This is a genomic window from Agrobacterium sp. NPDC090273 (assembly GCF_044772305.1).
Classification (GTDB): domain Bacteria; phylum Pseudomonadota; class Alphaproteobacteria; order Rhizobiales; family Rhizobiaceae; genus Agrobacterium.
Genome location: NZ_JBIVYN010000006.1, coordinates 288,358 through 346,028, shown reverse-complemented (window position 1 = coordinate 346,028; position 57,671 = coordinate 288,358). Strand labels below are relative to the sequence as shown.

The following is a 57,671-nucleotide window of genomic DNA, read 5'->3' as shown; positions in this document are numbered from 1 at the left end:
TCTCGCCCAGCACAGCCCCGAAACCGTTGCAGCGTAAGCCTTCCTCGAAACAGTCGAGAACGCCTTTTTCATCCCGACACTCAACCATCACGAGCCTGTTGTGAGACAATCCAGCCTGCGCCAACGCCGGCATGAACAGATCCTGCCGTGTGACGCACCATAAGACCTTGCCCGAAAGCCGCGCGGCGATACCCGCCGCAAACAAAGCTGCCGATGCACCATCAAGAGCTCCATTACCGTTGCCACTTACTTCATGCAGGCAACCAAGACCCAACCCGCCACCTGGGAGCTGGTTATCAATTTGCGCTAGACCGAAGGGGAGAGTTTCGTGACGGCGTACAGAACCACCGGCAAGATTTTCCAGCCGTTCACGCAGTTCTTCAATAACGAGCAACTGTTCCGCGCGCTTGTGCATGGCATGACAGGTTTCAATTCCGACTTTTGTATTGTTCTTGTTTTGTTCTTATTTTGAGAAAGAGTCAAGTATTCCTCGCCGGCATCAAAAGTTTACACACAACGAGTGTCAGCCGACCTTGCAGCCGGTGAGACCATCGTTAAAACAAGAGTGTCGGACGTATTTCTTGAAGACACCGCTCGACAAGGTTTTTGGAGGAAAGCCGCACATGCTCGCAAATATTCTCATTGCGGTCGTCATCGCAATCCATCTCTATATCGTTGTGCTAGAGATGTTGCTCTGGGAAAAACCACTCGGGCGCAAGGCATTTGGCCTCACGGCTGATTTCGCAAGGCAGACAAAGGTGCTTGCCGCAAATCAGGGACTTTACAACGGGTTCATCGCTGCTGGGCTGACGTACGGTCTATTCCTAGGAGACGCCGGACTGACCTTCAAAGTCTTCTTCCTCATCTGTGTCGCGGTCGCCGGGATCTTCGGCGCTATCACCGCGAATATCAAAATCCTCTTCATTCAGACGCTCCCTGCCCTTTTGGCTCTTGGAGCACTCACCTTCGCGACGACGGGAGCATGAACCAATGACTATCTGGAACGATTTGCAGGCCAGAAACGCGCTCAGTCGTATTTTCATGGCTGCTGTCTCCAGCGCAGACCCGGGAAAGGTTTTGCATCCACATCTACCCTCGCCGCCGAAAGGAAAATGTGTGGTGGTAGGCGCCGGCAAAGCATCTGCCGCGATGGCAGCGGCTCTGGATGCTGCCTGGCCCTCTGTTGACCTCTCCGGCATTGTCGTCACCCGTTACGGCCATGCGGTTCCTGCTGGTCGGATCGAAATCATCGAGGCATCCCATCCAGTCCCTGATGCGAGGAGCGAGGAAGCTGCAGTCCGCATTCTCGCCGCCGTTCAAAATCTGGGCCCGGATGACATGGTCATCGCTCTGATTTCAGGCGGCGGCTCGGCACTCATGGTTGCTCCAGGCGACGGAATGACGCTTGCCGACAAGATGGCGGTCAACCGGGCGCTTCTTTCAAGTGGCGCGCCAATTTCGGAAATGAACGCTGTTCGCAAGCATTTGTCACGCATCAAGGGCGGGCGTCTGGCACTCGCGGCAAAGCCTGCAAAGGTCGTCTCCCTCCTGATTTCGGACGTACCTGGCGATGATCCATCTGAAATTGCGTCTGGCCCGACGGTCGCAGACCCGACGAACATCGCCTCCGTGCGGGAGATCGTTTCGCGATATGGACTGGATTTGCCCGAAAGCGTACGCACAGTTCTTGAGAAAGGCGAGGAAACACCTAAGGCTGGTGAGATCGACGAAGATGTTCGCCTCATCGCCGCCCCGTCTCTGGCACTCCAGGCCGCGGCGGAAGAAGCTCGAAAACTTGGTCTTCAGCCTCTGATCCTTGGAGATTCTCTTGAGGGAGAATCCAAGGATGTCGGTGCAGTGATGGCAGGCATAGCAATTTCTGCCAGCAAGAAAGGCTTGCCTATCAAAGGCCCGGCTGTGCTGCTTTCGGGCGGAGAAACAACCGTCAGCATCGGAAAAGGCCCCGCGGGAAAGGGCGGCCGTAACACCGAATTCCTGTTAAGTCTTGCGCTGACGTTGAAGGGCGCGGCCGGGATATGGGCTATTGCTGGCGACAGTGACGGGATTGATGGCGTTGAAGATGCGGCCGGTGCGCTGGTAACACCAGATACGCTTTCGCGCATCCACGCGGCGGGGATTGATGCCCGCCAATCTCTGGTATGCCACGACAGCTATACGGCATTTAAGGCGATAGACGACCTTGTCGTGACGGGTCCCACGCTCACGAACGTCAACGACATCAGGGCAATACTCATCGGATGAGAATTTGATGTGCAAGCGGCCAATCAATCGCCGCGCAATACCGGAATAGCTAAACCGGTACAATCAAATAAAATGGACCGGGGAGTTCCCGGTCCATTTGTTTCAGGTGCTACAGCTTTACCCAGCTCCCGTTCTTTTTCCCGGATTCGATACAGGCTGTGACGAACGCTACGCCCTTCACTCCATCGTCGACGGTCGGGTAATTCACCGCCTTGTCGAGTGCTTCGCCAGAACGGCGCGCTTCGATGGCGTGCGCAGCTTCGGTGTAGATCGTTGCGAATGCTTCGAGATAGCCTTCTGGATGACCTGACGGAATGCGCGTGACACGTCCAGCCGCAGCTCCGGCCCCCGCTCCACCGCGGGTGATAAGCTGTTTTGGCTCACCGAGTTTGGTAAACCACAGATAGTTCGGATCGGCCTGCGTCCACTCGATCCCGGCCTTTGTACCGTAGACACGGATCTTCAGGCCATTTTCATGCCCGACGGCCACCTGGCTGCACCACAACAGCCCCTTTGCAGGCTGCGCCGTGCCCTTTGACTTGAAGCGTAACATGACGTGTGCATTGTCATCGAGGCGACGTCCTTCGACGAAAGTGTGCACGTCTGCAGCAAGTTCGTCGGCGTCGAGACCGGAGATAAAGCAACCAAGGTTATAGGCGTGGGTGCCGATGTCACCGGTCGAACCACCTGCACCCGACTGCGCAGGATCGGTCCGCCAGACAGCCTGTTTTGCACCGGTCTGTTCGATAGGTTCGGCCAGCCAGTCCTGAGGATACTCCATCTGGACAAGACGAATGTCACCAAGAGCGCCACTCTCTACCAGTTCCCGGGCGTGACGCACCATTGGATAGCCTGTGTAGTTGTGTGTCAGGACGAACAGTGCGTCGGCCTTGTCGGCAACCTCTTTCAACTTTTTGGCATCGTCGAGATTGGAGGTCAGCGGTTTGTCGCAGATGACGTGAATACCACGCTCCAGAAACGCCTTTGCAGCGGGATAGTGCAGGTGGTTCGGCGTGACAATTGCGACAGCTTCAATGCCATCATCCCTTGCGGCTTCCTTCTCGGCCATTTCTTCAAACGAGCCATAGCAGCGATCTTCATCCAGCCCCAGCTCAAGACCGGACGCCCTCGATTTTTCCGGCGTCGAGGACAAGGCGCCGGCCACAAGATCAAAACGGTTGTCGAGCCGCGCCGCCATACGGTGAACACCGCCGATAAAAGCGCCCGTACCGCCCCCCACCATACCGAGACGAATGCGCTTGCTTGCCGCCTTGTCGGTCGTCTTTCCTTCAATTGCCATAATATTTCCTCACCAATTCCATTACTTACAAACCGAGCATACGACGGTTGGCAGCATCGTCAGTGCCGCTAGATGCAAAGTCGTCGAACGCTTTTTCGGTGACCCGAATGATGTGCGCCTTTACGAACTCAGAACCTTCTCTTGCACCGTCTTCAGGATGTTTGAGGGCGCATTCCCATTCGACAACAGCCCATCCATCGAAATCGTTGGCTGCCATTTTGGAAAAGACCGCACCGAAATCCACCTGCCCGTCACCGAGCGACCGGAACCGGCCGACACGATTGACCCAGCCCTGATAGCCGCCGTAAACGCCCTGTCGTCCGGTCGGATTGAACTCGGCATCCTTGACGTGGAACATCTTGATGCGGTCTTTGTAGATGTCGATGTTGTCGAGATAATCAAGGCATTGCAGTACGTAGTGTGATGGATCGTAGAGCATGTTGGCACGTGGATGGTTTTTCACGCGTTCCAGGAACATCTCGAACGTAATGCCGTCGTGAAGATCTTCTCCAGGATGAATTTCGTAGCAAACGTCCACTCCCTGCTCATCCGCATAGTCGAGGATCGGCGTCCAGCGTTTGGCGAGTTCATCAAACGCCGTTTCCACCAGACCTGCCGGACGTTGCGGCCACGGATAGATGAATGGCCAAGCCAATGCACCGGAGAATGTCGCGTGCGCCTTAATGCCGAGATTATGTGAAGCTTTCAGCGCGAGCTTGACCTGCTCTACCGCCCATTGCTGACGAGCCTTCGGGTTGCCACGAACCTCGGGGACGGCGAAGCCATCGAACGCTTCGTCGTATACCGGATGCACGGCAACGAGCTGGCCTTGCAAATGGGTTGAAAGTTCGGTCACTTCCACGCCGTTTGCGCGGGCGACGCCAGCGAACTCATCGCAATAATCTTTCGATTCAGCTGCTTTTTTCAGATCGATGAGCTGGCTTGCCCAGGTGGGAACCTGGACACCTAGGTAACCTTTTTCCGCAGCCCACTTGGTTATTCCGTCCCACGTATTAAACGGCGCGGCATCGCCAGCAAACTGGCCAAGGAAAATGCCCGGCCCTTTGATCGTCTTCATAAAAAACTCCTCCTGTATCGATACAGATGCGCGATAAAATCACTTTGGCTCCCGATCGCCAAGCTAACCGCTCGTTATTTTCTGGCAACCCCCAAATGCGATCTGGAGGAGACAAACACCATATTTCGCTCAGAACGTGTGGGCGGTTAAGATCACAAAGCGATACCGCTTGCACGATCAAAGACGTGCACGCGCTCATGACTGATGCTGGCAGCGAAAGGCGTATTGACGCGGACAGGCTGTTCACCGTCAACAACCGCAGTAACTTGATCTCCTGCGAGTTCGAAAATCACATGGGTTTGCGCACCGGTTGGCTCGACGAGGACCGTCCGACCGGACAAAGCTACATCGCCTCCTGTGGTCGAGCCGATATGCTCAGGTCTTAGACCTATCGTCACCGATTGACCGCGCTTGACCTTTTTGCCCGTCGAAATGCGGATGGCCGTGCCGTCCTTCAGGCGAGCGGCAGGTTCGTTGCCTTCACCATCAACCACGCATTCAATGAGGTTCATCGCCGGAGAACCGATAAAGGCTGCTACGAAAAGATTTGCAGGCGTCTTGTAGAGTTCGAGCGGGGTCCCCTGCTGTTCGATGCGGCCATGGTTGAGAACGACAACACGATCTGCGAGCGTCATTGCCTCAATCTGGTCGTGTGTGACGTAAATGGATGTCGTTCCAACTTTCTGATGCAAAGCCTTGATTTCGCTCCGCATCTGAACGCGGAGCTTGGCGTCTAGGTTTGACAGCGGTTCGTCGAACAGGAAGACGGCAGGGTTGCGCACGACCGCACGCCCCATGGCGACACGTTGCCGCTGACCGCCGGAAAGTTGGGAAGGCTTGCGATCCAGCAACTTTCCGAGATCAAGCATGCGAGCCGCTTCCGCAACGCGTTCATCGATGACATTTTTCGGCTGACCAGCAAGCTTCAGGTTAAACCCCATGTTCTCGGCGACGGTCATGTGCGGATAAAGCGCGTATGATTGGAACACCATCGCAATATTGCGCTCGCGCGGTGTCATTCCGTTGACGACGGTGCCGCCAATATGAATGTCGCCGTCTGTAATTTCTTCGAGACCGGCAATCATACGCAGCAACGTAGACTTGCCGCAGCCGGAAGGTCCGACGAGCGCAATGAATTCGCCATCTGCAATATCGAGAGAGATGCCATGAATGACATCAAGCGCGGCGTAGGACTTGCGGATATCCTTAAGTTCAACGGAAGCCAATTTATGCTCCTTTCAAGTCACGATTTGACGGCGCCGGCCGTCAGACCTGCGATGATGTGTTTCTGGGCAAGGAAAAAGACGATGACGGTGGGCAGAATGGTCAGGGTAATAAAAGCGAGAACAAGCTGCCATTCCGTCCCGAATTCGCCGCGATAGACCATGATCCCAAGGGGCCACGGATACTTGGATTCCGAATTCAGCATGATAAGAGGCAGGATGTAGCTGTTCCAGCTTCCGACGAATGACACGATGCCGACAGTCGCCACGATCGGTCGAGAAAGCGGCAAAGAAATATGCCAGAAGAAGCGTAAATAACCGCAGCCATCCACGAATGCTGCCTGGAACAACTCCTCGGGCAAATTGCGGAAATAATTGCGAAAAAGCAGGATGCTCATACCCAGGCCGAAAGCCACCTGAGGCAACACGACGCCCCAGTAGGTATCGAGCAGGCCGAGATCGCGGATCCGAATGAACAGCGGCAGGATTGCAGTCGCCGCCGGGAACATCAGCCCCAACAGGAAGTAATTGAGAAGGAACGATGAACCAAAAAATTTGACGTGCGCAAAGGTGAAGGCAGCCATCGCAGACACCGTGAGGGTCAAGAAGACCGTCAGGACTGCGATCACCAGCGAATTGAATATTTGCAGCCAGTAACGCTTGCCAAACAGGATGTCGCCGTAGTTGGCCCACTGCCACTCTTGAGGCACACCGAAGGGATTTACACGCAGGTCGCCCAGCGTCTTGAAGCCGCCAAGCGCAGTTGTCAAAAGCGGCACCAGCACGATGGCAGCAATCAAGCTCAAAGAAACGTATAGATAGAGCTTCGTCTGAAGCGGCATGCGGACGGAGGTGGATGTATCAGTCATGGCGCATGAAAATCCTTTTGTAACCGAAGGCGAGCGTCACGCAGATAATGAAAAGAACGACGCCAACTGCACTCCCAAGCCCAACCTGCATGCGCATGACGCCGTAGGTATAGAGGAAGGTGACCATGGTCTGTGTTGAATTGGACGGGCCGCCACCGGTGAGCGGCATGATCATATCGAAGAGCTGCAAGGAACCTATCACTGCAAAAAACACAGAGAGACGGACAGTCGAGCCCAACATCGGCAATGTGACGTAGCGGAACTTCTGCCAGCCGCTGGCACCGTCGATTTCGGCAGCCTCCAGGACATTCTTGTCGACCGACTGCAGGCCCGCGATGAAAAGCATCATATGGAACCCGAAGTACTTCCAGACGATAACCCCCAGCACGGCGTAGATTGCGACATCCTTGTCCGCCAGAACATAGGGGTTGGCAAAACCGAAGAAGCTGGAAATCGCTGCAAACAGTCCGTAATCGCCATCATAAACGAACCGCCAGATCAGGCCTGCAGCGACATCAGCAAGCACGTAGGGCAGGAAAAACACAAGTCGAAAGGCAACGACGCCTGGAATCCGGTGCGCCAGCATCATCGCAAGCCAGATGGCGAGCGGGATCTGAATCAACACGGAAATGAGGATGATGAGGCCGTTGTTGAGAAGCGCCTGTGAGAAAGCCGCATTGCCGAAAAGAACTTGGAAGTTCCTAAGGCCGACAAACTCGGTAGGCGTGCCATAACCGTTCCAGCGATAGAGGCTGTACCACGCGGCCTCGCCCATCGGCAAAATGACGAAGAGCGTGAAAAGCAACAGCGCCGGCGGGAGAAAAACAAGAAGCGTAAGCGCCCGGTCGTGGGCAACAGAGCTTTGCTTGTGCTTGGCTTTAGCAGCCACGCGCACGGCTGTGGGTGCAGAAGTCATGGAGATGTCCGTCATCGTTATCCGCTTTCTTGAGTGCAGATAGAGAGTTTCCCGTGGATGCGGCGACCCAACAAAGTTCGGCCAACCGCCCCAAAATCAGGTGAGAGCTTTGCCTAACGCCCTACTGGACCAACGCTCTCAAATCGAGGGATGGCAGATGTCAACGGAGCTCGAAAGCATCCTGGATCTGCTGCGCACCTTCTTCCGATGTCATTTGCCCTGAGACGATTTCGACAGACACATCGTTGACGACACGTCCGACCGCAGCACCAAGCGTTTGGTCGAAGAAGTTCTGATGCCATGTGGACCCGGCGAGCTGTTTCGCGGAATCGGCCAGAAGTGGGTTTTTGACGGCACCATCTGCACCAGTCGCGACCGGCAGCAACATACCCGCGGCCGCCATCTTCTCTTCACTTTCCTTACTGGTCAGGAACGTGGCGAAGTCGATGGCCTCCTTCGACGCATTTTTCGTCACCGCCCATCCATTCAGGCCGCCAAGCGTATCCGTGGCCTTTCCAGCACCGCCTTCAACCACCGGAAATGCGAAGCGACCGATATTGTCGGCAGCAAGGCCTTTGCCATCGCCGGCATTCTTGCGCTGGTTGGCTTCAGTGTTGTCGAAACCAAGGATCATCGCGGCCTTGCCGTCGCCAAATACACCGAGCGCCTGGGGCCAGGTAGATCCGAGATAACCTGGCTGAAAGGGCTCGAGCTTGCCGAACTCCGCCAGTTGCTCGCCTGCCTTGATGATTGCGGGGTCCTTAAACCCTTCACCCTCACCCTTGCGCGCCGCCTCAAACACTGTCTGGCCGCCATTGCGCATGACGAGATAGCTCCAGTAAAAATGGATTGGCCATTTTTCACCGCCGCCACCTGCGATCGGAACGATACCTGCGTCCTTGATTTTCTTGACGACACTCCCAAGGTCATCCCAGGTCTTGATGTCGTCTGCTTTTACACCCGACTTGGCAAAAAGTTCCTTGTTGTAGAAGAAGCTGACCAGGCTTACCTTGTAGGGGACGGCCCATACCTTGCCGTCGAACGACAGGCCATCGATGGCTGAACCGTTGTACGATTGGCGAAGCTTGCCGCCATCGGCGTCGAATATCTCGGTCAGATCCTTCAGTGCGCCAGTCTGAGACTGCTCCTGGAGGACACCGCCGCCCCAGCTGTAAAAGAAATCCGGGACATCGTTTGATTGTAGGAGTGTGGGAAGTTTTGCCTTGAATGCCTCGTTTTCCAGGAACTGAAGCTGGACGTCGACATCAGGATGTTTCGCCTCGTAGTCCTTGGCGATCTCCTCCCAAACTGCCACAGCCTTCGGGTCAAGCTCCACATGCATCCATTTCACGACAGTTGCCGCTGAAACATTCGCCGCACCCAGCATGAGGGTAATACTTGTTGTCGCGGCAAAGGACATCATCCTGCCGCCCAGGCTAGCGCCTGCGTGCCAATAAGTCATGTCTGTGATCCTCCCTGGGGATTTCCTCACCATTTATTCCCCAATGCGGATTAATTCAGCCGACATGCCGCACATTGTCAAGGCGCCCTGCCAATTTTTTACCCAAACAGCTTGACACACCCCCTCCAGGCGACGTTATTTAATCCGCATCCCGATGTAATTTATCTTCGAGACCCATCAACAGCGCAGCAGGACCCCATGAAGACCGCAGACCCAGAACTGATGCGCGCGATCAACAGGTTAAGCGTACTGGATACCATCCGCCGCCACGGCCCGATCTCACGGGTGGAGATCAGCGAACGGACCCAACTCTCCACGACAACCGTTTCCGCCATCACCGCATCTTTGCTCGACGACGGTCTTATTCTGACGCGCCACATCGGTGACATTCGCGCTGAAAGTGCACGGGGACGACCACGCGTCATGCTTGAACTCAATCCGGATGCAGCGAGGGTCGTTGGTGCTAAAATCGCGGCTAACCGGATGGTCTTTGTCGTCACCGATTTCTGCGGAAACGTCCTTTCCACCCTTTCCCTGCCAATCCGCGTCGATCGCCAACCGATTGGCGTTATTGCAGATCTTGTAGAGGATGGGGTAAGGCGCTGTGTACTTGATGCTGGCCTGTCGCTGGAAGACGTGGATATGGTCTGCCTTGGATTGCCCGGCGTCATCGAACACCGAACAGGCAGGATCCGCAGCAGCCCGATCCTGCGGGAGGTCAACGTCGATTTCGCCGAAGCGATGACGGCCCGACTGACGACCACCACGATCATTGAAAGCGATGCCCACGCGATAACGCTTGCCCATCATTGGTTCGGGCACGCCCGCGAGCTTGAAGACATGGTTCTGATTTCGCTTGAGCAAACGCTCGGACTAGGCGTGCTGCACCAGAACCAGCTTTTTCGAGGCGCAGGCGGTTTAAGCCACAATCTCGGAGATCTCGTTATTCATCTCGCCAGTGAAGGCGCTGTGCGCCTTGCGAGCCAGGCAGGCGAGACTGCGATTCTCGGCTCACGTCCCGTCGATAGTCGCTTTGCTGAAGCAATCCGCATCGGACGCGGCATGCAACACGCTCACGCATTGATCGAAGCGGAAGATGACGGGTTGATCTCGGCAGCGCAACGCGCGGGCGAAGCTATAGGGTTGACGCTCGCCAATATCGTTACGCTCTTTGCCCCGCCACGCGTCATCATAACCGGGTCTAGCCTTGAACTGGGAGAGCCCTTCATTGCCGCCATTCGCGACAGCTACACTGCGGCGGTCCCACCGTCCCTGGCTGGCGTTGCGGAACTTGTCTTCGATCTTTCAAGCGACGAATTGTGGGCACAGGGAGCGGCGGCTGTCGCACTCTATGAGCTTTACGAATCGCCGTGGAATACAACAGGGCCGGCTCTTTAGCAGCGTCCCCAATTCTGATTTACGGGAGGAAATCATATGAAACGTGTAGGTATCGGCATCATCGGCTGTGGCAACATCTCAAGTGCCTATCTGAAGGCTATGGCGTCGTTTCCCATTTTGGACATTCGCGGTCTTGCTGACATGAATGCGGACGCGGCCAAGGCACGCGCAGAGGAATTTGGTCTTAAAGCGCGCTCAATCGATGAGCTTTTTGCCGATCCCGAAATAGAGATTATCGTCAACCTCACGATCCCGAAAGCGCATGTCGAGGTCGGGTTGCGCGCGCTCGATGCAGGCAAGCACACCTATTCTGAAAAACCTCTCGGCATTAATTTCGCCGAAGGCAAGCGCCTGGCAGAGGCCGCAAAAGTAAAGAAGCTGCGTATCGGTTCAGCACCCGACACGTTTCTCGGCGGCGGACACCAGACCGCACGCCGGCTCGTCGATGAGGGTGTCCTTGGCATACCGGTTGGCGGGACGGCCAACTTCATGTGCCCGGGACACGAGCGCTGGCACCCAAACCCCGGCTTTTATTACGAGGTCGGCGGCGGTCCGATGCTTGACATGGGCCCTTATTACATCACCGATTTGGTCAATCTCCTTGGCCCAGTAGCGAAGGTCGCAGGGTTTGCCACGACACCAAGAAGCGAGCGCCTTATCACCAGCCAGCCCAAGAACGGCGAAAAGATCCCAGTCCACGTGGCAACGCATGTTGCGGGCGTACTGGCATTCGAAAGCGGTGCGGTGGTTCAGGTCGGCATGAGCTTTGATGTTGCCGGTCACAAACACGTACCGCTCGAAATCTACGGTACGGAGGGGACCCTAATTGTACCCGATCCGAACCATTTCGGTGGCGAGGTGCAATTGCTGAAAAAAGGTGGCGCGTTCGAAACACAGGATCTCTCCTCGCCCTATGCAGACGGAAATTACCGTTCTATCGGTGTGGCAGATATGGCCTACGCCATCCGCGACGGCCGTCAACATCGTGCCAATGGCGATCTTGCGCTTCATGTCCTGGAAGTCATGGAGGCTTTCCAGACCGCGTCTGATACCGGCAACACCGTATCCATCACCACCGGTGTGGAGCGACCCGCCCCACTCGACATCTCGCTGGTCGACGGCCAGCTCGGTAAATAATCCTGAGGAGGAATTAAATGCGTGAAGCACTGATTGTATGGGGCGGCTGGAGCGGGCATGAGCCGCAAGAATGCGCTGCGATCGTCAAGGATATTCTGGAGGAAGACGGTTTCAAGGTCTATGTGGAGCACAGCACGGAGGCATTTGCCGATCCGTCGGTCCATGATCTCAGCCTCGTAGTGCCCATCGTCACGATGTCCAAGATCGAAAAGGAAGAGATCAAGAACCTGACGGCAGCGGTCGAAAACGGTGTAGGCATCGCCGGTTTCCATGGCGGCGCCGGCGACAGCTTCCGCGAGTGCGTCGAATACCAGTTTATGATCGGCGGACAATGGGTGGCACACCCCGGCAACATCATCGACTACAAGATCAACATTACCCGCCCCGATGATCCTTTGATGGAGGGGATCTCCGATTTCCCCTACACATCAGAGCAGTATTACATGCACGTAGATCCCTCCAACGAGGTCCTTGCGACAACCACATTTACTGGGGACCATGCCTGGTGGATTGACGGCGTGGTTATGCCTGTTGTCTGGAAACGCAAATACGGCAAGGGTCGAGTTTTCTACTCAGCACTTGGTCATCAAGCCAAGGAGTTTGGCGTCCCCGAGATGAAGACCATGTTCCGGCGGGGCGCAAACTGGGCGGCGCGATAAGTGGCTCTTTAAAGAAATACGTCATGCCGGTTAATCCCGGCATGACCGTCCACGTCATCCGCGAATTGTTTCCTCTGCAGCGAGCGCAATCGCTAGAAGATGCTCATCCTTTCCGAAAAGTCCCGAGAGCATGAGCCCTACCGGCATATCCGCGTCCCCTCTTCCGCATGGGATCGAAACTCCGCACCAGTCAAAGAAATTTCCGATTTGGGTATTGCGTAGAGTCTTTCCGTTCATGGCGAAAAACGCGTCGTCATCGGCCAGAAGCGGTTCTATTTTCGGGGCGACATGCGGCAGTGTCGGCGAAACAAGCAATTCATCCTCGCCCACCAGCTTTGAAAACTCGGCAATCATCTGCTCACGGGCATCGTTGATCGCAATGTAGTCCGGCATGGAGATGTTGGCTCCAAGCCGTGTTCTGGCGACCACACGCGGATCCATTCCTTCGGCTTCAGCGCCTTCCAATCTAGCCTTGTGCAATGCGAATGCCTCGGCGGTTACAAGTGCGCCCTTGTCCTTGATCAGATCGAAGAGTGCCGTGAAGGAAGGAAACGATTGCCGCCGGACCCTGACGCCTTTTCGGGCTAGACGGTCGAGTGCGCCTTCAAAGGCATTCGCGACACCATCTTCTATGCCATCGAAAAAGACCGTCTCGGGCACGACAAAAGATAAATCATTGAGTGACGGCGGACTGACCACATCAGGAGCGGCTTTTCCGCACATGGCAGCGTCGACCCAGATGGCATCCCTGACCGTATGGGTAAGCGGCCCGAGCGAATCGAGGCTTTTCGCCAGTGGAAAGACACCCCGCATGGAGTAACGACCGCGGCTTGCTTTGTAGCCGACCACACCATTGAATGCTGCCGGGATGCGAACAGAGCCGCCCGTATCAGTACCAATCGCCACGGGAACAAGTCCGGCACCGACGGCAGCGCCCGCTCCCGAGGAAGATCCACCAGGCAATCGATGACCATCCTTTGACGCTGGATTGCGCGGTGTCCCGTAGTGCGGGTTAATTCCTAGTCCGGAGAACGCAAATTCACTCATATTGGTTCGTCCGACGCAGACCATACCTGCCTGCTGCAGCGCAGTGACCACATCTGCGTCGCGCTCTGCAGCTACGTTTTGTGCGAGCACCGTCGACCCGGCCGTCGTTGCTCTTCCCTCGAGGTCAAAAAGGTCTTTCCACGCGACCGGGATGCCGTCGAGCAACCCCATGCTTCGACCCTCGCGGATGCGCCGTGAAGCAGCCTCTGCTTCCTGCTTAGCTCGTTTTTCGGTCAGGTCGATAAAAATCGATTGGTCGTCAAACGAGCCGATCGCGTCCAGTGTTTGCTCGATGAGCTCCTGAGGATCGAGCGCACCAGACTGGATCAGGGCGGAGAGTTGCGAGACGTTTTTGCCGGTATGGCTCATTTTGAATTCCTCGATAAACGACATGCCGGGAGCACCTTGCCGGTTCTGATCACCTTGGCAAGGCCACGGTCTTGCCCCGGAGAACAAATTCGAAGGCTCCAGTGACACAGCTCGCTAGGTCATGCGCGCGGGCGCTGAATTATTTCAGCTTACAAGCGGGGATCGTAAAAAGATGGGCTAATTCTTAATCACATCTAAACTTTGTTGAATTAATTAGCAGGCAGCATTCCAATACATATTTTATGAATTTTCATGACACGCAATCAGGCCACGCGACGGGGGAATATCGCGAATGGACGAGCCTGCCTATTGGCATAGGGATAGAGAGAAACAGCACGGGCTAAACCCGGACTCGGCGAAAACGCCGAGGCGGTCCCGTCTGCCCGGTCGCCGCTCGCTCGTCAACAAGATTACGTTTATTTTCCTGGCTGGTGTCGTCTTCTCGTACAGTGTTGGTGCGCTGGTTGGCTGGTACATGTTTGTTGCTGCAGCGGGCGAACAATGGCTAAGTCAAGCGCGTTTGAACTCTCAGATTGCCAGTGCAACGCTGCGCAGCGTCTACACCTATGTGAGCGTCAACGCCGACCCGGACGGGCAAGTCAACGGCATATTGACGTCTCAGCCAATTGGCGATGACGAATCCATCCTTGTCACCGGGTTTGATCCGAGCGATGTGCTGGCCCTTATCAGCGCCCAGACAAAGAAGCCGTCATGGCTTTTCCGCTTCGATGCCAAAGATGCCAGTTTCAAACAAATTGCTGCTGCCTACGACGACAACAATCAGGAGGATGAACGTAAACTGATTGCGCGCCCGATACTTGCGGACAGCGCAGCACGCGGCGAGTTTGCTGCCGATTTTGCGACCATAGGCGACGCCGAGCACTACATTGGTCTGCTGCCCATCATAAACAACACCACAAGGCAACCGATTGGCGCGGTTGCCGTCAGTATCGGTGGTGCCGAAGAACTCTACGGGGCCCAACGCAAGCTTTTCTATAACTCGCTGATAGCACTGGTTGCCGTCCTGCTCGTGACGGGAATTCTGGTCGCCGTGATGGCACGCCGCGTTTTGAAACCCGTACCTATACTCGTCCAGGCGACACTGCAAATCGCGCGCGAGAAAACCGACATGGTAACGCCGTTTCAGGATCGCCGTGACGAGATCGGCGATATGGCGGTCGCCATCGAGACGCTTCGCGAAGCCGTTGTTGAGCGCAGCCACCTCCGACAAATCCGTGACATGGCCCAACAAATGGAACACATGGCGCATCATGACGCGTTAACAGGGCTCCCCAATCGTGTGCTCCTGATGAAAACCCTTGATGCATGCCTCGATCAACTTGCCTCGACAGGCACCCGCGTTAACGTGATGCTGCTCGATCTGGATCGCTTCAAAGCCGTCAATGACACATTTGGGCATGCATCCGGGGACGCTTTGCTCGTGGCGGTAGCAGCACGAATTTCCCCAGCTCTCGGCCCAAATGACATGGTCAGCAGGCTGGGCGGAGACGAGTTCGCAATCATTCAGGCTGTCAATGAAGATCAAGAGAAAGAAGGCCAAGCACTTGCAAGACGCGTGGTGGAAGCTGTCTCCCAGAACTTCAGCCTCGGCAGCACCACCGTGAGCATTGACACGAGCATCGGCATTGCCTGCGCGCCGGATCACGGCACATCATCCAGCCAGCTCCTGCAGCACGCTGACCTTGGTCTTTATCGTGCAAAGTCCATGGGATGCGGTCTATTTGTCTTTTACGAGCCGGGCATGGACATGGCGACGCAAGACAAACATGCGCTTGAGATAGATATGAAGGCGGCGCTGCAAAACCACGAATTCGAACTCCATTACCAGCCGATCATCGACCTGAAAACAGGCCGGATCGCGGCTTACGAGGCACTTGCAAGGTGGCGCCATAACACGCTCGGCGTCATTTCTCCGGAGCGCTTCATCGCTCTCGCAGAAGAAAGCAACTTCATCAAACCATTGGGTGAATGGGTCATATCGCAGGCCTGCCGCGATGCCATGGCCTGGCCCGAGGATATCCGCCTCGCCGTAAACCTCTCGGCCGTACAGTTGTCCCACGACGATATAGTCGAGATTGTCGACAGCGCCCTCGCCAAATCGGGCCTGCCAGCAGCGCGACTTGAACTCGAGGTCACTGAGACGGCGATCCTGGAAAAAGACAGCGGCGTCAGGGCCCTGAAGCGCTTGAAAGACCGCGGCGTGCGCCTCGCTCTTGATGATTTTGGAACGGGCTACGCGGGCTTGAGCAGTCTCACACACATAGCCTTCGACAAAATCAAGATCGATCGCGAGTTCGTCTCCAGACTTCCTGGCAATCCAATGTGCTCAGCAATCGTTCGAACCATAACGGATATGGCTGAACAGATCGGCCTCGAAGTGACCGCCGAAGGGGTCGAAAATGCAGCACAGGTCGAAGCGCTCAGGCTCCTTCGATGTGACGAGGCGCAGGGATATTATTTTGCCGAACCTGCCCCGCTTGCCGAAATCATAAAGTACCGAATTGCAGACATTTGGCCCTCCCTGGCGCATCGACATATCGATCGGTCTCCAGATGAGAATTATGAAATTTCAGCACAAGCTATTTGAAACTAGATCGGAAGAAGCGCAATCGCGCTGAGCAAAAGGAAAATGACATGCGTTTTTTCATGCCTTGCCTTTTCCTCCTGACGTCCTTGGCCCCCAACAACGTCTCGCATGCCGCTGGCGACGCCGGCACGCTGGAGCGAATTACAAAATCCGGAAAGATCAGGATCGGCTATCGCGAAGCCGAGCCTCCATTCTCCTATCAATTGCCGGACGGAAAAATTGTCGGCTTCTCAACCGACCTTTGCCAAACGATCGCTGACGATGTCCGAAAGGAACTCGGGCTCAACAAACTTGATATCGACTATGTCAAGGCAACGCCCGCAACACGTTTTATTCTTGTTAAAACCGGTCAAATTGACCTTGAATGCGCTGCAACGACCAACACTGCAGAGCGCAGGAAAATGGTCGATTTTTCCTACCCCAATTTCATGACCGCGACCCAGTTCCTGTCCCGGAGCGCCGATCATCTTAAAACGATTTCGGATCTTGCTGGCCGTTCCGTCACGTCGGCATCGGGTACCGTCAATATTGAGCAACTTAACGCAGTCAATCGGCAGAAGGGGCTCAACATTTCAGTGATGCCCACAAAAACCAACGAGGAGTCCTTCGAGCTCGTTGCGTCGGGCAAGGCTTCGGCGTTTGTCATGGATGGCATTTTACTTGCAGCTCTCGCAGCAACGTCCGAAAATCCAGACCTCTACAGCCTATCCGAAGATACGCTGAGCGCACCTGAGCCCTACGGCTTGATGTTCAGACGCGATGACCCTGCATTCAAAGCAGTCGTGAATACGAGCTTGAGGAGGATATTCACCAGTAAGACAATCAACGATCTCTACACGAAATGGTTCACCTCTCCGATCCCCCCGAACGGAATGAACCTGAAGCTCCCAATGACCAGCACTCTCAGGCAAGCCTACGACAATCCAAGCGAATATCAGGAATGACCGAGGCGGGACAAAACCGGTTGTCACTTAACTTCAATCTCGATGGATCACGTGTCTGGAGCCCCCTTATGAAGCGTTCGGCATTGTGGGTTGCCTTAATCATCATCCCCACCACACCAGTATTCGCATCTGACGGCGAAGCACAGCCCCCTACCCTCGATACGATAGCGCGAAACGGTGTCATTAAAATCGGTTACGGCGACAACAATATGCCGTTTTCCTATCTCGCGGCGACCCCGAGCCCGATCGGTTACAGTATCGATCTTTGCCTCCTTGTGACTGAGGCAATCAGAGAAAAGCTCGGCCGCCCGGACATCAGGATCGAATTCGTTGAACGGACACCTAGTAACCGGGTGATGATGCTCAATAGCGGAGCGATCGACCTCGAATGTGTCGCCAGCACCAATACGGAAGAACGGCGTAAGGCCGTCTGGTTTTCGTACGGCATTTTCCTGACAGGAACCCGATATGTGGCGCTGAGCTCAAGCAACCTGCAGACGGTCGACGATCTCGCCGGGAGAACCGTTTCAGTGACTACGGGGACGATCAATATCAGTCAATTGAATGCTTTGAACCGGCGCAAGAACATGAGCATCGCCGTCCTTCAGAACGACAGCACAAAGGGTGGCTTCGACATGGTGACAGAAGGTCGTGCGTCGGCCTTCATTATGGACGATATACTGTTGAGGTCATTCGTCGCAGAGACCGGAAAACCTGCCGACTACACCATTTCAAGCGACTACCTTGCCCCTCCCCAACCATATGGATTGATGATGCGGCATGGTGACACTGACTTCAGAGATACAGTAAATGGCGCTCTGGCTAAAATCTATTCCAGTGGCGAGATCGACAAGATCTACGACAAATGGTTCAACGCACCGATCCCGCCGCATGGACTGAACCTCCGGCGTCCCTTGCCCGACGATCTTGCTGCCACGTTCCGAAACCCGATTGATACGACCACTGAATAAAGGACACGCCGCCGATTGATGAACCGGCGGCGTTGTCTGAACGAACGATCAAGCCGCCTTCAGGTCTGTCCCAAGGGGTATCTCGACATCGATTTCCAGCACAGACACGTGCTCGTCCCGGTCCATTCGAACCTGAACCTTGTCGTTGTCGATTTGCACATGTTTTGAAATCACTGCGAGGATTTCTTCCCTCAGGATTGCGACAAGATCGGACCCTGAAGATGCCCGCTCATGCGCGAGCAAAACCTGCAGACGTTCGCGCGCAAGTGGCGCAGACTTCTGCTTGCGAAAAAGACTGAAGATGCTCATGCAGCCCTCCTTGCGAAGATCTTCGAGAAGATACCACGCTTCTCACCTGGTACGACAACAGGGATCTCTTCACCGGAGAGGCGTCGCGCGGCATCAAAATAAGCCATCGCCGGTGCGCAGCGTGCATCGGCCAGCGTTACCGGGGAACCGACATTCGACGCCCGAAGAACATCCGAGCTTTCTGGAATGATGCCCAGCAGCGGAATGGAAAGGATTTCCAGGACGTCATCAACCTTCAGCATATCGCCACGTTCGGCGCGAGCGGGATCATACCGGGTAAGCAGAAGGTGCTTTTCCATGCGCTCGCCACGCTCTGCTTTCACGGTCTTGGAATCAAGCAGCCCGATGATGCGATCGGAATCGCGGACGGAAGACACTTCCGGATTGGTGACAACGACAGCGACATCGGCGTGGCGCATTGCGAGCGTTGCACCGCGCTCGATACCCGCAGGACTATCACAAATTACCCAGTCGAAGTGTTTTCTGAGTTCGTTGATGACCCATTCGACGCCTTCCGGTGTCAAATTGTCCTTGTCCCTTGTCTGGGAGGCTGGCAGGAGAAACAACGTTTCGAGGCGCTTGTCACGGATAAGCGCCTGGGTCAGCTTCGCATCCCCCTGGATAACGTTGACGAGGTCATAGACAACGCGACGCTCAGCACCCATGACGAGATCCAGGTTGCGCAGGCCGACATCAAAATCCACGACGACGACTTTCTGCTTGTTCTGTGCCAGAGCAGCGCCCAGCGCAGCAGTCGAGGTGGTCTTGCCGACCCCGCCCTTTCCGGAAGTTACGACGACTACCTTCCCCATATTGCTCTCCTGTCCTGTTTTCTGGCCATTTTGGCTCAATTGAGTTTTTCTGCTTTGATTGTATCGTTCTCCAGCCAAAGCTGGACCGGCTGACCGCGCAGCTTCTCGTCTATATCTTCAGCGACCTTATAGACACCGTCGATTGCGAGAAGCTCGGCTTCAAGTTTGCGGCAAAAAATGCGTGACGTAACATTGCCAAGTGACCCCGCCATGGCTCTGCCCCTCAGGGCCCCATAAACGTGGATAGAGCCACCCGCGATGATCTCTGCTCCTGAGGCAACCGAACCAATAATCGTCACATCGCCTTCCGGAAACATGATCGACTGGCCGGACCTGACAGGTTCGTTGATGACAAGCGACTGGACGACGGCACGAACTTCGTTGATCGATCGCGGTTTTGGCTCTTCAGCCTCAACAGGTGCTGACGCTACAGGCTCAACCTCGACATCGGATGCAGGCTTGCCGCCCTTCAAGGCAGGCGGCATACCGGGCTCAATCATCGACGGACGCACACCCTCAATGCCCATGATGCCGACATTGCGCTCCGTCAGCGCAGCGAGAAGCGCCTTCAGGCCCGCTTTGTCGACCTGGAGATCTGCAACATCAAGTACGACGGGCCGTGCCAGGAAAAAGCCGGCTGAGCGAGCCGCCAGATCATCAAGCCTCTCCAGCCACTGCTCGACGGGCGCCTCAGGCGATAGGACAACGGCGAGAAAGGAGCGGCCTTTAATACGGATCGAACGCTGGTCTGTTAGCACTTTGGTCATCTTGGTAAACAAATCGTTGACATCAGGTAGCTCTAATATGGTTAACAAAAGGTTAACGTTATGGCGGAAATGGTCTCGTCGTTAAGAAAACGCCGCGCCAGAATGCTTCTTTAAAAACATCGAAAAATCCGGCTCATCCATTGCTTTTAATTCCATATCTTCATTTTGAAACGAGCATGACAAAGCTCAGTCAATGCCCATCTCTTCTCAACCTGAAACACTGAACCCGTGCAAAGGGAAACGAAGCGTGTCGAGTCAGAGGTATCATCAATTGTCCGATTCTGGGACGGCAAGCTTGCGCCAGGCTTGGGTTAAATCTTGCCCATCAGAGACTGCGGTTGACGGGTTGGTCGAGGAAAATGATTCCGTCGCTCTGAGCTATACGATAGAGAGGAGCGCAGTCCGCCAACGAACAGGCAAGAACATCAGGAACTCACATGCACAACAAAGTAACAAAGGCTGAGGCCGCCTTGACGCGCGAACATTCCGCGTTCCTCTTCGATATGGACGGAACGTTGGTCAATTCCATTGCCGTTGTGGAACGTGTCTGGCGTGAATGGGCTGTCGCAAATGGCATCGAACCAAACGCCTTTCTCAACCGTATCCACGGCATGCGGGCATCAGAGGTCGTTCGGCGCGAAGCAGTGCCTGGCCTTGATGTCGATGAACAGGCGGCCATCCTACTGCAAAAGGAAATGGATGACGTAGATGGCATCGTCCAGATCCCGGGTGCGGCCGAGTTCCTGAAGAAACTCCCTGTCGGCACGTGGGCCATCGTCACCTCTGCAGCGCGTGCACTTGCCGAACGCAGGCTGGCGGCGGCCGGATTGACACCGCCCGAAGTCATGATATGCGCCGAAGATGTTGTAGACGGAAAGCCTGATCCCGAGGGCTATAAAAAAGCGGCGGTGATGCTTGGAATACTGCCCGAGAACTGTGTGGTCTTTGAAGATGCGCCTGCGGGCATCCAAGCCGGCGAGCGAATGGGAGCCACTGTTGTCGTTATCAACACAACACACTCCCACCCCATCGACGCGCCGCATCTCTCGATCGGCGATTACGCCGAACTTGGCCTCATCGTTAGCGAGGACGGGAAACTGAAGCTTACGTCGTCCACCACCTGACGCACCTTGGTGCAGCCGTCATAAGGCTTACGAGTCGTATGACGGCCTAGCCACCTGACCAATTTCCCGCAACGTTCGCACAACAACAATACGTCAGAATTTCTAAATTACCTATTTAAAACAATGATTTGTATCGATCTAATTTTTTAGCATCTCTCGGATTGACTTTATCAAGCTGAACGATCACAAATTAAATTGGTAAGACAATCTTACCGCTTGCGCGAAGGGGGGAGACTTTCGCGTCGGGAGGAAATCATGTTCGTGGCTTTGGAGCCGCGCCGCCTTTACAGGCTGGTCGCGGAGCGAATTCGTTTACTCATCGAAACCGGAGAGTTGGTAGACGGTCAGCGTCTACCGGCGGAGCGTGATCTTGCCGAACGATTTGGCGTTTCCCGTCCGACGGTCCGTGAAGCGCTTATTGTTCTAGAAGTGGAAGGCCATATCCATATTCGTATGGGTTCAGGCGTCTACGTCAACGCAGCGGGACGGCCGCAGGAGCAGGTTTCCCCGGTCCCCGACGCCCATGGCCCCTTCGAGATCCTGCAGGCGAGATGCATCATCGAGAGCGCGATCGCTGAAGAGGCCGCGCGCATTGCGGGTCCTGATGCCATCGCCAGACTGGATGACATCATCGAACGCATGGCCAATTCAGTCGACAATTCGCCGCAGGCACTTCACTTAGACCGCGCCTTCCACACAGCTATTGCCGATATAATCGGCAATTCCGCGCTCAACCGATTTACGGGCCTGATTTATGACGAGCGCAGCCTTTCCCCCTATTTCCAGAAGCTCGCCAGCTATTTTGAAGGGCCCCACAGCTGGAACCTCGCTGTTGATGAGCATCGGGTTGTCCGTGACGCAATCGCCGCGAACAACCCGGAGGGCGCGCGCGAGGCAATGCGGCAGCACCTGACCTTGTCGCAAAAAAGATTTTCCGAAAGTTTCGGGGAGGAAACGATCGGAGAGGAGTGATCGCCACCGAATGCGGTGGCGGGACAATGCAACTGATCTGGCTTTAATTCGGGAGGAGTTAAGAATGAAAATCAGATTGACAACCTTGATGGGTGCAACAGCAGCAATTCTGTTGTCGACCTTTGCTGCACAAGCTCAAACCGCTCTTAAGTGGGCACACGTCTATGAAACATCCGAACCGTTCCACACGGACTCGGTCTGGGCGGCAGAAGAGATCGCCAAGCGTACCGATGGTCGCTACAAAATCGACGTGTTCCCGGCCTCCCAGCTCGGCAAGGAAGCCGATATTAACCAGGGCCTGAAGCTCGGTACGGTCGATATCATCATTTCCGGCTCAAGCTTTGCGGCCCGTGATCACAAGCCGATCGGCGTCACCTATTTCCCTTACATTTTCCGTGATCCGAGTCACCTCATTGCCTACACCAAGAGTGACGTCTTCAAAAAGCTCGCAAAGGGTTATGAAGACAAGACGGGCAACCACATCGTCGCGGTCAGCTATTACGGTACTCGACATACAACCTCGAACAAGCCGATTGCGAAATGCTCGGATATGGCCGGGTTGAAGATGCGCGTTCCCGACGTTCCTGCCTATCTCGCGATGCCGCGCGCTTGCGGTGCGAACACGACGCCGATCGCTTTTGCAGAAGTCTATCTCGCGCTTCAAAACGGCACTGTGGAGGCACAGGAAAACCCGCTGACGACGATTGAGGCGAAAAAATTCTACGAGGTCCAGAAAAACATCGTCCTGAGCGGTCACATCGTTGACCACCTCAACACCCTGGTCTCCAAGACACGCTGGGCAAGCCTCTCGGATGAAGACAAAAAGATTTTCACCGAGGTCATGCAGGAAGCGGCTGCGCGTACAACAAAGACAATCGAAGCCCGTGAACTCGCACTCGTCGACGAGTTCAAATCCAAGGGTATCAATGTCACTGAAGTCGACAAGGCAGACTTCGAGAAGAACGTCATCGAAAAGGTGAAGCTCGAAGACTTCGGCTACGAAAAAGCCGACTGGGACGCAATTCGCGCCATCAAGTGATGCATGTGAGCATCCCGGCTCCGACTGGGCCGGGATGCACTCCATCAAGACCTTCTGCCTGGAGTCCCTCAATGACTGACCATCAGCACGCCCCTGTCAGCGTCGAAGAAATGGCGCACGCTTTCGAGGAAGAAGTCGGCCCGGTTGATCTTTCCCCCTACGCGCTAGAGGACTGGCTGACCCTTGCCGTCTTCTGGGGTATGGGGCTGTGCGTCTTCCTGCAATTCTTCACCCGCTATGTCCTTAACGATAGTTTCGCATGGACGGAAGAAATTGCCGCCAATTGTCTCGTTGTCGTGGTTTTTCTCGGTTCGGTCATGTGCGTGCGCATGTTCCGGCACATTCACGTCGACCTGATTTACCGTTTCCTGTCAAAACCTGTCGGTCGCGCCTTGGAGCTTGTCGTCGACCTGATCACCATCAGCTTCTTTGCCTACATAACGTGGCTTATGTGGCGGTATCTCGAAATCGTCGGCGACGAGCGCATGGTCACTGTAGACCTCCCGCGTGGCATCGTTTTCTACACCGTTTTTGCAGCCTTCGCGCTGATGTTCGTTCGCGCCCTGCACAACTTCATCAAGGACATCACAGGCAAACAGACAATCCGTGAGAAGGCTCAGGAAGCCGTCAGCACACAGGGAATATAGATTATGCTTCTGCTCATCGGCTCCTTTCTTCTGCTTCTCATCATCGGTACGCCCGTTGCGGTTTCAATGGCTGTCTCGTCGCTACTTTATCTCGTCATTTACGATGTCGCGCCCGACATCATCGCCGCCCAGCGCATGATCGCAGGTGTGGAGAGCTTTCCACTGATCGCGGTTCCCTTCTTTATTCTTGCCGGAAATCTGATGAACATCGCGGGAGTGACAAGTCGTATCTACCGATTTGCGCTTGCACTGGTCGGCTGGATGAAGGGTGGTCTTGCTCAGGTGAACATTATTGGCTCCGTCGTTTTCTCCGGCATGTCTGGAACGGCACTTGCCGACGCCGCCGGCATCGGGACGATCGAAATCAAAGCAATGAAAGATCACGGCTACCCGGTTGAGGCAGCCGTAGGCGTGACTGCAGCCTCGGCAACGCTTGGGCCAATCTTCCCTCCATCCCTGCCCTTCGTGATCTACGGAATGATGGCGAACGCCTCGATCGGTGCCCTATTCATGGCTGGCATCATACCCGGTGTTGTCATGACCGTCCTCATGATGCTGACGGTTTATGTCTTTGCCAAGCGCAAGGGCTGGGGGTCGGATACGCCCTTCGAACTCAAACAGCTCCTTTCAGCATCGATGGAAGTTGTGATCGTTCTCGCGTTTCCTGTTGCTGTTTATCTGATGATCGTCGCTGGGCTGTCCATCAATGTGGCCGTCCTGCTTGGACTTGTCGTACTTGTTGCACTCGACTGGTATTATGACTTCTCGGCAGTGATGGCCTTGATGACACCTGTCCTCCTCATTGGCGGCATGACGATGGGATGGTTCACGCCGACAGAAGCTGCGGTAGCGGCTGTGCTGTGGTCGCTCTTTCTTGGCCTTGTGCGTTACCGTACGATGACTTTCAAAACGTTGTCGAAGGCAACGTTCGATACAATCGAGACGACTGCATCAGTCCTTTTCATCGTAACAGCAGCGTCAATCTTCGCATGGCTTTTGACCGTCAGCCAGGCGGCCCAGCTCTTTTCAGACTTCATGTTTTCGATGACCAGCAATTGGTGGACGTTCCTTATCATCGTCAACATTCTGCTCCTGGTGGTGGGAGCATTCCTCGACACGATAGCGGCGATCAGCATTCTCGTGCCTATTCTCATGCCGGTTGCGGCACGTTACGGCATTGATCCTGTCCATCTTGGTTTGATCGTGACCCTCAACCTCATGATCGGCCTCCTTACACCGCCTGTCGGGATGGTGCTTTTCGTCCTGTCCCGCATCTCCAAAATGTCGGTTGAACGGACAACGTTGGCGATCCTGCCATGGATGATCCCGCTCTTCATTGCCCTGGCACTGATTACCTTCATTCCGGCGGTCACCCTCTGGTTACCGACACAGCTTGGTTTGATCCGTTAAGACAATGGGGGCGCGGCCATCCCGCGTCCCTCCTTACTTCATGAGAGAAGGGCATCAGTCATGCAGACACGCGTGGCACGTCTTCACGGCAGGCGGCATCTGGAAATAGAAACTCAAAGTGTCGCAGGTCCAGGACCAGGCGAAGTCCTACTGCAGATGGCCGCGGGCGGGATCTGCGGATCGGATCTTCATTATTATCAGGATGGTGGGTTCGGACCGGTGCGCGTCCGTGAACCGATCATCTCAGGTCACGAAGCCTCAGGCTATGTCCAGGCTCTTGGGAGCGGCGTAAGCAATTTGGTGATCGGCCAACTTGTGGCCGTCAACCCATCGCAGCCCTGCGGCCATTGTCTTTTCTGCAAGAAGGACCAGCCAATTCACTGCCTTGAAATGCGGTTCATGGGAAGTGCCATGCGCATGCCACATGAACAGGGCATGTTCAGGGACAGGCTGGTTGTGTCGGCCAAACAATGCGCTCTCGTTGGCAAGGATGTCACGGCTGCAGAAGCGGCCTGCACCGAACCGCTTGCGGTCTGCCTGCATGCCGTCGCGCAAGCAGGCGACCTCGCCGGTCTAAACGTGCTGGTGACCGGCGCTGGACCGATCGGACTATTGACCGTTGCGGCCGTGCGCCACGCTGGAGCGTCTGAGATCGTTGTCACCGACCTGGCGGACGCAGCCCTTGCACGGGCTCCTTCAATGGGTGCGGATCGTACGATCAACGTTGCCACCAATGCCGAAGACCTCATCCCCTACCAGGACAACAAGGGTTACTTCGACATCATTTTCGATTGCTCTGCTGCAGCGCCCGCCCTGAGGAGCGCATTTGCCGCAATAAAGCCGCGTGGTACCATCGTTCAGGTGGGAGTGACAGGTGACATCACCATCCCGCTCAATGCGCTTGTCGGGAAGGAAGTGCTGTGGCGTGGATCGCAACGTTTCCACGAAGAGTTCGCAATTGCGGCTGCGTTGATCTCATCCCGTGAGATCGATGTGCGACCAATCATCTCGCACAGCTTTCCGTTGGAAGAAGCGGCGGCGGCCTTCGAGCAGGCCGGCGACAGGACCCGCGCCTGCAAGGTGCAGCTCACTTTTTCCCAAGCATGACATCGAAGGACATACAATGAGACATACGTGGCGCTGGTTCGGACCGGTCGACAAAGTAACAGTTCAAGATGCAGCACAGGCGGGCGCACAAGGCATTGTCAGTGCATTGCACCACATAGCGACGGGTGATGTCTGGCCGGTGGAGGAGATCAGCAAGCGGCATGAGGCGATCAAGGCAGGCGGGCTGGTCTGGGACGTGGTCGAAAGTGTGCCTGTTTCTGAGGATATCAAGACCCAAAGAGGTGAATGGAAACGCCACGTCTTGAACTGGCAGGAAACGCTGCGCCGATTGTCGGCCTCCGGTATTCGTACTGTGTGCTACAATTTCATGCCAGTCCTGGATTGGACCAGAACTGATCTGCGGTGGGAGACCAGGCATGGCGCGAGAGCCATGCGGTTCGACCTTGTCGACTTCGCAGCCTTCGATATCCACATTCTCAAGCGGCCAGACGCTCGAACGGACTACCCCGACTGGCTCCACGATCAGGCTGCACAACGGTTTTCGGGAATGGCCGATGAAAAGATCGCGGCACTCGGCAAGAACATAGGTGCCGGCCTGCCCGGCTCCGCAGATGGTTATACGCTAGAACAACTCCTGGAAAAACTCAGCTCCTATCATGGTATTGATCGTACCAGACTGCAACAGAACCTCATCGACTTCCTGTCGGAGGTCGTTCCAGTGGCAGAAGAAGTCGGCATCAATATTTGCGCCCACGGCGATGATCCGCCGTGGCCCCTGCTAGGCCTGCCACGGATCTTGTCGACCGAGGCGGATTACGCCCACATGCTGTCTCAGGTCGACAGCCGGGCAAACGGTGTAACTCTGTGTACCGGTTCGCTCGGTGCACGTGCAGACAACAATCTTCCCTTCATCGCCAAACGCTTTGCTGATCGCATTCACTTCGTTCACCTGCGTAATGTAACGCGCGACACCGATACGGTGCCCTGCTCCTTTTTTGAAGACGAGCATCTGGAAGGGGGCACGGATATGGTGGCGGTCATTGCGGCGCTCATCCAGGAGGAATCGCGACGCCGCGCTGAAGGGCGCCAGGATCACCAGATACCAATGCGACCGGACCATGGACAGGAAATCCTCGACGATCTCAGGCGAGGTGCCCAGCCAGGTTATCCTGCCATCGGCCGCTTGAAGGGGTTGGCGGAATTGCGCGGGATCGAACGAACCCTGATGCACAGCTGTTTCGGCCTGGGCGACACATCGACAACCTGATCCACCATCCGTCATATTCACCCAGGATCGGATCTAAGTGGAAAAGGCCAGCCAATCAGCTTCATCTTCCTGCAGGCATACGCAGGAAGGTGTGGCGGTGGCTGTTGTACGTCGTCGTCAAATAATCACACTTTTCGAGCAAATAAAGTACAAAGCGTCTTTCGCCAGAGCCCCACAAGGGTTAAGGCAGAGGGCAACCGGACAAGGATCATCAGGTCGGCAAATTGCCTGCTGCCTGTGGTCCAGTCGTACGGTCTCGGGTGGACGTTCCACACAGGTTTCGATTTTCAGGGAAGAGCACAATGAGTTTCAAGCCGCATGGCAAACATCTCGTCGCAGGAGAATGGGTCGCAACGGAAACAAAGTTTCGTAGTGAACCGGCTCAAGGCGAAGCATTCGACTTTTCGGTCGGTACGGTCGACCTGGTAAACAAGGCTTGCGAGGCCGCAGAAGACGCCTTCTGGAGCTACGGTTACACCACCCGGGAAGAGCGCGCCGCGTTCCTCGACGCCATTGCTGACGAGATCGAAGCCCGCGCCGACGCAATCACCGAAATCGGCTCTGCCGAAACGGGCCTGCCAGCAGGCCGTCTTCAGGGCGAGCGTGGCCGCACGACCGGTCAGTTGCGCCTCTTCGCATCGCACATTCGCAATGGAGAGTATCTCGATCGCCGCCATGACGTAGCACTGCCGGATCGCCAGCCGCTGCCCCGTCCAGATATTCGCCTTATGCAGCGTCCAATCGGCCCGGTGGCCGTTTTCGGCGCATCCAACTTCCCACTGGCATTCTCTGTTGCCGGTGGCGACACCGCAGCAGCACTTGCTGCCGGTTGCCCGGTGGTCGTCAAGGGTCACTCGGCTCACCCTGGCACTGGCGAGATCGTTGCAGAAGCCGTGCTTGCTGCCGTCAAGAAGCATAACCTTCACCCGGGCGTTTTCTCGCTGATCCAGGGCGGCCGTCGTGACGTTGGCTCTGCCCTCGTCCAGCATCCACGCATCAAGGCAGTCGGCTTCACAGGGTCGCTGGCCGGTGGACGCGCCCTGTTCGACCTGTGTGCACAGCGTCCAGAGCCGATCCCGTTCTTCGGTGAACTCGGCTCTGTCAATCCGATGTTCCTCCTGCCAGAAGCGATCAACGCACGCGGCGAAGCCATCGCAAAGGGCTGGGCAGGTTCGCTCACCATGGGTGCTGGCCAGTTCTGCACGAACCCCGGCATCGCTGTCGTCCTGTCGTCTCAGGCTGACGCCATTGCCGAGACGGCACGTGCTGCGCTGTCCGAGGTCGGCCCACAAGTCATGCTGACGGACGGGATTGCCTCTGCCTATCGCGACGGCCGCGACCGCATCGCAGCCGGTAACGGCGTTCGCGACGTTCTAACCACCACCTGCAATCTGCGCAACGCTACACCTTACCTGTTCCGCGTTTCCGCTAAGGACTGGCTTGCCAACCATGCACTTGCGGAAGAAGTCTTTGGGCCACTCGGCCTGATCGTGACGGTCGACAGCGCCGAGGAAATGATCGAAGTGGCAAAAAGCTTCGAAGGTCAGCTTACCGCCACGCTTCATCTCGATGCGGGTGACGCTGAACTGGGTCGCAAGCTTCTGCCGATCCTCGAGCGCAAGGCTGGTCGTGTCCTCGCCAACGGCTTCCCGACGGGTGTTGAAGTCTCTGATGCCATGGTTCACGGCGGCCCCTACCCGGCCTCGACCAACTTCGGTGCGACCTCGGTTGGCACCATGTCGATCCGTCGCTTCCTGCGCCCGGTTTCTTACCAGAACATTCCGGCTGACGTTCTCCCGTCCGACATCGGTTGATTTTTGAGTTCACGCCGGCAAAACAGTTTGCCGGCGTGATCCCGCATCCTTGGCGCGCCGAACATACGTGGCCACACCTCCGCTCGCCTATCTAAAATGGCGTCTGGGCGCTCCGCCCGTTGACGGCGTCGTTGCCTTTCTGATTTTCCAACATTTTTGAGTCCGTTTTTCCACAACTCGCGCCGCACGGGTTGACAGTCGGCGCAAACGTAATGTTATTACATTTCATATTGAATGTAATAACACTACATAGCCGATACCTCGCTATCGCGATCGGACCTTAACTGTCGGAAGGACACTCATGGCACCTCCTATTCACAATTTCCTCATGTCTGCGCTTGCGTCATCCCTGATGTTTGCGCCCTTTGTCACACTTAATGCATCAGCAGAGGAAAGCCAGGACAGCCGCACGGAGTGGCGCCTTTTCGTCGCAGACCATTCCCAACCAATTGTCCGCGCGATCAATTTCGAAGACGGGAAGGAACTGGCGCGCTATGATCTGAAGGGTTACGCAGCGCTCACTACAAGTGCCACCGGAAAGACGGTGTTCGCGACGCAGTCGGACGCAGACGTCGTAAACATCATCAAAACCGGCATTATCTTATCCGACCACGGCGAGCACCGAGATCTCGATGTGGAAGAGACCGCCCTCCTGCCTGTGATTTTCGAAGGAAAACGTCCATTCCACGTGGTGCCACACGATGATCACGCGATTCTCTTTTACGATCGCGGAGGCAAGGCCGACGTTATCGATGAGGCAGCTCTACTGGAAGGAAAGGCAAAGGTCCGAACGATCGACACGACGGCGGCCCATCACGGTGTCGCGGTCACGATGGGGCGATACGTCCTCGTATCAGTCCCCGGTCAGAACGCTGAATTGAAGCCCGATGCCTTGCCGCCACGTGTCGGAGTGCGCGTCCTCGACAAGGACGGAAAAGAAGTCGGTCAGCAGGCAAAGTGCACGGATCTGCATGGCGAGGCAACTTCCGCCAGACTAGTTGCATTCGGTTGCAAAGAAGGCGTTCTGGTTGCCCGGCCTGGCGGCATCGATGGTCCAGAATTTGAAATGCTCCCATACCCGGAGCATTTCCCGAAGGCGAACACCGGTACGCTGCTTGGGGGTAAATCCATGCAGTTCTTCCTCGGCAACTACGGCGAAAACAAAGTGGTTCTCATCGATCCGGACGGCGAGGAAAAGTTCCGTCTCATCGAGCTACCAACACGACGTGTCGACTTCATCCTCGATCCCGCCAACCCGCGCAATGCCTACATCCTGACAGAAGACGGGGATCTGCACGTCCTTGATATTCTTGAGGCGGCTATCGTACGAAAATCGAAGATAACCGAGCCTTACAGCAAAGACGGCCATTGGCGTGACGCGCGCCCGCGCCTTGCAGTCGCCGACGGCAAGATCGCTCTTTCGGATCCACGCCACTCGCTGATACGGGTGGTGGACGCCGAGACCCTGAAAGAAACGCGCACGATCCCCGTGGAAGGCCAACCGTTCTCGATCGTCGCAGTTGGCGGTTCGGGAGTTTCGCACTAAAAATTGCCTATGTGGCGGACAGATCACCCTGTCCGCCATTTCTCAAACGCTCACTCCGCCACTTCGAAGCGGATCGGGTGTGCCCCCTCCCAAAGAACTTTCGGCCCAAGTTCCGCCAGCTTGTCCAGATTGGACGTCAGCGTAATGAAATGGTTTCCCGCGAGCTGCCCGACTTTCGAGGAGAAATCCACGCCTCCATACGCCAACAAGATTTCCGTTTCACTGATACCGCCTGGATAAAGAATGAACTGTCCAGGGGCCGGATGGCTGGTATGGTTTTCGTATCCGACGCCAAACTCATAGTCTCCAAGCGGAATCCAGACACCTTCACCGGACCAGCGCACGTGGACGATCTGGCCTTCGAATGGCATGCGAGCAAGGAATGCCTCACAGGTTTTAGGGGCTTTTTCCATCTCCAGCACAGCGTCGAATACGTAGGGGCCGGCGGTTACCTTCAGCTTCATTAGTTATTGTCTCCAGTGTGTCAGTTTAAAATTATTCATGCCTTTCGGCGGGTACTCGCGGCGCGATAAACACCGTCGCCTTTCTTGCCCTTAAGCACCCCGTCCTCGACCATGATACGTCCGCCCAGAATGACGGTCGTCGGCCAGCCCGCGACATCCATTCCCTCATAGGGCGAATAGTCTGCCCCATCGTGGAGTTCGGCATGGCGGATTGTACGTTTTTCTTTCGGATCCCAGATTGCAAGATCGGCATCGGAGCCAATGGCGATGGCTCCCTTCTGCGGATACAAACCGTATGTTTTCGCGTGATTTGTCGCTGTAAGGGCAACAAAGCGCTGTAAATCAATCCGACCCTTCATGACGCCTTCGGAAAACAGGATCGGCATCCGTGTTTCCACGCCGGGAATACCGTTCGGGATATGGCGAAAGCTCAGGCGCCCTCTCGGATTGAGCTTGCCGCGCTCGTCGTCATAACGGAATGGGCAATGGTCAGAAGAGAACAGATCGAAGACGCCATTCTCGATACCAAGCCAGCACTCATTCTGGGCAGCCAGATCGCGTGGCGGTGGGGAGCAGACAAATTTTGCACCCTCCCAATCCATGCCCGAAAGATCGTCTGCCGTCAGCACCAGATATTGCGGGCAGGTCTCGCCGACAACCTTCACCCCGCGAGCCCGCGCACGACCAATCTCTTCCATCGCCTGCCCGTTCGAGACATGAACGATAACAACCGGCACATCGACGATTTCTGCGAGTGTGAGCGCCCGGTGCGTCGCCTCGCGCTCGACAGCAGCTGGACGCGTCGTGGCATGGGCACGCGGCGCGACATCACCTGCAGCCTCGTGTTTTTCGATAAGGAAACGGATCGCGTCTTCATTTTCGCAATGGACCATGACCGTTGCCCCGGTCTCACGAGCAACATCCAGTGTCTTGAGGATTTCGGCATCGCTGAGGCGGAGATCGTCGTAGGTCATAAAGACTTTCAGCGACGAATATCCATCCTCTATCAATGCTGGAAGCTCTTGACCTAGGACAGCTTCGGTTGGCTCGTTGACGATAAGGTGGAAGCTGATGTCTGTGTAGCAGTTGCCATCAGCGAGAGCGTGGTACGCCTTTAGCGCTTCGCGCAAGGATTTTCCCTTCTCTTGCAGGCAAAAGGGCATAAGCGTGGTATTTCCACCGAACAATGCCGAACGCGTGCCGCTTTCGAAGTCATCAGCCATGACAATTCCATCACCCGAAGGCTGCGAGATGTGGACATGGCTGTCTATTCCACCCGGCAGGACAAATTTTCCTTCAGCATCGACAACCGTTCCATCGGCATCAATATGTTCGGCGATCTGTACGATGCGCCCATTTTTGATGCCAATATCGGCACGGAAAACGTCAGACGCTGTTGCGATGGTTCCGTTGCGTACGATGAGATCGAGTTCACCCATGGCGTACTCCTTTCCAATTTTCGTCAATGCTGGAGAATCTTGCTGAGAAACGCCTCAGTGCGCGGATTGTGGTGTTCGTTGAAAAACGCCTCCGTGGGACGATCCTCAACGATTTCGCCCTGATCGATGAAAATCATTCGGGTGGCTACACGGCGCGCGAAGCCCATTTCATGGGTAACCACCATCATTGTCATCCCGTCACGGGCAAGTCCGGTCATGACATCGAGAACCTCTGAGATCATTTCCGGGTCGAGCGCCGATGTTGGCTCGTCAAACAACATTGCCATCGGGTTCATCGCCAGGGCGCGGGCGATCGCCACGCGCTGCTGCTGACCGCCGGAGAGCTGACCGGGGTACTTCAGTGCATGTGCCGTCAGACCAACCCGGTCCAACAATTCCATCGCCTTTTTGCGAGCGGCGTCTTCATGGCGACCAAGCACGATCTGCTGTGCGAGCATGATGTTCCCCTCGATCGTCAGATGCGGGAAGAGCTCGAAATTCTGGAAAACCATACCGACACGGGAACGCAACTCCGGAAGGTCTGTCGCCGGATCGCCGACCTCGATTCCGTCGACGCGGATGGACCCTTTCTGAAACGGCTCTAGAGCATTGACACATTTGATGAGCGTCGACTTTCCAGAGCCAGAGGGGCCACAAACGACCACAACCTCGCCCTTCTTGACGGTGGTCGTGCAGTTCTTCAGAACCTCGAACTCGCCGTAATATTTTGAAACTTCGGTGATTTCGATCATTGTCGCCTCACTGGAAACGGGAAATGGAAAATTCCGACAGATCGCGGCCTGGGTCACGGCCGGTGACCATTGCGGCCGTGAGTTGGCCGACGAGCGGCCCTAGCGTATAGCCGTTGGACGTAACGGCATTGAAGAAACCGGGCATGGCGGGATGTTCGCCGAGGATTGGCGCACCATCGATGTTGATGTTCATCGCCGCCCAACTGCGGATCACATGCAGTTTGCGCAGTCCAGGCACCACGTGCTGAGCCACCCAGAGGTTACCTTCAAGGCTGGAAAACAGCGGGCGCGGATGGCTATGAACAGGGTCAAGGCCGGCAGTCCAGCCGCCCCCAATCAGAAAATTACCGTTGGCCGCCTGCTTCAGTGTCAGGTGGCGGTCGGCATGAGCGACGAGATGGGAAATTGCCGGAGCTGCAGCCTCTGTAACAACCATCTGCAATGGGGCACCGAAAACGGGCACGTTGAGGCCAAGCATGGCACCGATCCGCGACGCAAACGCGCCGGCTGCATTGACGATACGCGTAGCCGAAATCGTTCCTCGTGACGTTTTGACAAGAAAGCGATTGCCGGCGACCTCAATTGAAAGCACTTCGGTACGGTCGAAAATGGACGTACCGGCCTTCATGGCGGCATCTGCCATGTGACGCGTCGCGATCAACGGATTGATCTTCCCCTCCTGAGGGCAATACGCAGCACCGATCATCGCGGACGAGAGGGCTGGTTCAAGCCGGTGGAGATCCTGTTTTCCGATGACATGACAATCGATCCCCGAGGCCCGTTCCATGGCCGTCTTTTCCTCAAGAAACCGGAGATGGGCCTCCGTCTCGGCGACCATCAGTCCACCGGTTATCTTCATCTCGAAGTCGACACCAAAGCGCTTCTCAAGGCTCAGCCAGAGATCGATGGAATCGCGCTGCAGTGAGAGCGTGCGGGCGGCAGGACCACCGCCGCCTTCAGCACGAGCGCCATGATCGAAGGAGAGAAGTTGCGCATGCAAGCTGCCTGCATTTCCGCCGGACGCCAGGCCTCCGGGAAAGCCACGCTCCACGACGACGACATCGTCACCGCTCTCTGCAAGAAAGTAGGCTGTGGAAAGGCCAGCTATACCGGCACCGATGACGAGTGTACCAACCTCGGTTCTTGGCAATGGCTCCTGGTTCGAAAGAGGCGGGCGTTCCGGCAAGAGTGCGCGCTTATGGCCGCCCCATTCCGCCTTTTCGACAGATAAGGCTGCAAGCGGCACCGGGCGAAGGGGCATCTGCGGTGCAAGCAAACCTTGCGTCTGCGATTGAGGTTTGCCGGTAAGTTCCGTCAAGGTTCGACCACAATAGCGGCTCTGGCAACGCCCCATGCCGGCACGCGTCAGGCGTTTCAAGGTTGCGATGTCGGGCGGTCCCTTGCCTGAAATTTCTCGCAAGCGACCGACAGTGATATTCTCACACCGACAGGCGATCGTGCTGTCTTCGAGTTCTGACTTTTTCTCAGCGCCATCGGCAAATAGCGACCACAAAGCGCCCTGAAACCGTCTCGATCGCAGAAGCCTGTTTGCAGCCTTGGCGTCCGACCTCTCACTCAATCCAAGCTTTCGAGCAACTGCGAGGCCCGCAAGCCGCCCTTCAGACATCGCAACGTAAGCGCCGCCAAAACGCGAAGCCTCGCCAACAATATAAACGTTGGGCAACGAACTCTCTCCGTCCTTGCCGCACCGGGCGACAAGTGAGCCGTCAGCGGCAACGTCATGCGCGCAACCAACCAACCTTGAAACCTCGTTCGACGCCGTAAAATCTCCACCCAGGAGCACAGTGTCGGCCTCGAAATAACGGGGTCCAGTGGGCGTTGAAATCGCCACACGCTCCACCTGTGTGTCGCCCTCGACCGCCAGAACGCGACTTCGCCAGAAAAGCGGTATGCGTGCCTTCGTCAGTCTGGCGAGTTCGCGCATACCCTTGAGAGCCAAGGCAGGGTCGCATCTAAGGACAGCAAGTGCGGCCGCGGGATTATGAAAGGGGGACAAAGCGCGATCTACGAGAGCGGCCACTTGCCCTCCTGCTTTCAGGACTTCCATCGCGACCTGAATGTTGAGTGGTCCGTTGCCGGCAACAACGATCCGCTTGCCAGGGAGTGTGGCATAGCTGCGCAACAACGTCTGCGCAGCGCCTGCTGTCATGACGCCCGGCAGCGTCCACCCAGGGATGGGTGCGGGGCGCTCGAAAGCGCCGGTGGCAATCACCATCATATCCGGGACGGCATAAAACGCACCGTCGGGCCCGTAGCAGCCTACCGACAATTCACCGTCATCGTTGCGCGACGCGCCCCAAACAGTAACGCCCGCCACAAGTGTAACACCCGCGTTGCGGGCTCGTTCAATCAGAGAGGCACCATCGGAAGCCTGCGTGTCCGCTCTGAGGACGTCCGCGGCGACCGTTGTGTTCGGTTGCTTATAGAATTGGCCACCGGCGCTATGCCGCTCATCCAGAACGACAACCGATGCACCAGCCTCCGCCGCAGCAAGTGCCGCGGAAAGGCCGCCAGGACCTGCGCCAACGATGAGCACATCCATGCGCCTTTCGCCAACCGCCAGAGGTAGCGGTGCAATCTCTTTCAGGCGCTCGTCAAGGATATCTGGCCGGGCTGGCTGACGTTCCACATGCATGCCCGGCGAGACCGGTGTCATGCAGGCTCGCTGGCTGGTGCGACCATCAACCGTTACAAGACAGTCGTGACAAACACCCATCCCGCAAAACAGCCCACGAGCTTTCGCACTCGTATCACAGGAAAACCCATGCCGGCCCGATTGCGCCATTGCGGCTGCAATGCTGGCTCCCGCTTCGACACGGCATTCAGCACCGTCAATGTAAAGCGTAAGCTTTTCTGCAGAACCGGCGGAAAGGGGCATTCAGGTAACTTTCCTTAGCTTGGGAACTTCAGGTTAAACCGGCCTACAAGGGCCTTCATCGCCTGGTCCTGTGCGGTGGGAAGCGGCAACCTCGGCGGCAGAGGTTCGCCTGCGGCAAAGCCCATATGATTGAGGAGCGACTTCGATCCAGCCACATAGGCTTGTCCGCCGACGGCCTGAATGACGGGTAGCCATTCTAGATAAAGCGCTCGCGCTTCATCATATCTTTTCTCGTCGGCAGCGAGTGTGAAGATACGCGCCATAACCCCAGGGGCAACATTGGAGGCGACTGCCACCCAGCCCTCGGCACCCATGACAAATGATTCAAACCCGAGAATGCCGCCAAATACAGTCATATTCTCGCCTGCGAGGCGCGCGATGTCGCGGACTCGCGTCACCTCCAGTGTCGATTCCTTGACGTAATCGCAACCCTTGATTTCGGCGATACGTGCCAGAAGTTCGGGTTTCATATCGACGTTTGCCGTCGCTGGATTGTTATAGACCATGACTGGAATGTTGATAGACGCGGCAATTGCCCGGTAGTGCTCGACGAGTTCGTCATCGGTCGGGGTAGAATAGAACGGCGGAATGACCATTACGCCATCGGCGCCCATTTCTTCTGCCTGGCGGCTCAGCCGTACTGCCTCCCGGGTATCCTCGGCACCGGCCCCGATGAGAACGGGCACGCGCCCTGCAGCCGTCTCAATCACTGTGCGCGCTACCGCGTCACGATCTTCCTGAGAAAGAGAGAGGAATTCTCCGGTTGAACCAAGCGGGATAAGGCCATGAATTCCTTCATCTACCTGCCAGTTTACAAAAGCCTTCAGCGCGACAAGATCGACAGAACCCTTATTGTCGAGCGGCGTTATCATCACAGTGAATACACCGCGAAATTTCTTCGTCATCATCTTGTCCTTCGAGATTTCAGCGTTTGTCAGCAAAGCGGGCTGTTGCCGTCGCCTGACCGAAGCGCTTTTCGATACGCCGCTGGATGAAATCCCATGCGGTTGTGAGTAGCAGATAATATATGGCGGCGACGGCGAAGAGCTCGAGCACCATGAACTTCTCCTGGATCAGAACCTGCGTGCGGCGCAGCAGTTCTTCCATGGAAATGACCGAGGTTACGGAGGTCGTCTTGAGAAGACCGTTCACCGAATTTCCTAGCGGCGGAATGATAACCTTGAAGGCCTGGGGCATGACGATCCGGCGCATGATCTGCCGCTCCGTCATTCCGAGCGCTCTTGCCGCACGGGATTGACCTTCCGGGACCGCCTCGATACCGGCGCGAATGATTTCGGCCAGATAAGCTGCCTCATTGAGAGCAAGGCCAATCAATGCCGCCTGGACAACGCTGAAACGGATTCCAAGTTGCGGCAGTGCCGTGTAAATTACAATGAGTTGCACAAGAAGCGGCGTGCCACGAAACAGCCATACGTAGAACGATGCCAGTCCGCGTACCGGCATCGCATGCGATCGCCGCATGAGCGCCAGAATAAAACCCAGTGCAAGACCACAGACCAGCGAGACACATGTCAGCCAGATCGTTGTAGCAACACCCTCGAGGATGAAGGGATTGAACAGGTATTCAAAAAAACCTGACCAGTTCCAGAATGACATGTCGAAGCCTCTCCAGTCTTGTGGATAGCGAGCGCCCGAGTAATGACGCTCGCCTGTCTCATCGGATGTTAACGGTTCGGACCTTTGACGGAGTAGTCACCTTCGACCATCGGTAGACCGTAGTCGTCGAACAATTTTGCGAGCGAGCCGTCAGACTTCATCTCCTTGAGAACGACTGAGACCGCATCTGCAAGAACGGGACTCTTGAAGGCAATCGACACTGGAGCCGGATAGAGGCCGTGTACTGCCCGTTTGAAGTCGCCTCGCTTGTCATACTCCTTGGCAACAGCATCAATCGCAACGACACCCTCAACCTGTCCTGCCCGCAGAGACTGGAAGGCCAGTGCGAAATTGTCGAATGTCTGGATCGTCAGGCCTTCCTTGCCCTCTTTTTTCAATTCCGCATCCAGTTCGCGTGCTTTCTTCTCTTCGAAACCACCGAGCTCAACGCCGACACGCATGCCTGCGAGATCTTCCTTCGACTTGAATTCCTTTTTCGTATCCGGAGCGACAGAAATGCTGATTGCCTGATCTTCGTAAGGGATCATCTGCATCATGGCAGCGCGCTCGGGCGTGAAGAAAATACCCGTATTGATCATGTCCCACCGACCTGCCTGGAGGCCAGGGATCATGGCGGAAAACTCGATACGGACATACTCAGGGGTGAGGCAAAGCCGCTTTGCGATCTCCTTGCCCAACTCGACGCGCATTCCCTGAAGCTCACCCTTGGAATCGACGAATTGCAATGGCGGAAGAGTGGGATTGGTAGACATCACCAGAGCACCTGGCTTGATAAGCTCTGCGTCGGCAATTTTTGGCGCGCAGGTCTGCGCGAACGCCGTCGATGACAACTGAAAGACGGCCAAGGCCGCAAGCGTTACTAGACGAAAATTCATATTGGTTCCTCTGGAGTTATATTTTTCTTCGTTCCAAGTGGCTGCTTGCGAACATTGCATCCAATTGGTATACCATTTACATACACAGCGAAAAAACGCGATGCAAGCCCCATTTTTCAGCACTGCCAAAAAACAGGCATCACACTTCAACAAGGATAGAGGATGAGGTCAGTAGGTGCTCAGAACGCCCTCACGGACGCGCTCCAGATGCAGCCCCATAATGTCACGGGCAGCATCTGCGTCGCGCGCCCTCAGAGCCGCGAGAATGGCGTGGTGATCGGATATACCCGGCTTGCGTTGTGCAAGCCGCCTTTGACGCTCGAAAATCGTCGTGTAACGACGCATCTGAATGATGGTCTCAGCCATGAAAGGATTTCCACTGGCTGTACCAATCCCGTTATGAAGCGCATCGTCGAATTGCCAGACAAGCGAGGGATCCGGATCGGCGTCAGCGTCGAGCCGGTCGAGCATAGCTTGCAGGCTGTTGATCTGCGAAACATCCATGGATGCACTGGCCAGCGCGGCAGCCGATGGCTCCACCAAAAGGCGCATGGCAAGGCTGTTAAGGTAATCCTGCAAGGTAATGACACGGACAGTCAGAACACCTTTGCTGTTACGAACCAGAAGCCCCTGCCCCTCAAGCCGACCCAAAGCATCACGCATCGGCGAACGCGAGACGCCAAGCTTGGTGGCAAGACGGCGCTCCTGAACAACAGCACCGCCCGTCAGCCTTGCTGCCAGAATGTCATCGAGAAGCGTTCGATAGGTGTCATCCGCCAGACTGGTTTCCCCCACGACCGCGATGTCGTCATTCATGTCTCACACTCTCCAGACGTGTTGGCGATCATGACAGCTATGCAACATGCTATGGGTCTTTGGGAAGACTTCGTCCTGACGAAAACAAATCACACCGCCAAAGCAAACAAGGGATGACGAGCCTCGTGACACAGACGGAAAAACAGCCTGCCGAAACAGCCTCGGACATTGGCGGTCACAAGCTGGCCGCTCTCGCCTACAACGCTGTATCCGACATGATACGTCATCGGCGACTGCGTGGGGGACAGGTCATCACCGAAGCAAGGCTCGCGGAAACGCTTGGGGTTTCGAGGACGCCGCTGCGAGAAGCGTTGCAGCGACTTGAAGGCGAAGGCATGGTCCACAAGGGCGACGGCCGCAAATATGTCGTCCGGCAGGTCGACATTGGTGAGTATATCCAGAGCCTGAAACTGAGGATATTGATTGAGCCGGAAGCAGCTGTGCAAGCTATGGAAGCGATCCCTGGCAGACAGCTCGTCGAGGTACGTCGCGAGATCGACGATCTGATGGGTGCGACTGCCTATCACACGGATGCACACTGGTTTTCCGACGACCGCCTTCACAACCTGATCATTGACTATTGCGGCAACGACGTCATGGCGGGGGTATTGCGAGGGTTGCGGTCGACCACGAGACTGTTTGAGATTGGCAATCTCAAGGATCGGCTCACGCCAGACTCAACCGAACATCTTGTCATTGTCACCGCCTTGCAGAACAAGAATGCCGATGCGGTAAGAGCCTCCGTCGCCTCACACGTCGAAAGCCTCATTGGGTTTGCGCGACGTCACCTGCATATTGCTGAATAGAACCGTATAGGCGCTCCCCGTAGGGAACGCCTATATCAATTAGTCAGGCTGCCTGGACTGCGTGGATCTTATCAATGCCGCCCACGGTCCCCGCAAAATCCTGCCAGACACCCTGCGCACCCTTTTGCCATGCGTCATAGTCTTCCGGTTTCAGAAGCTTGCCGCCTTTCGAAAGCGCCAACTCGACCGACTTTGCCTCGTCCTCAACGATAAGCTGGTTGAAGTAAAGCGCACCTTCGCTCGATGCATCCGACAGCACCTTCTTTTCCTCGTCATCCAACTGGCTCCAGAATGCCGCGCCGTAATAGACAACGCCGGAAGCCCATATATGTCCGGTTTCCGTCATGTACGGAACGACTTCATAAAGTTTGAAGCCGGCATATGCGGATTTCGTAAGATCCATGGCATCCGCGACACCTGTCGCCAGCGCGTTGTAGGTTTCTGTGATTGGAATGCCGACCGGCGTTGTGCCGAATGCACTCCAAAGCTTCGTATGCAATGGGCTCTGAATAACGCGGATTTTCTTTCCCTCGAGTTCCACCGGCTTTGTCACGGGCTCTTTGGTAAGTAGATGACGAGCGCCGTAATTGATAAAATCAACGGCTACGAACTGTTGTGACGCCAACTTGCCTTTCAGGTCGGCACCTGTGTCTCCGGTGACGACCCTGCGAACGTGCTCACCATCGCGGAAAAGAAATGGAAGGTCGAGGATCTGCAACTCCGGAACCCAGCCGGAAAGCGAAGAAACGGTCGAGAGGCTGGCCTGGATTGACCCGAGCCGGACGCCCTCGGCAACCTCCTTCTCACCGCCAAGTGCTCCGCTGCGAACGATATTGAACTTGAAACGGCCCGGAAGCTTTGCCTCCACGAGTTCGCTGATCTTCAACCAAATCTTGGTCTCCGGCTTGTCGTCTGCAAAGAGCGAGGCGACCGTAACGTTACGGGTTCTTGCATTCGCGTTGCGAACCAACCCAGGTGCGCCGAACGTCGCCACACCGGCTGCAGATAGTTTGAGAAGTTTACGTCTGTTGATCATCGTTATCAAAAGCCCCGATTTCAGAAAAGAACCGCCCAAACGCACAGAATCGCGAGGGAAACGAGAAGAGAAAGAAGATAGGGAACAACTGCCCTGAAAAGCGCAGTCGCCGGAATACGCGTTACACCGCTTACGACGAAGATCAGCATCCCGAGCGGTGGCGTCAGGCCATGGATCATGAGATTGACCACGAGAATGACACCGAAGTGTATGGGGTCGATCCCTGCTGCAACGGCGGCCGGCAATAGGATCGGCCCAAACAATAGAATTGCAGCACCGATATCCAGTACAAGTCCAACGACAAGGAGGATCACGTTTGAAAGCAGAAGCACTGCGATCTTGCTCCCCCCCAGCATCGTGACGAAATCGGTGACAAGACCGGACACATCGTCCACTGCGAGCAGGAAAGCAAACGGCCCAGCCGTACCGATCAACAAACCGATGGCGGCAGCTTCGGCACCGGACTGGCGAAACGTTGTGAATATGCGTTTGGCACCAAGCCTGTAACCGAAACCAAGAAAAAGAGTATAGAGTGCCGCCAGTGCAGCAGCCTCGGTCGTCGTCACGATCCCGATACGAATACCGACGACAACAATTATTCCGAGGCCGAACGCCGGAATTGCAGCGACGGCAGAACGCCAGCGTTCCTGCCCATTCGCCCTCGGCAACGTATCAACCGTGCGCACGCTGAAATGGATCGCAACAGCAAGGCACAAAGCCATCAATCCACCGGCGAAAAAACCGCCTACGAGAAGAGAACCGACGGAAAGATTTGTCGCGGTTGCCAGAATGAGAAAGGCGATGGACGGGGGGATGACGTTATCAAGGACTGATGTTGCGGCGATAATCGCACCAGCCTGCGCGGGTGGATAACCGTGCCGCACGAGTTCCGGCTGAAATGTCGATGCACCGAAGGCTGCGTTCGCAACCGACGAGCCGGAGGCGCCAGAAAACAGCACGCTCGTCAGCAAGGTTGTCTGTGCAAGACCAGCACGGCGATGACCGACCATCGAGGCGGCAAAACGTACGAGTTGGTTTGCAACACCCGATTCTGTCAGGAGGCTTCCCGCAAGCAGGAAGAACGGGATAGCAAGCAACAGAAATTTCGACATTCCCGTCACAGTCGTGGAGACAATCGCAGGCTCAGGCAGTGAACTGCCAAATGCGATCGCGACGTAGGCTGCAGCGAGAAACGCATGGGCGAGCGGCGCGGCGAGAATTAGCCCGAGAGCCGCTGTCAGAGCCAGGAAAAGGCTCGGGGGAAGTGTCGTATCGAAGAAAACGAGTGGCAAACCGAAATAGGCGATCACTGAGATGACCAGTGATAGAATAACCTGCAGTGACTTTGCTTCCGAGGCACGCTGCAAGGCAAGATAGGTAAGGATAAGTCCGCCTCCCGCTCCCAGAAAACCGAAACGTATCCATTCCGGTAGACCGAGTGTAGGCGACGTACCACCCAGCATCGTGGCGATCTCCGATCCGCCAAACAACAATATCAGGGCAGCGACGAACGAGAAGGCGTCAGCTAGCATTTCGGTGGCCGGATGAAGTCGATCAGGCAAAAATCGCACGAACACATCGAGGCGCATGGCAAGCGCGCTTTTCAGGCTGAGCGGAGCGCCGACAGCGATCATGGCGACATGCAGCCAGATACCCAGATCTTCCGCTCCGATGAAGCCTGTATGGAATATGTATCGTAGTGCAACATTGGTCAGGACGACAATAAGGAGGGCAGCGAGCAGTGCAGCTGCAACCGCGCCAAGCAGGGCATCAAAAAAAGCGAGCGCTCTACCCAATATGATGGCAATCGAGAAATGTTTCGGTGTTGTAGTGCTCACTGGCGTTGCCGTCATGATTGGACTTCCGGTTTAGCAACCTCTGTTTCACGATGCTGTTGTCGCAGTAAGGTCACGATCAAACAGGGTCGACCAGGTAAACTGTTTTGCAGCAGATATCTCTCGCGAAACGTCAAGTCGCGGTAAAACCTTTTCGCCGAAGCGAAACGCTTCCTCAAGCAGCGGCATCCCGGACAGGATGAAGGTCTCCACGCCCGCCTTGCGATAGGCCTCAAGTGTGCGGATAACTGTGTCAGGTGATCCAACAATGGCGGTTCCAGGCCCTGGTCTCACAAGGCCGATGCCTGCCCAGAGGTTTGGTGCGATTTCCAGATCGCGGAGATCCTGTGGCTTGTTGCCACCGTGAAGCGCAGTCATACGCTGCTGACCAACAGAATCCGTTTTCCCGACAAAGCGCTGGTTGGCAGCAATCGCAGTTGCGTCCATCCTTTTGTAAAGGTCGGCAGCCGCTTCCCATGCTTCTTCGTCCGTATCACGCACGATAACATAAAGGCGTATACCGTATTCCAGGTTACGCCCGAGTTTTTCGGCGCGCGCCTTTACGATCTCGATTTTCGCTCCGATCTGTTCCGGCGTCTCGCCCCAGGAAAGATAGGTTTCAACGTGTTTTGCAGCAACCTCGATCGCCTTGTCGGACGATCCGCCGAACCACAATGGCGGTGGCTCAATTCCCTGTCCAACCGGCAGTGCAAGCTTTGCTCCCTCGGTTTTGAAATACTTTCCGTCGAAATTCACCGTATCGCCAGAAAACAGCCGATGCCAAATCTGCAGGTATTCGTCGGCCATGTCGTAACGCTCGTCATGCGGCATCGTCATCCCGTAAGCGCCAAGCATTTTCGCATCGCCCGAGACGACGTTAATCAACAACCGCCCGCGTGAAAACTCCTGCAAAGTCGCTGCCATTTTACCAAGCAGTGTCGGCGCAACGAGCCCGGGATGGATCGCGACCAGGAGCTTCAACCGCTCTGTATAGGACAGGAGTGCACCGGCCAGGACCCAGACATCATGGGCTCCCGTCGCAAACAAGGCGCCGGTGTAACCGAGTTGGTCGTAAGCAAGCGCCAACTGCTTGTAGTAGCCGAGATCAACCTTGCGGGAACCTTCCGGCTGCCAGGGATAGGCACCATCTGGAGCGCACATGTACCAGAAAACGTTCACTTTCTTACTCCAAGGCTTTCGAGCGACACCCCGGTCTGCACCGGTGACTTGAAATATCCATGTCGGTAGAGCGTGTCGGCTTCCTCCTGCTGCTCAGCAAGGATTTCCGGCGTTGCCTGCCCAACAGAGAGATCTCGAGAGCGCAGCACTTTTTCCCAGAATTGCGCATCCCCTTCGCTGCCTGGTTGGTTGGCAAGGAGGGTCGCCGCTCCTTTTACATCCGCCATGACCAACTGACCAATGCGATCAAGTTCGAAGGCGACGGCCGCGACCTTTTCGGCAGAAAATTCGTGATGCCCGAGCGTCCAGAACAGGGAACGGTTCGGAATTGTGGAGCCGCAACGAACAAGGACGTGCAAAGCCTCGTGACCAAGTGCCTTCTCAAGCCGTGGAGACATGGTAACCCATGCATCGACCCGCCCGTCTACGAGATCTCGCAGTGAATCGCTGTCACCGCTTTCGATCCTTGTTACGTCGGATAAGCCTAGTCCTTCGCCTTCGAGACTTCGAGCAAGAAGGTAAGTGTGGAACGAGCCGTCAATCAGTGAAATATCCCGTCCCACAAGATCGGCAACAGAGCGGATGTGGCTGTCCTTGCGTACAAGTATCGCACCATTGGCGGGCCTTGGCGCGGATGCAGCGATATAGGCTACTCCAAGCCCTCGGGCATCGGCCTCGATTGGCGGGGTCGATCCGGTTCCACCGAAGTGGATATCACCCTTTTCAAGCAAGGACGCTGTATCCCGTCCTTCCTTGTAAAGTACGAATTCAGGATCGAACGACTTGAATGCATCTGGCCAAAGCCGGGCGAGCCGCAAATGGAGATTGTTGGGATGCACCCCGATTTTCATGACGCCACCTCATTTCGACATCAATCTACTTTTTTATAGATCGTTTGCGAGGAACATTTTCGCGGGATGCGAGCGACAAAGGAAAGAGAATTCCATATTCTCTATCGATTTTAAACAATTTACTTTCCCGGATCGAGATGGAATTCAGCACGTTGAAATTTCAGGAAATACAATCTATGTTTTTATAATGTGAAAAGCGGCTATTCAAATGACAAAACCGATCTCAAATCGCATTTGTCGCAGCGTCGGCGAAGCGAGCGACCTTTTGAAATTGATTGCCAATGCCAACCGCTTGGCGATCGTCTGTTACCTGATGGAACGGGAGGCTTCTGTTTCAGCTCTTGAGTTCGAACTCGGGATACAACAACCGACCTTGTCGCAGCAGCTATCGGAATTGCGAGCAGCAGGCGTAATAGACGGGACGCGTGAGGGTAAAGCAGTGATTTACCGGGTGACCGACCCCCGTATTGTCGAACTGGTCTCGACATTACGCGGTTTCTACAACGATTTATCCGATGTGACCGGAAAGAAGTCCTTGCGGGATTTCCGGATGGACGAACCGATGTTCGACTGAGCCATGATCGATCTCTACACCTGGATCACCCCTAACGGACTGAAGATATCAATTGCGTTGGAGGAACTCGGCCTTCCTTACTGCGTACATGCGATCGATATTGAAAAGGGAGAGCAATTTTCGCCTGATTATCTGAGGATCAATGCTGGCGCCAAGATCCCGGCGATCGTCGATCATAACAACGGAACGGTTCTCACAGAATCGAATGCGATCCTGCTTTACCTTGCCGAGAAAACCGGTCGCCTCTTGCCACGCGACGACACATTGCGGCTTTCCGTCATAGAATGGCTGATGTGGCAATCTTCAAATTTTGGCCCGACTCTGGGCTACGCCCATTATTTTTTGACGTATAACGCCGGAAGCGCGCCGTTCGCGGAAGACCGTTTCGCACTCGATACACGCCGGCTCTATGCAACTTTGAACGATAGACTGGCGGTCTTCGATTACGTTGCCGGCAGTTACTCCATCGCCGACATCGCACTTTGGCCATGGGTGTCCCGCTTCGCACGTCACAAGATCGAACTTTCAGAGTTTCCCCATGTTCTACGATGGTACCGAAACATTGCTGAAAACGAGGGTGTGCGGCGAGGTTATAAAGTACCTTTCGTAACGTCAGCTATTCCCGGCATGTAATGCCGAGAGTGGTGACGTTTTTCACTTGGCACCTCAATCCGCCTCTGAAATTTCAGCGAAGACTTATAAACAGCCCTACAAAAGCTTATACTTGACGAGCGGTATCTTACCGGGAAATAAGGGGGAGCCAAGTTTTCGCAACTGCGAACAAAGCGCACCAAGGAGCAAGACAACTACAGTTCCGAACACAGTCACTTTTTAAATTTTTTTTAGTATCACAATTCGGCTTTCAGCACATTTTTATTTCAGTCGCGAAAGACGACAACGACCCAAATAACCGCCAAGTATTTTTTACGCGACAGCGGGAAATCTATTTTTATTACGCCTAGATTTGAGGACATTATGAAGACGGCAATCGTGCACGACTGGCTCACCGACCGTGGCGGGGCAGAAAAGGTCCTTCACAACCTTCTTGAGATATATCCTCATGCGGATCTCTATTGCCTGGTAGACTTCATGAACGAACGCGATCGCGGTTTTCTTGGCGGTCGAAAGGTCCACACGTCGTTTATTCAGAAGCTTCCTTTTGCAAAAAAAAGGTACCGCTCTTACCTGCCCCTGATGCCTCTGGCTATCGAGCAGTTCGATCTCAGCCAATACGACCTGGTCATTTCATCGAGCTACGCCGTGGCAAAAGGCGTAATTACCGGTCCAGGACAATTTCATGTGTCTTACATTCACAGCCCCATCCGTTATGCCTGGGATCTGCAACACCAGTATCTCAAGGAAACGAAGCTAAACACCGGGCCGAAGTCCTGGCTCGCCCGGGCAATACTCCATTACATACGCATGTGGGATATCCGTACCGCAAACGGCGTCGACCTTATGACGGTCAACTCCAAGTTCATCCGTAACCGGGTGCGAAAATGCTACGGTCGTGACTCGACAGTAATCTATCCACCCGTGGACACCTCCCACCTCGCACCGTCCGAGGCGAAAGGTGACTATTTCGTCACCGCGTCACGCCTTGTTCCGTATAAGAAAGTGCCTTTGATCGTCGAGGCATTCACGAAGATGCCCGACAAACGTCTGATCGTTATTGGTGACGGACCGGAAATGCGACGCATCAAGGAAATCGCCACACCCAACATTGAGATACTCGGTTTTCTCGGCAATGACGAGTTACACAAATACATGGCCGAGGCGAAAGCTTTCGTATTTGCCGCTGAAGACGATTTCGGCATCGTACCGGTCGAATCCCAAGCGCTCGGAACACCGGTCATCGCTTATGGCAAGGGTGGCGTTCTGGAAACCGTGGTTCCTCTCGGTGCGTCCAACCAGCCAACCGGCCTGTATTTCAAGGAGCAGACGCCTGACGCGATTTGCGCTGCGGTGCAGGAATTCGTCGACAACTCTGAGCGCTTCGACAAGAACGCTTGCATCGACAACGCGGCACGCTTCTCACGTGAACGTTTCCTGCGAGAATTCGCCGACACCGTCAATTTTGCATTGGCGGAACGAGCATAGAAGCGGATTGGGCATAGCTACACACTCAAGAACGCGACTAAGTGTTAATCTGACGGCGAAGCAGTACGGAATGGACAATTCGTCTTTTTCCATGTTGAATACGAACAGTCGGCAATAGATGACGCGTAGATCGTCATAGCGCGACTTAAGATTTAATTTTATTTTTTTAAATTCATACACTTACGAGAAACGCTATATCCGCACCCACGGATGCACCAGAAACCAAGCCTTAACCGCCAATTTCAGTTCCGTTTGAAACGACATATTATTATGCCGCCCAAATATATTGCGAACATTCAGATCTTGCGTTTCTTCGCCGCGCTTTTGGTAACATTCGCGCATATGGGCGTGGCAATCGAGGATCGCGACGCAGGTTTTCGAATGATCTATCCGCTCGACTGGGGACTGGGCGTCGATATCTTTTTCGTTATCAGCGGCTTCATCATGTATTACCTGATGAACAACCGCTTTCAGGAGCCTGGCGTTTCGCGCGATTTCCTGAAACGCCGCGTCCTTCGGATTGCCCCCCTTTATTGGCTTTGCACGACGCTGATGTTGGCATCAATCGTTGCTGCAGGCACTCTCGTCAATAACAACGCCATTGACCTTCGACATATCGCAGCATCGTATCTGTTCCTGCCGTGGCAACGCACCGACGGGCAGACGTTTCCCGTGCTTTCGCTCGGCTGGACGCTGAATTACGAAATGCTGTTCTACCTGCTCTTTGCCGTTGTCCTGTCGATGTCGAGGAAGACCGGCTTAATGGTCCTTGTCGGTGCATTCTCCGCGCTGATGGTCGCTGCAGCGTTGGCTCCGCCATCCATGTGGCTTCTTCGCTTCTGGGGCAATTCAATCATCGGCGAATTTCTTCTGGGCATTTTGCTGGCGATGATATTCATGCGCCCGGCGCGCCTTGCCTTTTTTACATCATTGGCGCTGATGGTCGCCGGTGTCACCTCCGCTGTTTGTTTCTATCAGACGGAGAGCTATATTTATCTGCCACGTCTGTTGACTGGCGGCATTCCAGCTTTGCTCATTACCAGCGCCATCATTCTGGGGCCGAATGCCCCTGCAAGCGCCCCATGCAAATGGTTGGCACGCGCAGGAGACGCATCCTATGCGCTTTACCTGACGCACCCCTTCGCCACCACACTTGTAGCAATTGTAGGCATAAAACTGGGCTTGCCCACGATCTTGGTATTCGTCACTGGTATCATTTGCAGCATTGTCGTAGCAGCCACAGTCTATGTGCTTTTTGAAAAACCATTTACAAAACAAGCAATTGGTTTCTTCAGCAAACCTACAATGAAAGAAACTGCCGGGGCGTGACAAAACTGCACTAGCGAAATGCAATATTCTGAAGAGAATATCAGAAAATACTTTAGTAACTATCGACTGCCATATGCATACAACGTGGAGAATAATTCGACGGTGAAGTGACGTGAACCGGAGCTCTTTACCGAACAATAAACTTGAAGATGCCGATGAAATTGGGCATAGGCGCTTCGAGGGGTAATCATTTCGGGGGCGATTCCGTTAATTTTAAAGAACAACGGTTATATTTATTGTCGGCTTCATTTGGATAATTTCTTTTTCACGCACTTATACGATGTCTGGAACACGTCTGTTTTATCTGGGCAAAAAAATTTTTGAGGACCAAATGCGTTTTTTGAATGTTTCGTTTCTGCTTGCAACGGCAGCTCTTTCTGGCTGCACGGCAACCTCGGCTTCCGGCCCTGATGCGGCGACAATCGAATCCAACGCTTCTGTAAAGTTCACGACGCAGGACAAGAAGAAAACCGCTGGCGTTGACTACGCGCTGATTGACATCAATAGCGCCGTTCTGAACTATGTCAGTGACACGACCACCACGACCTTGCTCGGCAGTTTCGGTGGCGGCAAGGGCGGCGTACCCGCTCTGCCAATGGGTGTTGGGGATGTGGTTCAGGTCGCAATCTTCGAAAGTCAGGCTGGCGGCCTTTTCATTCCGAGCGATGCCGGCAGCCGTCCAGGCAACTTCATCAGCCTGCCGCAACAGACGGTTGATCGCGAAGGCAATATCAGCGTTCCCTATGCCGGTAAAATCCGTGCGACAGGTCGCAACGTCGAAGACGTCCAGCAGGAAATTGAAGAACGTCTCGCCAATCGCGCCATCGAGCCCCAGGCTCTGATCACCAAGGTTTCCAGTCGCTCGGCGCAGGCTGCCGTGATCGGCGACGTCAAAGAACCCATGAAGGTTCAACTCACTGAAGCGGGCGACCGTATTCTGGACGTGATTTCGCAAGCGGGCGGCCTGAGCGCACCGAATATAGAATCCTACGTGACGCTTATCCGTCGCGGCAAAACGGCCCGTATCAATTACAATCACCTTATCTCTACGCCAGCCGAAAACATTTATGTTGTGCCGGGCGACACGGTAACGGTCGAACGTGAACGACGCACCTATCTGGCCTTTGGTGCATCTGGCCTGAACGGCCGATTTGAGTTCGAAGATGCCGACCTCAAGTTGTCGGACGCACTTGGCAAGGCAGGAGGCCTGCTCGACTCGCGCGCGGACCCAGCCCAAGTGTATATCTATCGTATCGTCAGCCGCGAACTTCTCGTGAAACTGGGCGTCAACACGTCCAAGTTCCCAGGCGAGGAAGTGCCAGTCATCTTCCGCGCCAATCTGCGCGACCCGGCCACCTTCTTCGCGTCAACGAAGTTCCCGATGCAGGACCGCGACATCATCTACGTCACGAACTCGCAGGCCACCGAACTCTACAAGTTCCTGGATCTCGTTGGCTCTGTCCCGGCAACCGCCTCGAACGTATCGGGCGATGCACTGTCGACACGCAACAACATCCGCGCGTTCTGATCGGGCGCCTGAAACCTGTCAAAGAACAACCGCCCGGAAACGGGCGGTTTTTTATTGCGCCACAAAAGCTGGATCGCATATCGGCATCTGCGCCATTACAAAAGTTTAAGGTGATTTCGGGGGCCTTTGGGTGTCTTGTGCAACAAAGCCGACACAAAGGCTTGCCGCGCATGTTCGGGAAGCATGACCTGCTGATTTAGCGGAATTGCCAGATGAAACGTTTCTGGACCACTGTTTGCGTCGTTGCTGTTGTGGCAACAGGCGCATGGACCTACAGGGATCGGTTACCTCTTGACGAGATCCCCTACCTCAAGAATTTTGCCAAACCAGCCTCTCACCAACAGGCATCTGATACGGATCACACCGTTACTGGAACAAATCAGCAGACGGCAACGACGGAACAGGGACGCCAGCAAGGCGGTCAAAGGCAGGGCGCAGGCCGCCGCAACGGCGGTCCGCCGACCGTCAGCACCATCGCAGCCGGCAAAGACACACTGCCGATGGACGTGTCAGCAACAGGCTGGGCGGTGGCCGCAGACATAACCAACATTGCGCCGCTTCAGGCAGGATTGGTAACGCAGATTTCTGCGAATGATGGGCAGCACATCAAGGCAGGTGATCTCGTCCTTAAAATGGATGATCGCATCGCGAGCGCAGCAGTCGAAAAAGACAAGGCGAATATCGCAGCCGACCAGGCGACACTTGAACAGACGGAGGCAGCATTCCAACGCGCCGCCAACCTCGTCAAACAAAGCGCGGAATCACAGCAGGCCCTCGACCAGGCTCGGGCAGCGCGTGACTCGGCGAACGCCAAGATTGATGCTGATCGCGCTACACTTGCCGCCGATCAGGTGTCCCTTGAGCACATGGAAATTCGCGCACCTTTCGACGGAAGGCTCGGCGATATCAGTGTCAGTCCGGGAGCCTATCTAAGTGCCGGGGTCAGCGTTGTGACAATCACCAAATACGATCCCATCTCGGTGAGCTACCGGCTATCGCAGCGTTATCTTCCAGAACTTAGGGAAGGTCTTCAGAAGGATACGGTCGTCGATGTTGATCCTGTAGCAACCGGCGGCGAAGCGATGCACGGAACTCTGCGCTTCTATGACAACACGGTCGACCAGACATCAGGCACAGTTCTCGCCAAGGCCGAATTCAAGAACGATCGCGCTCTTTTGTGGCCCGGCCAGTCTGTGAACGTTACCACCCACTTCACGTCAAACCAGGAGATGATCGTCTTGCCGACGGTCGCGGTGCGCCCGGGACCGAAAGGTGATTTCGTCTATACAGTTGACGAAAGCCATCATGTTCACATGAACGAAGTGAAGGTAGCCCGCTCGAACGCTGACCTCACCGCAATCGCAAGCGGCCTTGACGGTGGCGAACATGTCATCGTCGAAGGCCAGTCAGAATTGACAGACGGGCAATTCGTCAATGAGCAGTTCTCTGGCAAGGCGGGTGATCACAACACGCTTGCCGACAACCTCTCCCGGAAAACGGCTGGTGACCAATGATACCCAGCTTTTGCATCAATCGCCCTGTCGCGACGACCTTGCTTGCCATCGGGCTCATTCTGGCCGGCCTTGCCGGTTTCCGACTTCTGCCTGTTGCGGCACTGCCTAAGGTCGATTTTCCGACAATCAGTGTTTCGTCATCGTTGACCGGTGCGTCGCCGCAGACGATGGCAACGTCGGTGACAACACCTTTGGTCAAGCAGTTCGAGACCATTCCGGGCGTGAGTGAAATCAGCGCAACCAATACACTTGGCAACAGTTCCATCGTGCTGCAGTTCGATCTGAACCGCGACATTGATGCTGCCGCGGCCGACGTTCAGGCAGCCATTTCTCGCGCGCAACGGCAATTGCCGAGCAACATGACAACGACGCCGAGTTACCGCAAAACGAACCCTGCGGATGCTCCAGTTTTGTTGTTGGCAGTCAACAGTAAGGAGATGCCGACGAGCAAGGTGGACGAGATCGCCGAAGATATCATCTCGCCACTTCTGTCCACAATTTCGGGTGTCGCGCAGGTTTCAATCTACGGCGCACAAACCTACGCGGTGCGCGTTGGGCTCGACCCAGCAGAGCTCCAGGCGCGTGGGCTTGGTGTGGATACGGTGACGACGGCAATCGCACAGGCAAACAATCAGGCCCCGGTCGGAGCATTGCAAAACGATGCTCAGCGCCTGACGATACAGGCAGACACACAGCGCACCGACGCCGACGCCTTCCGTTCACTGGTAATTGCAACTCATAATGACGCTCCAATACATCTTGGCGACGTCGCAAAAGTAACAGACAGCATCGCCAACACCGACGCAGGAAGCTGGTTCGACGGCGAGCAGGCCATCATTCTCGCCGTGCAACGCCAACCGGATGCCAACACGGTAGACGTTGTGGACGCGATCAAAGCGAAGCTCCCCTCGCTTCGTCAACAATTACCACCGTCCGTCAATATCAACGTGATGAACGACGCCTCGACTGCGATCAAAGACGCCATTTCGGACGTTCAATTCACGCTCTTCCTGACCATCGGCCTTGTCGTGGCCGTCATTTATCTTTTCACCGGCCATCTGACTGCGACAATCATTCCAGGCCTCGCCGTACCATTGTCGTTGATTACCGCTTTTGGGGCCATGTATGTCCTCGGCTACAGTATCGACAACATCTCTCTGCTCGGGTTGACATTATCGGTAGGTCTCGTCGTGGATGATGCGATCGTCATGCTCGAAAATATCCTGCGCCTCCATGAAGAGGGTTTACCTATGCGTGAGGCAGCGCTGCAGGGCGCCGCCGAGGTGAGCGGCACAATCCTTTCCATGTCCGTCTCTCTTGTTGCCGTCTTCATCCCCATCCTCCTCATGGGTGGCGTTATCGGCCGATTGTTCAACGAGTTCGGCATGGTCGTCACTCTCGCGATCATGGCATCCGCACTCGTCTCACTGACTGTGACACCGATGCTGGCCTCCCGACTTTCTGGCCATTCATCCAAGCCACCAGCTATCATCCGGTGGTTCGACCAGGGATTTGAACGCACCTTAGGTCTTTACAGCAAAGCCGTTGACTGGTGCCTGTCTCACCGCGTGGTCGTCCTTTCTTCTTTTCTGGCTTCAATCGCCGCCTCAGCCCTACTGTTTCAAACCCTGCCCTCAAGTTTCTTCCCCCAAGAAGATATCGGGCGTCTCTCAGTCTCGACACAGGGACGCGAAGACATTTCCTATAGTGCAATGCGTGATCTGCAGGCACAGGTCGCAGATGCGATCCGCAAGAATCCTGCTGTCGTGCATGTGACCTCAATTGTCGGCGGTAACTCACGCAATCCGCTGAACAACGGCTCGATGTTCGTCGAACTGAAACCGAAGGAGGAGCGCGCACCTCTGTCACAGATACTTGCCGAACTTGGTCAAGCAACTTCCAAGATTGCCGGTATCCGGACCTACATCAACCCGCAGCAAAGTCTGCGTTTTGGCGGCCGCAGTTCAGCCAGCCAGTACCAGTTGGTAGTACAAGGGCTGAACGCGGATACCACGAACGAGTGGTCAGGCAAGCTCATGGAAGCGATGCGCCGCGACCACACATTCACAGCCGTAACATCGGACGCCCAGAATGGCGCTATCGCGGCAACAATCATGGTCGACCCGGAAAAGGCCGCCGCATTCGGCATTACCAATGACCAGTTGCGCAAGACCCTTGAAATGTCCTTCGGCGGCTACACAGCCGCACAGATCCAATCGACCGGCGACAGCTACGATGTGATCGTTGAATTCGACAGTTCCAAACCTTGGAATGACGATTTCCTGAGCGACATAAACATTTTTTCCACAAAATCGGGAGCGCTGGTTCCGCTTTCCAATTTCGCGATGTTGACCCGAACTCAAGCGCCGGTGACCATCAACCAAACAGGCCAGCTCGTTTCCACCACAATCTCGTTTAACCTGCCGGACGGTACAGCACTGTCTGACGCGACCAAGCGTATCGATGAGATCAAGGCAACCATTGGACTGCCGCAGGACGTGTTCACCAGTTACGGCGGAACAGCCGCAATTTTTCAGCAAAGCCAAGGCAATACCGGGATACTTATCCTTGCTGCGGTTCTAACGATCTATGTCGTTCTCGGAGTGCTCTACGAAAGCTTCATTCACCCACTGACCATCTTGTCGGGCTTACCGGCAGCGGCATTTGGCGCGTTGATAGCGCTGAAGGTCATGGGGATGGACTTCTCGATCATCGCATTGATTGGGCTACTGATGCTGATCGGCATTGTGAAGAAGAATGCGATCATGATGATCGATGTTGCCGTTGAACTGATGCGCAACAAAGGTGAACCGGCGCCCCGTGCAATCCACGAAGCCTGTGTAAGGCGTTTCCGGCCGATCATGATGACAACGTTTTGTGCCCTGCTCGGAGCGTTGCCTATCGCGCTGGGGTCAGGCGCAAGCTCTGAATTGCGCCAGCCGCTCGGGATTGCAGTCGTCGGCGGACTTATCGTCTCACAACTGCTGACACTCTTTATCACACCTGTGATTTTCGTGGAGATGGACCGCTTTGGCGGATTCCTGAAGCGGAAGTTTTCCAGGAAGAAAGCACAAGAGCAGCATGCTGCGCCTGAAAAACAGGATCTTCCCGAGCGACCGGAAACGGTCGCCGCCTGACCCAGGGGTCAAGAAAGCGGCGGCCGTGGGCAATGCCCAATATTACTGCTTCGAAAACCGGCCGAAGGTACCACCGGAGAAACACAACGGGTCGCCATCTCGATGTGCGGCTCGCAGCACCTCGCCAATGATGATCGTGTGGTCACCCGCATCATGCGCCACCGAGCGACGGCACTCGAACCGAGCAAGCGTGCCCGGTATGACTGGCACACCTTCCTCATTCGTTTCCCACGCCAGATCATCGAAAGCCCGACCGCTTTTGACGAAGCGCATGGAGAGTGCATCCTGATCGGCGCTAAGCACATGGATGGCGAAATGCGTCGCGTCGTTGAAGGCGGTATGGCGCGACGAACTCTTGGCTGGCGACCAGAGGACCAAAGGCGGATCGAGGGACACGGACGCAAAGCTGTTTACGGTGATGCCAATCGGTCCGTCGGCAGTTGTGGCAGTCACAACTGTAACACCCGTCGTGAATGCGCCAAGCGCATTGCGGAAACTGCGACTATTTTCACCACCTGGAACAAAAACATGTTCGTTGGGCATGCTGACTGCTTCAACCATTGTCATCACGGCACCTCACGTCCGGTTGCAAGTGTGTAGAGTTCAAACCACGTTTGACGATCGAGCGTTACGCGCGTTGCGTCAGATGCTGCAGCAATTCGCGCCAGATTGTTGGTTCCCAGCACCGGTATGATCCTGGCCGGGTGACGTAGAAGCCATGCAACGGCGACTGCAGTGGCATCGACACCCTGCTCATTGCCAATCCGTTCCAAAGCGGCAAGCAGCCCTCCCCGATCGGCACTGAAGAGTGAACCTCCGCCAAGCGGCGACCACGCCATCGGGAAAACCCGCTTTTCCTGCACGAAGGCGAGATCACCATTGGTGAAGGCTTCCGTAGCAACGAGGCTCAACTCAATCTGATTCGTTACCAAGCGATTACTCATTGCCGATTGCAGCAACGAAAAGTCAAAGGGACGGAAGTTCGAAACTCCAACGGCTCTCACCTTGCCGCTGGCAACGAGTGCATCAAGCGCTTTGCCTGTTTCTTCCGGATCGATCAAAGGATCTGGCCGGTGGATGAGGAGGAGATCGACGTGATCTGTTCCCATGTCCTTTAGCGATGCATCAACGGAGGCGTTGATGTGACCGGCCGTCGTGTCATAGTGCTTCACGCGAGCTGCGGTGTGACGACCGACGGGAGCTACAATTCCACATTTCGTGACGATCTCGATCTTATCGCGCAGCGAAGGTGATGCCTTCAATCCGGCGCCAAGGATCGCTTCGGCGGTATAGCCGCCGTAAATGTCGGCCTGATCCATGGTCGTAATGCCTTGAGCAAGGCAAGCTTCGATCTTGGCCTGAACATGGGCCGGAGAGGTATCCGCATCATCACCGATGCGCCACATGCCATAAACGATGCGGCTGAGTTCAAGTGTTTCAGAAAGAGCGATGCGTTCCATCAGTGGCGTTCCCCGTTGCCGAGCGGCGTGGCAGGCGTTTCAGTGGGCACCCGGCCATAGGCATGAGGCAGGGAGCAGGTTTTCATTTGCGGGAGAACCTTGGTGCCGAAATGTTCGGCTTCGTCAAGATGCGGATAACCGGAAAGGATGAAGGCTCGGATACCCATCTTCTGGTAGTCCTCCAGCGCCGAGAGCACCTGATCGGTGGATCCTACGAGTGCAGCACCGCAACCGGAACGGGCGCGTCCGATGCCAGTCCACAGATTGGGTTCGACGTAACCAAACTTGTCTGCAAGTTCGCGGGCGCGCGCCTGATGCGAGACACCGAGCGATCCGCTGTCGTGTGCGCGATTGCGAATAAGCTGCCCGTACTCGTCATCGAGTTTGGAGACGAGGTGATCGGCGTATTCCCGCGCTTCCT

51 protein-coding genes (2 of these 51 only partly in view) are annotated in these 57,671 nt (G+C 55.5%); 25 read left to right on the top strand and 26 right to left on the bottom strand.

What is annotated here, in order from left to right:
* A protein-coding gene (locus tag ACIQT8_RS18035; RefSeq protein ID WP_138793292.1) for an ImuA family protein crosses the window boundary here: on the bottom strand, positions 1-415 show its 5' portion. Its footprint begins 335 nt before the window's first position; 415 of the gene's 750 nt are visible here — the first part of the coding sequence; the start codon lies at positions 413-415; its stop codon lies off the left edge, out of view.
* A 208-nt stretch (positions 416-623) separates the two neighbouring features.
* Between ACIQT8_RS18035 and ACIQT8_RS18030 the strand changes: the two genes are divergently transcribed.
* Together ACIQT8_RS18030 and ACIQT8_RS18025 are read left to right on the top strand one after the other, a co-directional pair.
* Entirely contained in the window at positions 624-986 is a 363-nt protein-coding gene (locus ACIQT8_RS18030) for a DUF1304 domain-containing protein (RefSeq protein ID WP_400967879.1), read from the top strand.
* 4 nt (positions 987-990) lie between these two features.
* The gene (locus ACIQT8_RS18025; protein ID WP_400967876.1) at positions 991-2,262 is read left to right on the top strand and encodes a glycerate kinase; all 1,272 of its coding nucleotides are present in this window, start codon (positions 991-993) and stop codon (positions 2,260-2,262) included.
* A 109-nt stretch (positions 2,263-2,371) separates the two neighbouring features.
* Here the strand turns inward: ACIQT8_RS18025 and ACIQT8_RS18020 are convergent, their stop codons facing one another.
* The 6 genes from ACIQT8_RS18020 to ACIQT8_RS17995 all read right to left on the bottom strand — a co-directional run bounded on the left by ACIQT8_RS18020 (position 2,372) and on the right by ACIQT8_RS17995 (position 9,110).
* The gene (locus ACIQT8_RS18020; protein WP_400967873.1) at positions 2,372-3,562 is read right to left on the bottom strand and encodes a Gfo/Idh/MocA family protein; all 1,191 of its coding nucleotides are present in this window, start codon (positions 3,560-3,562) and stop codon (positions 2,372-2,374) included.
* A 25-nt stretch (positions 3,563-3,587) separates the two neighbouring features.
* Entirely contained in the window at positions 3,588-4,640 is a 1,053-nt protein-coding gene (locus ACIQT8_RS18015; protein WP_400967870.1) for a sugar phosphate isomerase/epimerase family protein, read from the bottom strand.
* A gap of 152 nt (positions 4,641-4,792) precedes the next feature.
* Positions 4,793-5,866, bottom strand: a complete 1,074-nt coding sequence (locus tag ACIQT8_RS18010) for an ABC transporter ATP-binding protein (RefSeq protein ID WP_400967867.1) — start codon at positions 5,864-5,866, stop codon at positions 4,793-4,795.
* Positions 5,867-5,883: 17 nt separating this feature from the next.
* Positions 5,884-6,732, bottom strand: coding sequence for a carbohydrate ABC transporter permease (locus ACIQT8_RS18005; RefSeq protein ID WP_138793298.1), 849 nt, complete (start codon positions 6,730-6,732; stop codon positions 5,884-5,886).
* Positions 6,725-7,663, bottom strand: a complete 939-nt coding sequence (locus ACIQT8_RS18000) for a carbohydrate ABC transporter permease (protein WP_138793299.1) — start codon at positions 7,661-7,663, stop codon at positions 6,725-6,727. The genes ACIQT8_RS18005 and ACIQT8_RS18000 overlap by 8 nt, the downstream gene beginning before the upstream one ends.
* 145 nt (positions 7,664-7,808) lie before the next feature.
* Positions 7,809-9,110, bottom strand: coding sequence for an ABC transporter substrate-binding protein (locus ACIQT8_RS17995; protein WP_400967863.1), 1,302 nt, complete (start codon positions 9,108-9,110; stop codon positions 7,809-7,811).
* 198 nt (positions 9,111-9,308) lie between these two features.
* Here ACIQT8_RS17995 and ACIQT8_RS17990 point away from each other — a divergent pair, with 198 nt between their 5' ends.
* Genes ACIQT8_RS17990 through ACIQT8_RS17980 form a run of 3 tightly spaced genes read left to right on the top strand, consistent with a single transcriptional unit; the run spans position 9,309 to position 12,304 of the window.
* Positions 9,309-10,508 carry an ROK family protein gene (locus tag ACIQT8_RS17990; protein WP_400967860.1) on the top strand — a complete coding sequence of 400 codons (1,200 nt, stop codon included), beginning with the start codon at positions 9,309-9,311 and terminating at the stop codon, positions 10,506-10,508.
* A 36-nt stretch (positions 10,509-10,544) separates the two neighbouring features.
* Positions 10,545-11,645 carry a Gfo/Idh/MocA family protein gene (locus ACIQT8_RS17985; RefSeq protein ID WP_400967857.1) on the top strand — a complete coding sequence of 367 codons (1,101 nt, stop codon included), beginning with the start codon at positions 10,545-10,547 and terminating at the stop codon, positions 11,643-11,645.
* A 17-nt stretch (positions 11,646-11,662) separates the two neighbouring features.
* A complete protein-coding gene (locus ACIQT8_RS17980) occupies positions 11,663-12,304 on the top strand; it encodes a ThuA domain-containing protein (protein ID WP_138793303.1) in 642 nt (213 codons plus the stop codon).
* 54 nt (positions 12,305-12,358) lie between these two features.
* Here ACIQT8_RS17980 and ACIQT8_RS17975 read toward each other — a convergent pair whose 3' ends face one another.
* Positions 12,359-13,720, bottom strand: a complete 1,362-nt coding sequence (locus ACIQT8_RS17975; protein WP_400967854.1) for an amidase — start codon at positions 13,718-13,720, stop codon at positions 12,359-12,361.
* A 292-nt stretch (positions 13,721-14,012) separates the two neighbouring features.
* Here ACIQT8_RS17975 and ACIQT8_RS17970 point away from each other — a divergent pair, with 292 nt between their 5' ends.
* The 3 genes from ACIQT8_RS17970 to ACIQT8_RS17960 all read left to right on the top strand — a co-directional run bounded on the left by ACIQT8_RS17970 (position 14,013) and on the right by ACIQT8_RS17960 (position 18,243).
* Entirely contained in the window at positions 14,013-16,328 is a 2,316-nt protein-coding gene (locus tag ACIQT8_RS17970) for an EAL domain-containing protein (RefSeq protein WP_400967851.1), read from the top strand.
* A 47-nt stretch (positions 16,329-16,375) separates the two neighbouring features.
* Complete coding sequence (locus tag ACIQT8_RS17965; RefSeq protein ID WP_400967848.1) at positions 16,376-17,272, top strand: amino acid ABC transporter substrate-binding protein; 897 nt, start codon at positions 16,376-16,378, stop codon at positions 17,270-17,272.
* Positions 17,273-17,340: 68 nt separating this feature from the next.
* Entirely contained in the window at positions 17,341-18,243 is a 903-nt protein-coding gene (locus ACIQT8_RS17960; protein ID WP_400967845.1) for an amino acid ABC transporter substrate-binding protein, read from the top strand.
* A gap of 48 nt (positions 18,244-18,291) precedes the next feature.
* Here the strand turns inward: ACIQT8_RS17960 and minE are convergent, their stop codons facing one another.
* From minE to minC, 3 genes are read right to left on the bottom strand one after another with little or no spacing between them, the layout of a single operon-like run.
* The gene (minE, locus tag ACIQT8_RS17955; RefSeq protein ID WP_138793308.1) at positions 18,292-18,552 is read right to left on the bottom strand and encodes a cell division topological specificity factor MinE; all 261 of its coding nucleotides are present in this window, start codon (positions 18,550-18,552) and stop codon (positions 18,292-18,294) included.
* On the bottom strand, positions 18,549-19,364 hold the full coding sequence (gene minD, locus ACIQT8_RS17950; RefSeq protein ID WP_138793309.1) for a septum site-determining protein MinD: 816 nt from the start codon (positions 19,362-19,364) through the stop codon (positions 18,549-18,551). The genes minE and minD overlap by 4 nt, the downstream gene beginning before the upstream one ends.
* A gap of 35 nt (positions 19,365-19,399) precedes the next feature.
* Positions 19,400-20,131, bottom strand: coding sequence for a septum site-determining protein MinC (gene minC / locus ACIQT8_RS17945; protein WP_178340630.1), 732 nt, complete (start codon positions 20,129-20,131; stop codon positions 19,400-19,402).
* A 437-nt stretch (positions 20,132-20,568) separates the two neighbouring features.
* Between minC and ACIQT8_RS17940 the strand changes: the two genes are divergently transcribed.
* The 9 genes from ACIQT8_RS17940 to aztD all read left to right on the top strand — a co-directional run bounded on the left by ACIQT8_RS17940 (position 20,569) and on the right by aztD (position 31,018).
* Positions 20,569-21,255 carry an HAD-IA family hydrolase gene (locus ACIQT8_RS17940; RefSeq protein WP_400967840.1) on the top strand — a complete coding sequence of 229 codons (687 nt, stop codon included), beginning with the start codon at positions 20,569-20,571 and terminating at the stop codon, positions 21,253-21,255.
* A 255-nt stretch (positions 21,256-21,510) separates the two neighbouring features.
* Positions 21,511-22,227 (top strand): FadR/GntR family transcriptional regulator, encoded by a 717-nt coding sequence (locus ACIQT8_RS17935; RefSeq protein ID WP_400967837.1) that lies wholly within the window; start codon positions 21,511-21,513, stop codon positions 22,225-22,227.
* Positions 22,228-22,291: 64 nt separating this feature from the next.
* Positions 22,292-23,266, top strand: a complete 975-nt coding sequence (locus ACIQT8_RS17930) for a sialic acid TRAP transporter substrate-binding protein SiaP (RefSeq protein ID WP_400967834.1) — start codon at positions 22,292-22,294, stop codon at positions 23,264-23,266.
* Positions 23,267-23,337: 71 nt separating this feature from the next.
* A complete protein-coding gene (locus ACIQT8_RS17925) occupies positions 23,338-23,913 on the top strand; it encodes a TRAP transporter small permease (protein ID WP_400967832.1) in 576 nt (191 codons plus the stop codon).
* Positions 23,914-23,916: 3 nt separating this feature from the next.
* Positions 23,917-25,323 carry a TRAP transporter large permease gene (locus tag ACIQT8_RS17920; RefSeq protein WP_138793315.1) on the top strand — a complete coding sequence of 469 codons (1,407 nt, stop codon included), beginning with the start codon at positions 23,917-23,919 and terminating at the stop codon, positions 25,321-25,323.
* A gap of 60 nt (positions 25,324-25,383) precedes the next feature.
* Entirely contained in the window at positions 25,384-26,430 is a 1,047-nt protein-coding gene (locus ACIQT8_RS17915) for an L-idonate 5-dehydrogenase (protein WP_400967828.1), read from the top strand.
* Between the two features lie 16 nt (positions 26,431-26,446).
* Positions 26,447-27,658, top strand: coding sequence for a mannonate dehydratase (uxuA, locus tag ACIQT8_RS17910; RefSeq protein ID WP_400967825.1), 1,212 nt, complete (start codon positions 26,447-26,449; stop codon positions 27,656-27,658).
* 302 nt (positions 27,659-27,960) lie between these two features.
* Positions 27,961-29,472, top strand: a complete 1,512-nt coding sequence (locus ACIQT8_RS17905; protein WP_400967822.1) for an aldehyde dehydrogenase (NADP(+)) — start codon at positions 27,961-27,963, stop codon at positions 29,470-29,472.
* A 352-nt stretch (positions 29,473-29,824) separates the two neighbouring features.
* Positions 29,825-31,018 carry a zinc metallochaperone AztD gene (gene aztD / locus ACIQT8_RS17900; protein WP_400968075.1) on the top strand — a complete coding sequence of 398 codons (1,194 nt, stop codon included), beginning with the start codon at positions 29,825-29,827 and terminating at the stop codon, positions 31,016-31,018.
* A gap of 50 nt (positions 31,019-31,068) precedes the next feature.
* On the opposite strand, the gene ACIQT8_RS17895 is transcribed toward aztD, so the two are convergent.
* From ACIQT8_RS17895 to ACIQT8_RS17860, 8 genes are all read right to left on the bottom strand, one after another.
* The gene (locus tag ACIQT8_RS17895; protein WP_138793320.1) at positions 31,069-31,482 is read right to left on the bottom strand and encodes a DUF3830 family protein; all 414 of its coding nucleotides are present in this window, start codon (positions 31,480-31,482) and stop codon (positions 31,069-31,071) included.
* A gap of 35 nt (positions 31,483-31,517) precedes the next feature.
* The gene (gene hydA / locus ACIQT8_RS17890) at positions 31,518-32,921 is read right to left on the bottom strand and encodes a dihydropyrimidinase (protein ID WP_400967818.1); all 1,404 of its coding nucleotides are present in this window, start codon (positions 32,919-32,921) and stop codon (positions 31,518-31,520) included.
* A 23-nt stretch (positions 32,922-32,944) separates the two neighbouring features.
* Positions 32,945-33,673 (bottom strand): amino acid ABC transporter ATP-binding protein, encoded by a 729-nt coding sequence (locus ACIQT8_RS17885; RefSeq protein WP_262528384.1) that lies wholly within the window; start codon positions 33,671-33,673, stop codon positions 32,945-32,947.
* A 7-nt stretch (positions 33,674-33,680) separates the two neighbouring features.
* On the bottom strand, positions 33,681-36,572 hold the full coding sequence (locus ACIQT8_RS17880; protein WP_400967815.1) for an FAD-dependent oxidoreductase: 2,892 nt from the start codon (positions 36,570-36,572) through the stop codon (positions 33,681-33,683).
* A 14-nt stretch (positions 36,573-36,586) separates the two neighbouring features.
* Positions 36,587-37,477, bottom strand: a complete 891-nt coding sequence (gene dapA / locus ACIQT8_RS17875) for a 4-hydroxy-tetrahydrodipicolinate synthase (RefSeq protein ID WP_400968072.1) — start codon at positions 37,475-37,477, stop codon at positions 36,587-36,589.
* A 19-nt stretch (positions 37,478-37,496) separates the two neighbouring features.
* Positions 37,497-38,189: an amino acid ABC transporter permease gene (locus tag ACIQT8_RS17870; RefSeq protein WP_138793325.1), complete on the bottom strand. Its 693-nt coding sequence runs from the start codon at positions 38,187-38,189 to the stop codon at positions 37,497-37,499.
* A 68-nt stretch (positions 38,190-38,257) separates the two neighbouring features.
* Positions 38,258-39,085, bottom strand: coding sequence for an ABC transporter substrate-binding protein (locus ACIQT8_RS17865; protein ID WP_400967812.1), 828 nt, complete (start codon positions 39,083-39,085; stop codon positions 38,258-38,260).
* Positions 39,086-39,253: 168 nt separating this feature from the next.
* Positions 39,254-39,901: a GntR family transcriptional regulator gene (locus tag ACIQT8_RS17860; protein ID WP_400967809.1), complete on the bottom strand. Its 648-nt coding sequence runs from the start codon at positions 39,899-39,901 to the stop codon at positions 39,254-39,256.
* A 125-nt stretch (positions 39,902-40,026) separates the two neighbouring features.
* On the opposite strand from ACIQT8_RS17860, the gene ACIQT8_RS17855 reads away from it, so the two are divergent.
* The gene (locus tag ACIQT8_RS17855; RefSeq protein ID WP_400967806.1) at positions 40,027-40,707 is read left to right on the top strand and encodes a GntR family transcriptional regulator; all 681 of its coding nucleotides are present in this window, start codon (positions 40,027-40,029) and stop codon (positions 40,705-40,707) included.
* A gap of 43 nt (positions 40,708-40,750) precedes the next feature.
* Here the strand turns inward: ACIQT8_RS17855 and ACIQT8_RS17850 are convergent, their stop codons facing one another.
* From ACIQT8_RS17850 to ACIQT8_RS17835, 4 genes are read right to left on the bottom strand one after another with little or no spacing between them, the layout of a single operon-like run.
* Positions 40,751-41,749 carry a TRAP transporter substrate-binding protein gene (locus ACIQT8_RS17850; protein ID WP_400968069.1) on the bottom strand — a complete coding sequence of 333 codons (999 nt, stop codon included), beginning with the start codon at positions 41,747-41,749 and terminating at the stop codon, positions 40,751-40,753.
* A gap of 14 nt (positions 41,750-41,763) precedes the next feature.
* On the bottom strand, positions 41,764-43,596 hold the full coding sequence (locus tag ACIQT8_RS17845; protein ID WP_400967804.1) for a TRAP transporter large permease subunit: 1,833 nt from the start codon (positions 43,594-43,596) through the stop codon (positions 41,764-41,766).
* A 30-nt stretch (positions 43,597-43,626) separates the two neighbouring features.
* Positions 43,627-44,757 (bottom strand): LLM class flavin-dependent oxidoreductase, encoded by a 1,131-nt coding sequence (locus tag ACIQT8_RS17840; RefSeq protein ID WP_400967801.1) that lies wholly within the window; start codon positions 44,755-44,757, stop codon positions 43,627-43,629.
* A complete protein-coding gene (locus ACIQT8_RS17835; protein ID WP_400967798.1) occupies positions 44,754-45,608 on the bottom strand; it encodes an ABC transporter substrate-binding protein in 855 nt (284 codons plus the stop codon). Before ACIQT8_RS17835 ends, ACIQT8_RS17840 begins: the two co-directional genes overlap by 4 nt.
* 208 nt (positions 45,609-45,816) lie before the next feature.
* Here ACIQT8_RS17835 and ACIQT8_RS17830 point away from each other — a divergent pair, with 208 nt between their 5' ends.
* The 7 genes from ACIQT8_RS17830 (at position 45,817) to ACIQT8_RS17800 (ending at position 55,790) form a co-directional block, all read left to right on the top strand.
* Positions 45,817-46,182 (top strand): helix-turn-helix transcriptional regulator, encoded by a 366-nt coding sequence (locus ACIQT8_RS17830; RefSeq protein WP_138793331.1) that lies wholly within the window; start codon positions 45,817-45,819, stop codon positions 46,180-46,182.
* Between the two features lie 3 nt (positions 46,183-46,185).
* Complete coding sequence (locus ACIQT8_RS17825) at positions 46,186-46,815, top strand: glutathione S-transferase family protein (RefSeq protein WP_400967795.1); 630 nt, start codon at positions 46,186-46,188, stop codon at positions 46,813-46,815.
* A gap of 342 nt (positions 46,816-47,157) precedes the next feature.
* Positions 47,158-48,282, top strand: coding sequence for a glycosyltransferase family 4 protein (locus ACIQT8_RS17820; RefSeq protein ID WP_400967792.1), 1,125 nt, complete (start codon positions 47,158-47,160; stop codon positions 48,280-48,282).
* Positions 48,283-48,492: 210 nt separating this feature from the next.
* On the top strand, positions 48,493-49,611 hold the full coding sequence (locus tag ACIQT8_RS17815; protein ID WP_400967790.1) for an acyltransferase family protein: 1,119 nt from the start codon (positions 48,493-48,495) through the stop codon (positions 49,609-49,611).
* A gap of 331 nt (positions 49,612-49,942) precedes the next feature.
* Complete coding sequence (locus ACIQT8_RS17810; protein WP_138793335.1) at positions 49,943-51,139, top strand: polysaccharide biosynthesis/export family protein; 1,197 nt, start codon at positions 49,943-49,945, stop codon at positions 51,137-51,139.
* Positions 51,140-51,351: 212 nt separating this feature from the next.
* Positions 51,352-52,653 carry an efflux RND transporter periplasmic adaptor subunit gene (locus ACIQT8_RS17805; RefSeq protein WP_400967786.1) on the top strand — a complete coding sequence of 434 codons (1,302 nt, stop codon included), beginning with the start codon at positions 51,352-51,354 and terminating at the stop codon, positions 52,651-52,653.
* Positions 52,650-55,790, top strand: coding sequence for an efflux RND transporter permease subunit (locus tag ACIQT8_RS17800; RefSeq protein ID WP_400967783.1), 3,141 nt, complete (start codon positions 52,650-52,652; stop codon positions 55,788-55,790). The genes ACIQT8_RS17805 and ACIQT8_RS17800 overlap by 4 nt, the downstream gene beginning before the upstream one ends.
* Positions 55,791-55,832: 42 nt before the next feature.
* Here ACIQT8_RS17800 and ACIQT8_RS17795 read toward each other — a convergent pair whose 3' ends face one another.
* The 3 genes in view from ACIQT8_RS17795 to ACIQT8_RS17785 are tightly spaced (each overlapping or abutting the next) and all read right to left on the bottom strand, a layout consistent with a single transcriptional unit that may run on beyond the window.
* A complete protein-coding gene (locus ACIQT8_RS17795) occupies positions 55,833-56,357 on the bottom strand; it encodes a flavin reductase family protein (protein ID WP_262528372.1) in 525 nt (174 codons plus the stop codon).
* Complete coding sequence (locus ACIQT8_RS17790; RefSeq protein ID WP_400967780.1) at positions 56,357-57,250, bottom strand: aldo/keto reductase family oxidoreductase; 894 nt, start codon at positions 57,248-57,250, stop codon at positions 56,357-56,359. Before ACIQT8_RS17790 ends, ACIQT8_RS17795 begins: the two co-directional genes overlap by 1 nt.
* Positions 57,250-57,671, bottom strand: partial view of an LLM class flavin-dependent oxidoreductase gene (locus tag ACIQT8_RS17785; protein WP_400967777.1) — the 3' end only. The gene runs 736 nt beyond the window's last position; only the last 422 of its 1,158 coding nucleotides appear in the window; its start codon lies off the right edge, out of view — the gene reads right to left on this strand; the stop codon is at positions 57,250-57,252. Before ACIQT8_RS17785 ends, ACIQT8_RS17790 begins: the two co-directional genes overlap by 1 nt.

Coding starts and splice junctions, on each gene's coding strand:
- ACIQT8_RS18030 (WP_400967879.1), top strand. CDS start 624: ATGCTCGCAAATATTCTCATTGCGGTCGTCATCGCAATCCATCTCTAT.
- ACIQT8_RS18025 (WP_400967876.1), top strand. CDS start 991: ATGACTATCTGGAACGATTTGCAGGCCAGAAACGCGCTCAGTCGTATT.
- ACIQT8_RS18020 (WP_400967873.1), bottom strand. CDS start 3,562: ATGGCAATTGAAGGAAAGACGACCGACAAGGCGGCAAGCAAGCGCATT.
- ACIQT8_RS18015 (WP_400967870.1), bottom strand. CDS start 4,640: ATGAAGACGATCAAAGGGCCGGGCATTTTCCTTGGCCAGTTTGCTGGC.
- ACIQT8_RS18005 (WP_138793298.1), bottom strand. CDS start 6,732: ATGACTGATACATCCACCTCCGTCCGCATGCCGCTTCAGACGAAGCTC.
- ACIQT8_RS18000 (WP_138793299.1), bottom strand. CDS start 7,663: ATGACGGACATCTCCATGACTTCTGCACCCACAGCCGTGCGCGTGGCT.
- ACIQT8_RS17995 (WP_400967863.1), bottom strand. CDS start 9,110: ATGACTTATTGGCACGCAGGCGCTAGCCTGGGCGGCAGGATGATGTCC.
- ACIQT8_RS17990 (WP_400967860.1), top strand. CDS start 9,309: ATGAAGACCGCAGACCCAGAACTGATGCGCGCGATCAACAGGTTAAGC.
- ACIQT8_RS17985 (WP_400967857.1), top strand. CDS start 10,545: ATGAAACGTGTAGGTATCGGCATCATCGGCTGTGGCAACATCTCAAGT.
- ACIQT8_RS17980 (WP_138793303.1), top strand. CDS start 11,663: ATGCGTGAAGCACTGATTGTATGGGGCGGCTGGAGCGGGCATGAGCCG.
- ACIQT8_RS17975 (WP_400967854.1), bottom strand. CDS start 13,720: ATGAGCCATACCGGCAAAAACGTCTCGCAACTCTCCGCCCTGATCCAG.
- ACIQT8_RS17970 (WP_400967851.1), top strand. CDS start 14,013: ATGGACGAGCCTGCCTATTGGCATAGGGATAGAGAGAAACAGCACGGG.
- ACIQT8_RS17965 (WP_400967848.1), top strand. CDS start 16,376: ATGCGTTTTTTCATGCCTTGCCTTTTCCTCCTGACGTCCTTGGCCCCC.
- ACIQT8_RS17960 (WP_400967845.1), top strand. CDS start 17,341: ATGAAGCGTTCGGCATTGTGGGTTGCCTTAATCATCATCCCCACCACA.
- minE (WP_138793308.1), bottom strand. CDS start 18,552: ATGAGCATCTTCAGTCTTTTTCGCAAGCAGAAGTCTGCGCCACTTGCG.
- minD (WP_138793309.1), bottom strand. CDS start 19,364: ATGGGGAAGGTAGTCGTCGTAACTTCCGGAAAGGGCGGGGTCGGCAAG.
- minC (WP_178340630.1), bottom strand. CDS start 20,131: ATGACCAAAGTGCTAACAGACCAGCGTTCGATCCGTATTAAAGGCCGC.
- ACIQT8_RS17940 (WP_400967840.1), top strand. CDS start 20,569: ATGCACAACAAAGTAACAAAGGCTGAGGCCGCCTTGACGCGCGAACAT.
- ACIQT8_RS17935 (WP_400967837.1), top strand. CDS start 21,511: ATGTTCGTGGCTTTGGAGCCGCGCCGCCTTTACAGGCTGGTCGCGGAG.
- ACIQT8_RS17930 (WP_400967834.1), top strand. CDS start 22,292: ATGAAAATCAGATTGACAACCTTGATGGGTGCAACAGCAGCAATTCTG.
- ACIQT8_RS17925 (WP_400967832.1), top strand. CDS start 23,338: ATGACTGACCATCAGCACGCCCCTGTCAGCGTCGAAGAAATGGCGCAC.
- ACIQT8_RS17920 (WP_138793315.1), top strand. CDS start 23,917: ATGCTTCTGCTCATCGGCTCCTTTCTTCTGCTTCTCATCATCGGTACG.
- ACIQT8_RS17915 (WP_400967828.1), top strand. CDS start 25,384: ATGCAGACACGCGTGGCACGTCTTCACGGCAGGCGGCATCTGGAAATA.
- uxuA (WP_400967825.1), top strand. CDS start 26,447: ATGAGACATACGTGGCGCTGGTTCGGACCGGTCGACAAAGTAACAGTT.
- ACIQT8_RS17905 (WP_400967822.1), top strand. CDS start 27,961: ATGAGTTTCAAGCCGCATGGCAAACATCTCGTCGCAGGAGAATGGGTC.
- aztD (WP_400968075.1), top strand. CDS start 29,825: ATGTTTGCGCCCTTTGTCACACTTAATGCATCAGCAGAGGAAAGCCAG.
- ACIQT8_RS17895 (WP_138793320.1), bottom strand. CDS start 31,482: ATGAAGCTGAAGGTAACCGCCGGCCCCTACGTATTCGACGCTGTGCTG.
- hydA (WP_400967818.1), bottom strand. CDS start 32,921: ATGGGTGAACTCGATCTCATCGTACGCAACGGAACCATCGCAACAGCG.
- ACIQT8_RS17885 (WP_262528384.1), bottom strand. CDS start 33,673: ATGATCGAAATCACCGAAGTTTCAAAATATTACGGCGAGTTCGAGGTT.
- ACIQT8_RS17880 (WP_400967815.1), bottom strand. CDS start 36,572: ATGCCCCTTTCCGCCGGTTCTGCAGAAAAGCTTACGCTTTACATTGAC.
- dapA (WP_400968072.1), bottom strand. CDS start 37,477: ATGACGAAGAAATTTCGCGGTGTATTCACTGTGATGATAACGCCGCTC.
- ACIQT8_RS17870 (WP_138793325.1), bottom strand. CDS start 38,189: ATGTCATTCTGGAACTGGTCAGGTTTTTTTGAATACCTGTTCAATCCC.
- ACIQT8_RS17865 (WP_400967812.1), bottom strand. CDS start 39,085: ATGAATTTTCGTCTAGTAACGCTTGCGGCCTTGGCCGTCTTTCAGTTG.
- ACIQT8_RS17860 (WP_400967809.1), bottom strand. CDS start 39,901: ATGAATGACGACATCGCGGTCGTGGGGGAAACCAGTCTGGCGGATGAC.
- ACIQT8_RS17845 (WP_400967804.1), bottom strand. CDS start 43,596: ATGACGGCAACGCCAGTGAGCACTACAACACCGAAACATTTCTCGATT.
- ACIQT8_RS17835 (WP_400967798.1), bottom strand. CDS start 45,608: ATGAAAATCGGGGTGCATCCCAACAATCTCCATTTGCGGCTCGCCCGG.
- ACIQT8_RS17830 (WP_138793331.1), top strand. CDS start 45,817: ATGACAAAACCGATCTCAAATCGCATTTGTCGCAGCGTCGGCGAAGCG.
- ACIQT8_RS17825 (WP_400967795.1), top strand. CDS start 46,186: ATGATCGATCTCTACACCTGGATCACCCCTAACGGACTGAAGATATCA.
- ACIQT8_RS17820 (WP_400967792.1), top strand. CDS start 47,158: ATGAAGACGGCAATCGTGCACGACTGGCTCACCGACCGTGGCGGGGCA.
- ACIQT8_RS17815 (WP_400967790.1), top strand. CDS start 48,493: ATGCACCAGAAACCAAGCCTTAACCGCCAATTTCAGTTCCGTTTGAAA.
- ACIQT8_RS17810 (WP_138793335.1), top strand. CDS start 49,943: ATGCGTTTTTTGAATGTTTCGTTTCTGCTTGCAACGGCAGCTCTTTCT.
- ACIQT8_RS17805 (WP_400967786.1), top strand. CDS start 51,352: ATGAAACGTTTCTGGACCACTGTTTGCGTCGTTGCTGTTGTGGCAACA.
- ACIQT8_RS17800 (WP_400967783.1), top strand. CDS start 52,650: ATGATACCCAGCTTTTGCATCAATCGCCCTGTCGCGACGACCTTGCTT.
- ACIQT8_RS17795 (WP_262528372.1), bottom strand. CDS start 56,357: ATGACAATGGTTGAAGCAGTCAGCATGCCCAACGAACATGTTTTTGTT.
- ACIQT8_RS17790 (WP_400967780.1), bottom strand. CDS start 57,250: ATGGAACGCATCGCTCTTTCTGAAACACTTGAACTCAGCCGCATCGTT.